The organism is Flaviaesturariibacter aridisoli, from assembly GCF_004343705.1.
Lineage (GTDB): Bacteria > Bacteroidota > Bacteroidia > Chitinophagales > Chitinophagaceae > Flavisolibacter > Flavisolibacter aridisoli.
The window spans coordinates 1-55,685 of the sequence record NZ_SKFH01000008.1; the positions used below are offsets into that span (position 1 = coordinate 1).

A 55,685-nucleotide genomic window follows, 5' to 3' on the forward strand; every position below is an offset into this window, starting at 1 on the left:
GCGGCGCGCGCCGCTCGACGCCCCGCTGCGGGGCTGGACATCGGCGCTGGCCACCGGGGTGCGCACCGACGGGGTGCTCCTCGCTGCCCAGCTGCTGGTGGCCGCCCTGCTGTTGTATATCCTGGTGCGCTGGCTGCGCGGTGCGGCCCGCAGCTGAATGCGATTGCCGGGCTTCCGGGCTCCCGGGGCTATTGCAATCGTCCGAGGGGCGGACCGCAAGGCGCTACGAATATTGGTCGAAGGACCGCGGATTCGAGGAATACGTGGAGGTGGTGGAGGGGAGTTGTGAAGCGTTGGTGCGGGTGTTGCGGGCGCATGGAGCGGATCATTAATACCCTACAAAAGAGGCCACCCAATGGGTGGCCTCTTTTGTGTCACGGGGCGCGGGCATCAGGCGCCCGCCTGGGCTTCTGCTTCGGCTTCTAATGCCGTGCCGCGGGCGCGGATGATGTTGCGGAATTTCTCGGTGTGCGCATTTACGGCGGCGATGACCTCGGGCCAGGGCGCAGCACCTTCGGCTACATCCAGCTCCACCTCCAGCTTGTGCAGGAGGTTTTCATACACCTCGGGGACCGCGTTGCGGAGGTCTTCAAATGTGTACTCGCTCGTTGCCTGTGAGCGCAGGATCGTGCGCTGCAGGTAGTTGTCGTTGAAGTCGTTGTTGATGGCAGCGAGGTCGTCGCTGAAATGCGCCGCCGGCAGCAGGAGGGCGGCATCGGCGGCGCCGGGTGCGGTGCGGAGGTCTTTCAGGATGCCGTTGATGGCGGACGTCTGGTCGTTGTATTCGAGCCGGCGGACATCACTGGGCGTAGGGCCGTATTTCTTGAACAGGTTTTGCAACAGGAGCGCAGCCGCCCGCTCACGGGGTTTCAGCTCATTGGCCGCATAGGCGTCGAGGAGCCAATACAAGCCGCTCAGGATGCCGTCGCGCAGGGCATCGAATCGGGCGATGGCGTCGGAAAGCTGCGAGTCGGTGCTTTGCTTGTGCACCAGTTCCATTTGCGCCACCTTGGTCCGAAGCTGGTCGATAAGGGCGGCGAGCTTCACCGAGGGGGCGGGAACGAGGCGCAGGATGAGGGTGACAAGGCCTTTGAGAAACTGGATCAGTTGTCCGTTGTGGAGCCGGGCGAGGCTCAGGGATGTGGTTTTGGTTGCCATAAAATGTTTGATTTAGTTTATTTAAGCTAGGCAAAAGGACGGTTCCCAGCAAACTATTTTCGGTGCAACTGATAATCAATCGGTTCTGTATGACCGCTAGCGCCCAACGGCTGTTTTTTGCCGCTGCGCGCTGCAGCAGCCCGCCAACGATCGTTTTTTCGTTGCTGCACGCTGCAGCAGCCTTCCGATAGCCGTTTTTTGCCCGCTGCACGGTGCACGAAGCTTCCGACGTTCGTTTTTGGGCGCTGCACGGTGCAGGAAGAAAAAAACGGGTGTTTTTTGGGTGCTGCAGCGTGTAGGAAGGGAAAAACGACCGTTTTTGCGCTGCTGCCTTGTGGAGGGGTTCGGCGGAAGCTGGAATCTGCAAAAAGAGAGCGGAAACTGCCCATCATGAGACAGCGAATCGGAGAATTTGCTTAAAATCTGCAAATAATCGAAAAAATATGTTTGTGGCTTCGGCGCTCCTACTACCTTAGCAGGTATAACCCATCCTATGTTTATTGATTTCAGTGTCAAGAATTTCCGTTCAATCAAGGACTTGCAGACGATCAGTTTCGTAGCGACGGGACTAAAAAGCCCGGAGCAATATGTAGAAGTGGATCGGAACAATATAGTTAACGAGGGCGAGTTGCGATTACTGAAAACGGTTGGGATTTATGGGGCTAATGCGTCAGGAAAGAGCAATGTGGTGCTAGCATTAGATCGATTCATGGAAGCTATTTGGAGCGAGGCGAGCACTGAATCAAATCTGGACGAATTATTTCAGCCTTTTCTTTTTCAAACTGACAGGGAGAATACGGATATTTTTTTCCAAGTTAATTTTCTACTCGAAGGGAAAAAGTATAGATACGGGTTCACGGTTAAAAAGAATATGGAATACGATGGCGATAATAAAAATAGTCGCCATATTATTTCCAGTGAGTGGCTTTTCGGGCCGAAAGAGAAAAATGTTGTCCCTCTTTTTACAAGAAAAGGACTTGAAATCAAAAAGGATAAACTAGCGAATCATGAACGTATTCCCCCTTTGCAATATCCGCACACTCTTTTTCTGACTCATGCTTCTGCGTTTGATCGTGAGAGTATTTGTACGGAAGTGAGAGAATTTCTCAGACTCTACACTTTATCGAATGTCAACTTCAAGGAGCTAGCGCTCTTCCGAAGGAGTGCATTAAATCTTATTGAAGATGAGGGACGGAAGGAACCATTTCTTGCGATGATGTCAGCCTTCGGACTGCCTTACGACGATGTTATCGTGGAGCGTGGTGGCGATGATGATTCTAAGGTTGTGTCGTTGGATAAGATTTTTCTAACTCGAAATGTGGTTGCTTCGGATGGTAAGGTCTATCCGGTAAAATTGAATTTAGGAACAACCGAGTCGGAGGGCACTCGTAAGCTTTTCGATTTATTAGGGCTGATTTATCGCGCTTTTGATTCTGTCGATCCAGCCATGTTTATTTTGGATGAGATCGATAGCAATTTCCATCCTAGCCTTTTGATTCATCTTCTAAAGATGTTCAACAATCCTGAGATAAATAAGAGTAATTCTCAGTTGTTATTCACAAGTCATGATACAAACTTGATGTCGCCATCAATTATGCGTAGGGATCAATTCTTCTTTGCGGAAAAGCTGGATGAGGCAACGAAGGTTTTTAGTCTGTCCGACTTAAGGGGTATTCGAAATGATGCGGATTTCGCCCGTATGTATCTTTCTGGACTGTTGGGGGCAAAGCCAATTTTGCACGACTATAAATTTATTGATAGCGATGGAAGTAATTGAACCTTGGGATCTACAGGCTGATTCAGTTAGAAGTTCGGATACTGTTAATAATGTTATCATTTTCTGTGAAGATGATGCCGTTGAGCCAACTTACTTTCAGGACTTTGGTACCCCTAATTTGCATGTCAGTATTAATAGGAATTACAAGCAGCATCACTTTCATGTAGATGCCGTTGTAGAACATTTTCGGGCAATAGGAATGTTGGAGTTTGTAGACGGTGTAGAACGTTTGAAAATTGATGAAGGGAGTTATGTGTGGTGTGTTTTCGATCGAGATAAAGCCCCGGATAAAGCCGACGCGGCTTTCAATTTATCTATAAGGAATGCGGAAGATATGGGCGTTCGAGTTGCTTGGAGCAATGATAATTTCGAGCTTTGGCTCCTACTACATTTTGAAAATGTTCCTTTGGATAATCCAACTTTTGAACATAGGGATACTTATTATGGTCGTTTGACTGAAATCGTTGCTGAAGGGCCAGCTGTTAATTCTGCACATCAGGCAATACTAAATCAAATTGCAGCTGGCGCTCCAACGTACAGTTATTACAATTGGATGAAGAGTGAGTCAAATTTTAAAAATGTTACTAGACATTTATTAACGGGTCTCACATCCGATGCCATACAACGGGCAAGGGCCTTACACGATCATTTCTCAACGCCAGCAAGACCACCGCACCAAATGATGCCGTGCACGCTGGTCTATCAATTGGTAGAGCAATTACTGAGCCTGCAATAATAACTTGTAAGCATGAGGCAGGCACTCACCTTCCGCCCCCGCTACTTCCTCCTCGCCCTCCTCCTCTTCCTCATCGAAGTACTCATCGCCCTGTACGTCAACGACTGGCTCATCCGCCCCTATGGCGGCGACTACCTCGTGGTGACCCTGCTCTACTGCGGGCTGCGGGCATTCGTCAACGTGACGCCGTGGAAGGGCGCGCTCGCCGTGCTGCTGTTTGCCTACGCCATCGAAACAGCGCAGTATTTCGAGCTCGTGCGGCACCTGGGTCTTTCCCATAACCGCGTGGCCCGCACCGTTATCGGTACCGGCTTCGAATGGAAGGACCTGCTGGCGTATACGCTGGGCATCATCACGGTGCTGCTGCTGGAATACAGAGTGCCCGTCACCCTTCGGCTGCGCTCAGGGCGACAGTAAGCTTTACGCCGGAATCTGAAATCCTAAATCTGAGATCAGACATCCGGCATCCGATAGCTCCCGTGTGGTTTCTCCCTACCTTCCGCTTCTATTTATTTCCATATGAACAAACGCTTTCTTGCCCTCGCGGCCCTGCTCTGGTCGGCCGTTGCCCTGGCCCAGGATCCGGATACGGCCGCACCCGCTGCCGCCGCACCCTCGCGCTACGACCACCATGCCGTCTTCACCCCCCATTTCTATCCCTGGCCCGGCAACGAGGTACGCTCCGCTTCCGGCGCGCCCGGACCGAAGTACTGGCAAAACCGCGCCGACTACAACATCGGCGTGACCCTCGACACCGCCCGTCATTCGGTGGGCGGCTCGGCCACGATCACGTATACCAACAATAGTCCGGACGCGCTGCCCTTTCTCTGGCTGCAGCTCGATCAGAACATCTACCAGGCCGGCTCCCGCGCCACCGCCACCACCACGCAGGCCGGCGGCCGCTGGGCCAACCCCGCCTTCACCGCCGGCGATTCGCTGCTGAGCGTGCAGCTGGATATGGGCGGACAAAAAGGAACGCCGCAATACAGCATCACCGATACCCGCATGCAGGTGTTCCTGCCGCAGCCGCTGGCGCCCGGCGCCAAGCTGAGCCTGACGGTATCCTACAACTTCAGCATCCCCGAGCGCGGCACCGACCGCATGGGCCGCATGCGCACCAGCAATGGCTGGATCTACGCCATTGCCCAGTGGTTTCCCCGCATGGCGGTTTACGACGACATCTACGGCTGGAACACGCTGCCCTACCTCGGCGCCGGTGAGTTCTACCTCGAATACGGCGACATCACCTACAGCATCACGGCGCCGTCCAACCTCATCGTGGCCGGCTCGGGCACGCTGCTCAACGAAAGCGAAGTGCTCACCGCCGAGCAGGTGGCCCGCCTCGCGCAGGCCCGCAATTCGGACAAGACCGTCGCCATCCGCGCCGCCAAGGAAGTGACCAGCAAAAGCTCGCGCCCCACGGGTGGCTCGCTGACCTGGCGCTTCCGCATCGATAACGCCCGCGACGCGGCCTGGACCGCCTCGCGCGCTTTCGTGTGGGACGCCGCCCGCATCAACCTGCCTTCGGGCAAGAAGGCCCTGGCCCAGAGCGTGTACCCCGTGGAAAGCATCCGCAAGGACGGCTGGCAGCGCGGCACCGAGTTCACCAAGGCTTCGATCGAATACTACTCCAACCAGTGGTTCGAGTTTCCCTACCCCGTGGCTACCAACGTGGCCTGCAACGTAGCCGGCATGGAATACCCCGGCATCGTATTCTGCAGCGCCGGCGACTCGGGCGGCGACCTCTGGGGCGTAACGGACCACGAGTTCGGCCATACCTGGTTCCCGATGATCGTGGGTTCCAACGAGCGCAAGTATGCCTGGATGGACGAAGGCTTCAACACCTTCATCAACGACGGCTCCACGAAAGCCTTCAACAAGGGTGAATTCGCCGGCACCGCGATCGGCTCCGGCGACGAGATGAACCAGTACATTTTCAGCGGCCATATGGACCCGCTGTGGACGGTGCCCGACGTGGTGCAGCAGTCGAATCTGGGCATCACGGCCTACTTCAAGCCGGGGATGATGCTGACGGCGCTGCGCGAGGTGGTGCTCGGCCCCGAGCGCTTCGACCGCGCCTTCCGCACCTACGTCGCGCGTTGGGCCTTCAAGCACCCCACCCCCTGGGATTTCTTCCATACGATGGAGAACGTGAGCGGTGAAGACCTCGGCTGGTTCTGGCGCGGCTGGGTGTTCGACAACTGGCAGCTCGACCAGGCCGTGACCGGCGTCAAGTACAACAGCAACGACCCGTCGAAAGGCGCCTCCATCCAGATCGAGAACCGCGGCGAGATGGCCATGCCGGTGCCGGTGCTGGTCAAGGAAAGCAACGGCAAGACTCATCGCCTCACCCTGCCCGTGGAAGTATGGCAGCGCGGCGGCAAGTGGGCCTTCACCGTACCCAGCACGAGCAACATCACCGAGGTCACCATCGACCCCGACAAGAAGCTGCCGGATGTGAACCGCAAAAACAACAACCTGAAGCCGTTCTGATAGCGTGCTGATGTGTTCATTAATAAATGCCCCCGCCTGAACGGGGGCGTTTGCTTTTGGAACGCGGAGAAAGTAAGAATACATTTGGCCACGGAGGTTGGGGCGATGCAGAGAGGAGTTCTAGGGCTGGCGTCTCAACTGTCTGTACGAATCGTTTCTCAGGCTGGCGATCGTAGTTCAAGCCTCCCGCAAGCGGAACATGCGCGAAGGCCGCACTAGAGGTAGTGACTCTGACGTGACATTTTCCTGCGTAAACATTCTGGTTTCGTTCAGTCCACGAACTGTTGGAGTGCCTTCGCGAATGGATCGCCTTGCGATCCGCTCTAACTACGAAAGGCAAACCGTTACGAAGGGGACAAAGTGGCATTCAACTATGGACACAACATCGCGGCCTTCTCCACCTCTGCGCTCAAATATTTTCTTCTTGTCTTGGCGTTAAAGAATCCGGGACCACCCTCCTTCTGCGAATTTTCTAATTTCGGTGCATGCGTCCGGTGATTGTTGGTTTTGGTTTGTTGATCCTGTGCCTGCTCCTGTTCTTCCGGATCGCGGAACTGCAGGTTTGGCAGGGGAATGTGCGGCTGGAGGTAATCGTGGCGGTGGCGGCGGTGCTGTTCTTTTTCATCGGGGTGTATTTCAACCGGAAGGCGGAAGGACCGGCTGCTAAGACCGGTACGTCCGGAAGCGATGTGCCCGCTGCGCCTGCGGAAGGGTCGACGCCGGTAGCGGCCGCAGAGGCCGCGCGGGCTGCCGGGCTCACCGGGCGCGAGCTGGAGGTGCTGCAAAAAATGGCCGAAGGCCTCAGCAATGCCGGGATCGGCGCGGCCCTCTACCTGTCGGAAAGCACGGTGAAGACCCACGTGTCGAACATCCTCTTCAAACTCGATGCCCCGCGGCGCGGTGCGGCCGTGCAGGCCGCCCGCGCCCGCGGAATCCTTTCCTGACGCGGAAATCCTACTTTCGTAGGAGCGAAATCCTCCTTCCGTACGAGGCCCCGGCCCCCCGGGAAGGCTAGGTTTGCATCAAAATTACTGCTATGAAAAAAGTGTCTTTCCGCTACGGCTCCTTCGGTCTCCTAGTCATTATCCTGCTCAGCGCGCTCTCGATGAGCCTCCTCGGCTGCGACCACCCCTACAGCGAAGCGGCCGGTTACCTTACGATCCTGTTGTCGATGGTCTTTGTATTTTTCGGGCTCCGGCACTTCCGCAACGAGGTCAACGGCGGCTACCTCGGTTTCGGCCAGGGCATGAAGGTCGGCGGGCTGATCGTGCTCGTTCCGGCGGTGGGCTTCGGGCTGTTCGATATCCTTTACACCCGCGTGATCAACCCCTCCTGGAGCGCCAACTATACGGCCCGGATGACCGCCAACATGGACGCGGCCCAGAAGGAGGCCTTCGCGAAGCAAATGGCGCTATTCTCCAACCCGCTGTTCGAGTTTGCCCTGATGACCGCCACGGTGCTCATCGTCGGCGTCATCGTCACCATCATCTCCACGCTCGCGCTGATGCGGAAGCCGAAGAAGCAGTTTGTCGTTTGAAGTTTTTGGTTTGTAGTTTAGCTTGAACGCGGCAGCGCCGGCATTACTTACCGGCGTTGTATGCATTCGATGTACCCAAAATAAACATGATGAAAAAAGTGACCGGATTAGGCGGAGTGTTCTTTAAAGCAAAAGACCCCGCAGCCCTGCAGGCCTGGTATGAGCAGCACCTCGGCCTCAAGAAAAGCCCCTTCGGCGTGCTCTTCGGCTGGCGCCCCTTCGACAAGCCCGGGGAAAAGGCCTGTACCCTGTGGACGCCCTTCAAGGAGTCTACCGATTACTTCGGATCAGGAGACCAGTCGTTCATGATCAATTACCGCGTGGAGAACCTGGAAGCCCTGCTCGCGGAGCTGCAGGCCGCCGGCGTGACCATGGCGGGCGAGATGCAGACCTACGACTACGGCAAGTTCGGCTGGATCATCGATCCCGAAGGCCGTAAGATCGAGCTCTGGGAGCCCATCGGCGGCACCTTCGGCGATATGGCGCAGGAGCATTCGATTTATTAGGACAGAGCCCCGGCCCCTGTCCCCCGAAGGGGGCACTTAGGAGGGTCTTTTCTTCTGCGTTCCAGATATTCCTAAAGCAGCGTGTTTCAGTAAGAAGCCTCGATCGCAAAGCGATCGGGGCTTCTTCGTTCCCCTTCCCCTCGGGAAGGGGGTAGGGGATGGGCTAGGGGGCTATACATCGGTGCAACTCCTCCAGCGGCGACTCTTCCAGCACGTCGCGCATTACCCCGCTTCCTTCGCGGCGCCATTTAACCAGGCGCAGCTGGCCCCCTTCGATCTCGATCCCCGTGATCTCGCCGTCGGAGAAGCAGCAGCAGCCGCTGTTGAAATAAGTAGGCTTCAGCTTCAGGTAATCTTCGGAAAGATGGCTGTATTCAAACTGCCGCTTGCGGATCTCGGCCTCGATGGCCGGCACCGAAGGATCGTTGTCGGCGCGGGCGTACAGCAACTGTCGATACAGCCGCTCGATGTGCGTGAGCGATTCGAATACGGGCTGGTGCGTGTGCCCGGTGATGAGCAGCAACCCGGGTTGCTGTGCGCTCCATTCGTACATCAGCGTGTTGTGGAGCGTCTTCAGCGTGGTGTCGTAGGCCGGCGTGTTGGGGTTGATCTGGAGCCAGCTTTGAAAGGGCGCCCAGATGCGGGCCACGAAGAATTTGCTGAACCAGTTTCCGTCGCTTACCTCGTCGCCCTGGTGGCCATGGGTGCAGAAGATCTCGAGCGGCCCGTTGGCGGTTTCGGTACGCAGCAATACACCCTCGTAAATGGGCACCGCGGTGCCGAAGGCGGCCTTGAGGTAAACGGGCGCCAGCGGATCGTTGTCCCACAGCAGGTCGTGGTTGCCAAAGATCTTGGTAAAGGCGCCACGGTCCTGGAACAGCCGCTCCTTTTCGAAGGTGGCGGCCTGCGCCTTACTCACGGCGAGCCAGCTGTTTTCCCAGAGCTCCTCGCAATCGCCGAGGGCGATGTAGTGATAGCCTTCGCGGTTGTAATGCTCCAGCGCGGCGAGGTAGGCCGGCTCGCATACGGTGAAGTCGTCGGCACCGTTGCGCGTACCCTTGTGTTGGTCGGAAAAGATGATGAACTTCCCGGCGTCGCGGCTGAAAGGCAGCACGAGCCCTTTTTTAAAGGACCCTTTGCGCAAGCAGTCGAGCAGCTTCGAGAGGGCGGCAAACACGCGTTCCTTGTTGGGTGCCGACGAGTATCTGGCGGAGAGCCGGAGGACGGGTTTCAAGAGAATACGGCGGAGGAGTCTACGCATAAGTCACATTCGGAACGTCATTGCGAGCGAAGCGAAGCAATCTGCTGCCCTTCGGCTCAGCAGCCTTGCGGGCACCCAAAACGTGGGTAAGATTGCTTCGTAGGCCGGCGCTTCACGCCGTCCGCCTCGCAATGACGGTTAATCGAGAGAATATTTCTTCATCAGGGCGAGCAATACCCCGTTCGTCCAGCCGAAGCCGTCCTGCGCCGGGTATTCGCCGCCGCCGCCGGGTTTGTTGGCGTGCACCACGTCGTATTTCTCGGTGAGCTTGCCGGTTTGGCGGAACACGCGCAGGTTGAGGGCTACCCAGCGGCCGGCGATGTTGCGGGCAAGGGCCTTTTCGCCGTAGCGCTCGAGCCCGGCCACCGTCACCCACTGCAGCGGGGCCCAACCGTTCGGCGCGTCCCACTGCTGGCCGGTATACCGAAGGGTGGTCACGACGCCACCGGGCTTGAGAAACTGCGTCTGGAGCAGCTTCTTCGCGGCGCGCATCTGCCCCTTGTCGGCGATGCCCAGGAAGAAGGGAAACAGTCCCGCGAGCGTGGGCACATGCCCGGCGCGCTTCGTGCGCGTGTCGAAATCCATATACCAGCCGCGCTGCGGCGACCAGCAAAACGTGCGGATGGCGCGGCTGCGGGCGGCCGCATGCGCCTCGAAGCGGCGGGCCGAATCGTTGAGTCCTTTGAGGCGCATCGCTTTGGCGATGGTTTGCTCCAGGTGCACCAGCAGACAGTTGAGATCGACGGGCCCGAGCTCGGTGGTATGAATGGTTTCTAGGGTCTTGCCGTCGCTGAACCAGCGGCTGCTGAAGTCCCAGCCGCTTTCGGCGGCGGAGCGCAGCTCGCGGTACACGCGGGGGCGCTGTGCTTCGGGGAAGTGGGCGGCGGTCTTCACGTCTTCGGTCCAGGCTTCCTGCCGCGGAATGTCGCGCTCATCCCAGTAGCGGTTCAGCAGCGATCCGTCGCGCATCCGGACCACGTGCTTCGTGTCGGCGGTGCTGTCCATCCAGTAGCGCCATTCCTTGTACAGCTGTGGCAGTAGATCCGTATAAATACGGTCGCCGCGAATGCCGGCCAGCAGTTCCACCATGAGGCTGAAGAAGGGCGGTTGCGAGCGGCTCAGGTAGTAGCTCCGGTTGCCGTTGGGAATATGCCCGTAGCTGTCGATAAGCCAGGCAAAGTTGCGCACCATGTGTTCGATGACGCTGTCTTCGCCGCTTTCCCTGAGGCCCAGCATCGTGAAGTAGGAATCCCAGTAATAGATCTCGCGAAAGCGACCGCCGGGTACCACGTAGGAGTGGGGCAGGGGCAGCAGGGAGGATCCAACGGCGGCGGTGTCGGCGCGCCGGTGCAGTACGTGCCACAACCGATTGATATGAACCTCCACATCGCTTTCGGTCGATTCGTAGTCGGAAAGCGGCTTCTGCGGCAGGTGAAAGTTTTCTTCCACGAAGCGCTCCAGGCTGAAGCGGATGGCGGGGTTGTTGCGCACCGCCTCGTAGTCCCGCCGGATGTCGGCGGGCGCCCGTTTGGGGAGCGCATCCACGAAGGTCTTGCTGTCGGCAAACAGGCCGCTTTGCTGCACATCGAAAAACAGCGCGCCGTACAGCTGGTCGGGAGTTTCTTTGTTCTGGGCCATCAGGGTGAGGGGCAACAATAGGAGGAGAAGGAATCGCATGGGAAGTAGTTTACAGTTTATCGTTTGCAGTTTGAAGTTGGCTTCCGGGTACAAGAACTATAAACGATAAACTTCAAACGGTAAACTTTCACGCGCCGGCGATCACGGAGATTTCCACATTCACGAAGCGGGGTAATGCGGATACCTGTACGGTTTCGCGGGCGGGAAAGGCGTCATCGAAATACTGGCCGTAGATCTCGTTGACTTCGGCAAAGCGGTTCATATCGGTCAGAAAGATGGTCGTCTTCAATACGTTTCCAAAGCCGAGTCCGGCTTCCTGGAGAATAGCTTTGAGGTTGGCCATCACCTGGTGGGTCTCTTCCTGCAGCGAGGCATTCTTCAACGCGCCGGTGCCGGCGTCGAGGCAGATCTGCCCGGAGACGAAGAGGAGGTCGCCGTAACGGACGGCCTGGTTGTAAGGCCCGATGGGGGCGGGGGCGTTGCTGGTATTGAGGATCTTCTTTTCCATCCGCCGAATATCCGGATAAATCATTCCCGGCCGCGCAGAAATTTGCCGCGATCACCTAGGTTTGCGCCATGCAAATCCTGCTCCTGGGCGCGGCCGGCCGGCCCGCCGGCTGGCCTTCCGATACCGATGGCATTCAGTGGATCCAGACACCCGAAGAAGCGCCCGCCGGCGCCCTGCTCGTCGACCTGCTTTTCGACGGCAGCCCCCTGCGCGTGAGCCAGCTGCGGGCACACCCCGGGCCGGTGTGGGTGAATGATGTGCCCGGCGCCACCGCCGGCAGCGACGCCTTTGTGCGCATCAACGGATGGAATGGGTTCGGTGCCGCGCCGCTACTCGAAGCGGCAGCTCCCGAAGCGCTGCGCGCCGGCGCGGAGGAAGCCGCGGCGCTCCTCGGCAAAAAGATCGAATGGCTGCCCGACGTTCCGGGCTTCGTCAGCCCACGCGTCATTGCCGGCATCATCAACGAAGCTTACCACGCCCTGTCCGAAGGCGTCAGCAGCAAAGAGGCGATCAATACGGCCATGAAGCTCGGCACCAACTATCCCCATGGCCCTTTCGAATGGGCTTCGATCATTGGCCTGAAAAACGTGGCGCAGCTGCTGGAAGCGCTCGCGAAGGGGAATGAGCGCTATGCGCCGAATGAGCTTTTGCTGAAGGAAGCGACGCGTTAGCGCCATTGCCGGGCATACATACCGTCCGTTCGCGCTACCGCTTTGCTCCAGCCCTCGCAATAACGGGCCTCGCCTGCCTTTCTTTTACACGTGGTGGATGACAAACGTCACCACGCCCCAGATCATCTTTTCCGAAAAATTCTCCAGCGCGATAGGCGCCAGCTGCGCCTCGGGCAGCAGGCGCGCGCGGTGCTCGCCCTGCCTTTCCAGGCGGCGGATCAGCAGCTCCCCGTTGACCGAGGCGATCACCACCTTGCCGCTCACCGGTTCCAGTGAACGGTCCACGATCACTACATCTCCCTCCCGGATGCCCGCGCCGCTCATGGCATCGCTGCGCACGCGCAGGAAAAAGGTCGTCGCCTTGTTCCGTACCAGCTGCTCGTTGAGATCGATGCCACGCCCGGTAGGGGTGGGGAAAAAGTAATCGTTGTCATCCATAACAAAAAATTTCGTTTGCTAAAATTCTGGGTAAATTTATACTAATTAATTTAGCAAAAAGCAAACCAACGTCTATGGATACCCCAGCTCCCGCTCTTCCCGGTTACCGCGTTCACGAATACCGCCTTGTGCTGGCGCTGCCCGATCCGCTCCGGGAGCGCATTGCGCATTTACGCGAACGCCTCCACGAGCGCCACCGCGTGAAACCGCCCTTCGACCTGCAGCCTTCGCTGACGGTGCTGCAATGTCATGCCTTCGAAAAATCCGAGCCCCGCTTTCTTGAGCGCCTGCAGGAAGTAGCACGCGGGCTCAGTCCCTTCAAGGTGGAACTCGAAAACTTCGCGGCCTACCCCTCGCACACGATCTACATCCACGTGCCCACGCGCCGTCCCTTCCAGGAGCTGTCGCGGGAATTGAAAAAGCTGCAGTGGCTGATGAACATTCCCGGGCAGGAGCCGCACTTCATCACGGAGCCCGAGCTCATCCTGGCGCAGCGTCTGAAGCCGATGCCCTTTATCGGGATGTGGATGGAATGCGAGCACAGCGAATTCAGCGGCCGCTTTATGGCCGACCACCTGGTGCTGCTGCGCCGCCATGCCGGCATCGGTCACTGGGAAGTGCTGCGCCGCCTCGACCTGCTGGAATTGCCCTCAGCGGTCAAACAGGGATGCCTGTTCGGAGGATGAACCCAGCTCGGGGTAATCTACCGGCGCCAGCGTAGCCTCGTGGTTGCTGTCGGCACCCGGCCGGCCGATGGAGCGATCGATCGTGTGGGCCTGCAGGAAGCCTTCGGGGCAGGGGCAAAGCAACTCCTGGACCTGCTCCTTCGCCAGCTCGGGGTCGAGCCAGCGGCTCCAGGCTTCACGCGGGAGGATCACCGGCATCCGCTGCTTCGTGTTGTGGATGCGGGCCATAAAGGGATTGGCCTCGGTGGTGAGAATGGAAAAGGTGCGGTACAATTCACCCGTTTCCGGCTCGGTCCAATGGCTGTAGATGCCGGCGAACGCAAAGAGCTCGTCGCCCTGGGCGCGAACGAAATGCGGGTACTTCTTTTTCTGGTATTCCATCCATTCGAAGAAGCCGTCGGCGAGCACCAGGCAGCGCCGCTTGGGGATATAATTCCGGAAGGACGGTTTCTCGAAGACCGTCTCCGCCTTCGCGTTGAGCGTCTGGGTCCTCAGCTTTTGCGCCTCGGCCAGTCCGGCCGTCCAGTGCGGGATGAGGCCCCAGCTATAGGCCTGCACTTTGCCCGGTTCCTGCGACGTGATCACCGGCATCAGCGGAAAGGTAAAACCGTTGGCGTGGTACACGGGCTCGAAGGGCATCTCCCATTCCGCGGCGATCAGCTGGAGTACCTGCGCCTGCTTCTTCGTAATTGAATAATGATAACACATCGACCTAAAGTTAGAACAGCTTCATGACACGAAACAACCTCCTCCATACGAAGAACGATCTCGGCAAGATTGCACAAAACGAAACCGAAGATCCGTATGTCAAAGGGCGCGGTGCCCAGTTCAATACCGCCAACCGCTTCGACCGGACGCAGTACAGCACCGCGCACGTGGAAGGCATCGATGAATGGGTGGAAGCATCGGTACAAACCCAGTTCATCGAAGTGCAGGCCAAAACGCTGGTCAACAAGGTGGAGAGCCCCGACGTGGGCATGCTCTACAGCATGAATCCTTACCAGGGTTGCGAGCACGGATGCATCTACTGCTATGCGCGCAATTCCTTTGAATACCTCGGCTTCAGCGCAGGCCTCGACTTTGAAAGCAAGATCCACGTGAAGCAAAATGCCGCGCAACTGCTGCGGCAGTTCCTGCAACACCCGAAGTGGACCTGCGTACCTCTGAGCCTCAGCGGCAATACCGACTGCTACCAGCCCGCCGAGCGCCGCTTTCGCCTCACACGCAGCTTGCTGGAAGTGTGCCTCGAATTCAACCAGCCGGTGGGCATCATCACCAAGAACGCCGGTGTGCTGCGCGATGCCGACCTGTTGCAGCAACTTGCTGAACGAAGGCTCGTGTCGGTGATCATGACCATCACCTCGCTGCAGGAAGACCTCCGCCGCGTGCTCGAGCCGCGCACCACCACCGGCGCGCAGCGGTTGCGCACCATCGAAGGCCTCAGTAAAATCGGGGTGCAAACGGGGGTGATGCTCGGCCCGATGATCCCCGGGCTCAACGAGCAGGAAATGCCCGCCATCCTGAAAGCCGCAAGCGAAGTGGGCGCCACCTTTTCCGCCTATACGTTCATCCGGCTCAATGGCGCCGTGAAGCTGCTTTTCCACGACTGGCTCTACAAGAATTTTCCCGACCGTGCCGACAAGGTGTGGCACTTCATCGAGTCGGCGCACGGCGGCCGCGTCAACGACAGCGAGTTTGGAAGGCGCATGCGCGGCGAGGGGAATATCGCGCAACTCGTGGCCGATCAATACAAAGCTTATACGCGGAAATACGGCTTTCACCACGAACGCCTGGGCCTCGATTGTACGCAGTTTCGCCGGCCCGGCGAGCAGATGAAGCTTTTCTGAAATGCAGGGGCGGGGAATATTCCGGCTGAATCCGAGATCAGAGATCCGAAATCAGAGATTAGAAATTTCTAGTCGCCCTGGCGCATCCGCGGGCGTTCCTTCGGCCGGATGCTGATCACGTAATGACTTTGTCCCGCAACGGTTTCGATCGCGATGAGGTATTCGCGCGATGAATAGGTTTCAATGCGCTCGCCGGCTTCGTCTTTGGAGGGCAGCGCGTTGAAGGATCCGTCTTCGGCGATCTGCCGGCGGATGGCCGCAAAGTTGTCGGTGCTGCGGGTGCCGTATTGAAACATCATCGCTTCGTTGCCCGAGAGGCTTACGAAGACCATTTCGGTGAAGCGGGTCTTGCTCTTGTCGCGGTCGCCCATGAGCACGGCGTTGCCGTCGTCGGTGCGGCCGCGCACGTTGAAGCCGCGCTGGCGGATGTAGCGGAATACGAAGGCGGTGTCCTTGCGGCTTTCGGAAAGCTTGAGGAGATCGGTAAGCGTCAGGCGCTGGGCGGAAGCGCCGCCTGAAACGAGGAGGAGCAGGAAGAGGATCTTTTTCATAGCGACAGCACTAAAGGTACGGCTTTCCATCCCGGGCGGCTTTCCCTGCTTTTCGGGAACATTACATTTCACATTTTCTTGCCGACCGTAGAAATACGGACAAGCGATTTTGCATTGCTGATGCAAAAATATTTTCAGCGATTTTTTTGCTTGTTCGAAAAAAGCGTCCCTACTTTGCAGCGCAAACAAAAACGCATACATCGTGAACCGCTATCAACTCCATACAATCGAAATGAAAAGCTTCGCACCCCTGGGTGAGAGCTTTGGCGGGGACTGTATCGCGGTCTGGTAAAAACAACTACCGAAACGCATTATACAAAACCCCGCGGCGCCTGCAGCGGGGTTTTTTCTTGTTGCTGCCGCCCGGTCGAAATAAAGAAACGCGCACGCTAAAAATGAATTTGTGTAAACCGAATCGTACATCAGCCATCCAGGGACCCATAGGTCTGCCCACGGAGTTTCGCGCTGCATTCCGCAGCCTGCGCAGCCGCCTGGCCACCCTATGCCCCAACGCGGAGACCATTCCTCCTTTCTGCTAGCCGCAACGGCTTCGGAAGGCCCGGTCCCCGCACAGGACCGGGCTTTTTGTTACGCTAAACCCGAAGCCATGAAATTTCTCCTCATCACACTCGCCATTACCGCGCTGTTCCGCTACCTGCTGCCGGAACGCACGGGAAAAACATAAGGCCCCCGGGCCAAAAAGCTTCCCCAACGGGAAGACAGGTATCCCGTCGGAGATCCAAACCAAGGTGAGGGTTTCCAACGCCCCGCAGTGCGGCCCGCATCGGTTGCCGTATGCTGTTGCCTCCGAGGCGGTACCTGCCAACCACTGCCGCAAGGCAGACTCGTGTTGCGGGTTCGAATCCCGTTTCCACTTCGGGTGGAATAGCTCAACGGTAGAGCAGGGCACTGTTAACGCTCGATGGAGCCGGCCGCTCCCAAAACAGGCCAGCCAAATAAAAGCACGGTTCGCAAACCGGTTGTGCATCGCCGTTAGCAGCGATGATGCAGCACTCCGGTAGCAGCCTGTAGCCGGTAGGCAGCCCGGCGCCGCACGATCCGCCTCGCAAGCTTACCCGCAGCTCCAGCGCTGCGGCGCTTCCAGAGCCGCTTCACAACGCGCCCCGCTGCCGCCGTCTCCGCCGCCACCCGAGGGAAAGCGAGCCGTGCTTTTTTAAACAACTGAAACGAATAAAAACGATAGCAATGAAAAAGGTACGGATCGCTGCCGTGCAGGCAGCACTGGTTTTTCGCCACGGTGTATACCAGCGCCTCCTCACCGAGGGCGTATACTGGCTGTGGGGCGCCGACACCGCGCAGGTGTTCGACAGGGGCCAGCCCTTTGTTCCGGGCATGGAGCTGAACCTCCTCCTGGCGCACGAAGACCTGGCCCGGGAACTGGAAGTAGTAGAAGTAGCAGGGCACGAGATCGTGCTGCAATACAGCGATGGCGTGCTGAACACCGTGCTGACGCCGGGCCGCTACGCCTTCTGGAAGGGTGTGCTGCGCTACGACTTCGTGCGGGCCGACCTCTCGAAGATCGCGATCACCGAGCCCATCGACCGCACCACGCTCGGACATCGGCTGGTGGCGCCCTTCGTGCGCAGCTACACCGTGGAAGCCTTCGAGCGCGCCGTGCTCCTTGTAGACGGCAAGTACGCCGGCCTCCTCGACAGCGGCACCTACCAGTGGTGGAAGAACGCCATCACGATCCAGGTAGCGAAGGTGGATACGCGCCTGCAGCAGCTCGAGCTGAGCGGCCAGGAGATCCTGACCCGCGACAAGGCGATGCTGCGGATCAACGCCTTTGCACAGTACGGCGTGACGGACGTGGAAAAGGCGCTCCTGCACAACAAGGAACACGAGCGGCAGCTCTACGTACAGGTGCAGCTCGCCCTCCGCGAATACATCGGCGGCTACTCCCTCGACGAGTTGCTCGAAAAGCGGGCCGACCTCGTAGAATCGGTGCTCCGCTCGGTGCAAACCGCGGCCGCAACGCTCGGTGTGGAAGTACGGCACTTCGGTATCCGCGACATCATCCTGCCGGGGGATGTAAAGGAGATCCTCAACAGCATGCTGCTGGCGGAGAAGAAAGCACAGGCCAACAGCATCATGCGCCGCGAGGAAACGGCGAGCACGCGCAGCCTGCTCAACACGGCCAAGCTGATGGAAGAAAACAGCATGCTGTTCAAACTCAAGGAGCTCGAATACGTGGAGAAGATCGCCGACAGGATCGGCAGCCTATCGGTGAGCGGCAACAGCCAGCTCCTCGAGCAGCTGAAGGCCCTGTTCGTGCCGAAATAAGAACAACCAAGACCGGGAAGCGACTTCCCGCCTCCCGGTCTTTTTTACTGGCCTGTAGCTCAATGGTAGAGTACGCGCCTCTTAAGCGTGGGGTTGTGGGCTCGCGTCCCACCGGGCCAACGAAGGACAAATAGCTCCAATTGGTAGAGCAGCGGATTGAAGCTCCGCCCGTGCAGGTTCGAGTCCTGCTTTGTCCACTGATCAAACCGGTAGCGGACCGGGGTGCCAGGGGCACTGAAAGTCGAAAATGGATGAACCGGCCGCCGCACGGCCACAATCAAAAAGGAGGCGTTTATGCTTTGGAAATTATTCGGCCGCCGGATCAAAAGCCCGGTAGGCCTCTTCAACGGACCGTTCTTCGACGTGCGCACGGCCTACGTGCTCCGTTTCGATCGCTTGCCCTCGGTAACGGGCGTGGGCGAGATCGACGGCGGCAAGGCCTACGCGCACCTGCGCGCCGCCCTTGGGCCGCGTGTGCGGAAGACCTGGCAGCACAGCTACTTCGATCGCTCGGAAGATGGCGTGCGCTTCAACGTCACGATCCTGGAGCTCGACAACCGGTCGATGCTGGAGATCGGACCCGCCTGGGTGGAAGTGTTGCACGATGGCGACTTCCACTGGGCCAACACATTGGTTACGGAGCTGGCCGCCTTTCGCGATCAGCCCAAAGAAACAAGCATCGGCTTTGCCCGCAGCAGGTCGATGAATTAAAATGCAGACAGACATGCAACATTTAATTGACCAGAAAACGGTCAGCATCAACGAAGCGCTGGGCGATTATTTTCCCGACAGCCGCGCCTTTTACCTCGCGCACTTCGGGCGGATACCGAGCCGGCATTTTATTTCCGGCGTCAGCGGCGACCGACTGGTGACCGCTTTCCGAGAAGCGTTCGGGTCACTGATCGCCGACACCTACCAGAATCAGTGGTACGACGGCAAGCGCAAGCGCTACGAGCTCGACAAGACGCTTTTTGTGCTGCACAACGGTTGCGTAGTGGAGATCGCGCATTACTGCGAAATCCTGCACAACGGTAGCCAGGAAGCTTTTATAGCCGACTGCACCCGGCTGGCAGGCAAATACCGCGAACGGGAAAAGCGGCAGCCACAGGAGATCAACCTCATCGTGCGGGGCGAGTACGGACTATCGCTCAAGTCGATGGAGATCAAGCGCACGCGGCTCGACACGACGCTGTTTTACGAAGACGACTTCGCTCCCGTAGATTCCGTGATCCGGCAACGCCTGCGCCAGAAGAACGACAAGGGGATCGTGCTGCTCCACGGCCTGCCAGGGACTGGTAAGACTACGTACCTGCGCTACCTGGTAGGGCAAACCAAAAAGCGCGTGCTCTTCCTGTCGCCTTCGGTGGCGGGCAACTTGATGGATCCCGACTTCATCGACCTGCTGGTGGACAATCCCAACACAGTGCTGGTGATCGAGGACGCAGAGAACGTGCTGATGGACCGGCGCGCCGGCCCCCATGCCGGGGTGTCGAACCTGCTCAACATCTCCGAAGGGCTGCTGGCCGACTTCCTGAACGTGCAGCTCATCTGCACCTTCAACAGCCCGGTGGCGCTCATCGACGCGGCGCTGTTGCGGAAGGGTCGCCTCATTGCCCGCTACGAATTCGGGAAGCTGGGCGTGGACAAGGCGCAGCGGCTCAGCGATGCGCTCGGCTTCGGCAGCCGTATCACGCGGCCCATGACGCTGGCGGAGATCACGACGCAACATGAGCCCGCGCCACCCGAAATGCGTACGGAGGTGATCGGCTTTAGGCGGTTCGCGCTCGAGAACTAACCTCACCCCCGACCCCGCTCCGGGCGGAGCGGGGAGTGCTTCACGTAAAGACGCACCAGGTGCGTCTCAAAACAAACGACAATGGAACAAAACCAATGGCGGCGGCTGGATGGCAGGACCATCCAGTTGCCCATCGATGAAGAAGTGCGGCGGGCCCTGCTCCGCGAAGGAGCTGCCGGCCACGAACTCAGCGTGAGCATCGGCTCCGACAGCCAGGTGAAGGGCGGCACGATCGTGTTTGCCACGGTGATCGTATTTCTGCGGAAAGGCCGTGGTGGCTTCTTCTTTATTCAGAGCGACAAAGCCGAGCGGCGCATGACCGTCAAGGAGCGGATGCTCGAAGAGGTAACCCGGGGCATCGAAACGGCATACGAATTGGCGCCCGTCTTTGCGAAATACGGCGTGCCGCTTGAAGTGCATGCCGATATCAACCCGGACCCGAAGTTCAAAAGCAACGAGGCTTTCCGGGAGGCAATGGGATACATCATGGGCATGGGCTTTTCCTTCCGGGCCAAGCCGAACGCCTTTGCCGGCTCCAGTTGCGCAAACAAAGTAGTACAATAACGTAACGCGTATACCGTGGCCGTGAGCATTTCGCTGGCGGCTTACCGGTTGCGGCTCGAAAAAAAAGTAAAATGGCAAAATTGAAAATGACCGGAAAGGAGCTTCGCGGCATCGGTTACCCAGAGTCGCCGGTGATCTCGATGGCCATGGGGCTGATGGAAAAGCACTACAAGCATTCCTCGCTCGATGAGGCGTTGAAGATCCTTTCGAATATCAAAGAAGCGCCGGCCGACTACCTGGAGCACCCGGTGCTGGGCAAGATCGCGGCGCAGCTGCTCCCGAAGCCGGCAGCGGAAGGCGCCGAAGTGTCGCTCAATTCGAGCGGCATTACGTTCTCCGTGTTCGGATCCGAAGGCATCGAGGCCGGGGCGCTGCACCAGATGTACACCGCGGCCAAGCTGCCCGTGGCGGTGGCGGGCGCCCTCATGCCCGACGCGCATTCGGGCTACGGCCTGCCTATCGGGGGCGTGCTGGCCACCGACAACGCCGTGATCCCCTATGGCGTGGGGGTAGACATCGGCTGCCGGATGTGCCTCTCCGTGTTCGACTTGCCCGAAAAGGACCTCGAGGCGAAGACCGGGTTTTTCGCACGCACCATCCAGGAGAATACCGTCTTTGGTTCGGGCGGTCAGCTGGCCCGGGCCGCCGACCACGAGGTGCTGCACAGCAACCTGTTCAACGAGATCGGCCTGCTCAAAGGGCTGCACGGCAAGGCCTGGAAGCAACTCGGCACTTCGGGCTCGGGCAACCACTTCGTGGAGTTCGGGGCGGTCACCGTAGACGAGTTCGACCCGGTGCTGGGCGTACCGGCGGGCACCTACCTGGGCCTGCTGTCGCACTCGGGCTCGCGGGCGCTGGGGGCAAACATCGCCAACCACTACACGAAGCTGGCCAAACAAAAGCGGCGCCTGCCGGCCGAAGCCTCGAACCTGGCCTGGCTGGGACTGGATGAAGCAGAAGGCATGGAGTACTGGCTGGCGATGAACCTGGCTGGCGACTATGCCGCGGCATGCCATCATGTGATCCATGAAAAAGTGGCGCGGGCCCTGGGCCGCCGGCCGCTGCGGCGGGTGGAGAACCACCACAATTTCGCCTGGAAGGAGCCGTGGGAGGGGCGCGAGGTGATCGTGCACCGGAAAGGCGCCACCCCGGCGGGCGCGGGCGTGCTGGGCATCATCCCCGGCTCGATGACCGCCCCCGGCTTTATTGTAAAGGGCAAAGGCGAGCCGGCCTCCGTGCATTCGGCTTCCCACGGCGCCGGCCGGCGGATGAGCCGCACCGCGGCCCTGCAGTCGATCTCCCACGCCGCGCTGCAGGAGCAGCTGCGCGCGCAGGGAGTGACCCTGCTCGGGGGCGGGCTCGACGAGGCACCGATGGCGTATAAAGACATCCACGCCGTGATGGCCGCCCAGGAGGCGCTGGTGGAAGTGCTGGGAACCTTTCAGCCGCGCATCGTGCAGATGGATGGTACGCCGCCGAAGCCGTGGATGAAGAAGGGAAAGGGGGAGGAAGTGCCGGGAGCGTAAGTCGGGAAGCCGGAAGTCGGATCTCGGAAGTTGGTTTTCGCCGGTCACTTCCAACTTCACACTTCCGGCTTGCTTACTTAAAAAAAGAAACTCCTGTAAAAACAGGAGTCGTCACCTAAACCAACTGCATGTTGAGAAAGGGACAATGCCAGGAAGGCATTATGTATCTCGAGCAGAGCTACGAAGGTGGGGTTTTCCGGTGGATAATGCGTGCTTTTTTTTCGCCGATTGATTTATTTAGTTGTTAAGACGCCCAATTGGGCGGATGGGCTGTTCCTTTTGCCTGAGTGTAAGGCGTTTAGAAGCCGGGGAAAAACTCCCGGGAGGGGAGGCGGCGGTCCGAAAAAAGACGGCGCGGGTCCACAATCCTTATTTTTACCGCAATTCGCGCAACTATGGCCATTCGCATTTTCGTTACCGGCGGCACCTTCGATAAGGAATACAACGAGCTGACGGGTCAGCTGTTCTTCAAAGACTCGCACCTGCCCGAGATGCTCCAGCTGGGGCGCAGCCGCGTGCCGGTAGACATCCGTACGCTGATGATGATCGACAGCCTCGAGATGGAAGACCTGGACCGCGAGCTCATCGTCCGGCACTGCCTCGAAGCCGAGGAGCAGCAGATCATCATTACCCACGGTACCGACACCATGGCCGAAACCGCGGAGCTGCTCGCCCGCGCGGTGTCGGGCAAGACCATCGTGCTTACCGGCGCGATGATTCCCTACAAATTCGGGTCTTCGGACGGGCTGTTCAACCTCGGCAGCGCCGTAGCTTTTGTGCAAACACTGCCCGAAGGTGTATACGTGGCAATGAACGGCCGCGCTTTCAAGGCCGGAAATGTGAAGAAGAACAAGCTTACCGGGGAGTTTGGTCCCCTGTCCCCGGAAGCGGGAACCTGATTGGAGCTGTGCTTGCAATAAGGGCTACACGCCGAATTGCCGCAGGTGGTGATCGAGGTGCTTCCACGCGAGGCGGCTCCAGTCCTGGGCACTCATTTTACCGAAAAAAGGATGATGCGGTGCATGCAGCAGGATGCTGCTGCCCGAAAAGCGCTCGATCAGTGCCGCCAGCCGGTCGCGCTCGGTGTCGAATTCGTGGTCGTCGGCCACTACGAACTCGCGTGCCGTGGGCAGGCCCTGCGGCCAGGGTTTGTCGGAAAAAAGCTTACGCTTTGCTATGCGTCCGAAAAGCAGGCCTGCAAAACTTTGCTTCAGCTTCAGCTCGCCGAAATACACGGTGAAAGGCGCCTGGCAGTGCCGCAGCATCTGGGCAGCGCTCATTTTACCCCAGCGGGGCGGTTGGCCGGGCTCGAGGCTATAGAGGCGCTCCAGTATTTGCGAAACGCTCCCGGAATCGAAGAGATCGTTCATGCGATGGCTTTGGTTTGGGGAACGTCAAGATATGGCATTTGACGGCACGGCCAAAAAAAAAGGGCCGCCCCACGGGCAGCCCTTCTTCCGTAGGAATACGGTCTATGCATCGTGTCGCGTATACTGGCCGGTGGTGGCGTGCTTGCCTTCGGCGATCTCCTCGAGCATCTTCTTGTTGAAAGCCGGGATATCCTCTGGACTGCGGCTCGTAACGAGCCCATTGTCGGTCACCACTTCCTTGTCTTCCCACAAGGCACCGGCATTCACCAGGTCGGTGCGCACCGATGGGTAGGAGGTAAGGGTGCGTGTGCTGATCATCCCGGTTTCGATGAGCAACTGCGGGCCGTGGCAGATGGCTGCCAGCGGCTTGCCTGATTCCAGGAAATGCCGCGCAAAGTCCACCGCTTTCGGGTTGGCGCGCAGCTGGTCGGGGTTGAGTACGCCGCCGGGCAGCAGCAGGGCGTCGTAGTCTTCGGGATTGGCGCTGTCCAGCTGGCGGTCTACAGGCAGCTCGATACTCCAGTGGTCGTGGTTCCAGGCCTTCACCTTTTCTTTCTGCGGCGACACGATGTGCACTTCGGCGCCCGCTTCGCGCAGGGCTTCCACGGGTTTGGTAAGCTCTACTTCTTCAAAGCCGTTTTCGGTAAGCACGGCTACTTTCTTTCCATTCAACTTGGGCATGATCGATAAAATTTGGTCCGCCCGAATCCCGCAAAAAGGGAGCCATTGCTGCAGCCCTATCTTTGTTGCGAACGGCCCGCGGTGTGGGCCGGAGTATCTTCAACAGTTGCCCATGAAACGCCTGCCGCTGCCCCTCTTTTTGCCGCTTCTCGTATTGGTTCTCTGCTGCAACCGCAGACCCTACGCCGCCACCAACAAGCAGTACCGCAGCACGGCGAAGAAATACGCCCGCGAGCTGGAGGGCAACCCGGCCGGCCAAACGATGGCCACGGCCGAGCCCTGGGTGGGCACCATCAACTTCAACCTCCGCAAGCCCAACATCGTGGTGCTGCACCACACGGCACAGGGAAGCTGCGATACCACGCTCCGTACCTTCACGCTCGAGCGCACGCAGGTGAGCGCCCACTACGTGGTGTGCCGCGAGGGACTGGTGCACCATATGCTCAACGATTACCTGCGCGCCTGGCACGCCGGCGCCGGCCGCTGGGGCAACCTCCAGGATGTGAACTCCTCGTCCATCGGCATCGAGATCGACAACAACGGGGTGGAGCCCTTCAGCGAGGCGCAGATCGCCGCCACGCTGCAACTGCTCGATACCCTGAAACGCAAGTACAACATCCCGGCAGCCAACTTCATCGGGCATGCCGACGTGGCGCCGACGCGCAAGAACGACCCGAGCATTCTTTTTCCCTGGAAGCGCTTTGCCGACGCCGGTTACGGCCTCTGGTGGAGCGACACCACGGGCGTACAAGTGCCGGCGGGCTTCAATGCCCTCGACGCCCTGCGCATCGTGGGTTACGACGTGCGCGACAGCAGCGCCGTGTTCAGCACCTTCCGCCGCAAGTACCTGGCCGTAGAGCAAAAGGGATCGCTGAGCGAACCTGAAAAGAAGGTGCTTTATACCCTGTACAGAAAGTTTCTCCAGTAAACTGGAAAGTAAGCAAGTGGGAAGTCGGAATTGCAATGCCCACTTTGAACTTCCGACTTTAAAACTTTTAGTTATGGCCTACGGCGTGCTCATCTGCGGGTTAGGGTCGGAGCTTGCAAAAAATCGCTGATGCCTGATGGCGGATTTCTGATGTAGATCAGAGGTAAAGAAGAGAGTAATGAACTGTGTCTTGAAATCAGACATCCGAAATCAGGCATCCGACAGCTCCCTCTTGGCAGGTGTTTTGTTTAAGGTAGGCTAAACTCGGTTATGAACGTCAAACGCACATTCGGCGTCATCCTTACGATACTCGGCATTGCGGGCCTTATTTATGCGGCCGTGGTATTTATGGACGCCAAGGGCACCTCGGCCCAGATCAAGACCCTCATCGTGTACGGCCTGCTCGGCGCTATCTTTTTCTTTACCGGCATCGGCCTCATTCGCGGCACTGCCGACGACGCCCGCTCGGCTGTGGGCGGCACCGACCGCACCGTACACCGCGAAACGCGGACCTACCGGACGGATACGGATGTGTAACACTACCAAAGGCGGAACGTCAATAATAATAGAAGCAATAAGCGCCTTGGATTTGCCAGTAAGTGTCTTTTTCGAGGTAGAGCACTTGACCCCCATTGGGGGTGTCCAACAATATGATCGCTTTTTTCTTCGATAGGAAAACGGGTTTTGAAAGGCCGATCCAATTCCGATAAGGCGGAGCTTTAGCCTCCTTGGTCGTTACGATTTCCGCAACCCATGATCATTTTTTAAGAATCGGTGCCGCTTGGTACATTTGCGCCGTGGCACTACTGCTTCATATCGAAACCGCCGTAGCCGGCGCCTCCATCGCTTTTTCAGAGAACGAGCGGATCCTCGTCTTCAAGAATACCGACGAACCCCGCGACGCGGCCGCCTGGCTGCAGGTGGCCATCCGCGATGCGGCCGCCGAAGCGGGCATTACACTAAGTGCCCTCGATGCCGTTTGCGTGAGCAACGGCCCCGGCTCGTATACTGGCCTGCGCGTAGGCCTCGCTTCTGCGAAAGGACTCAGTTACGCGCTGCAAAAGCCACTCATTACTCTGCCTACGCTCCAGGTGATGAGCGCGGCCGCGCTGGAAGGTCTCCGTTCCGGTGCTGCTGTGCAACTGAACGAGGTCCAGGCACTTTGTCCCATGATCGACGCCCGGCGCCAGGAAGTGTTCACGGCACTATACGACCAGGCGCTTCAGGAACTTGCTCCCGCGCACAGCCTCGTGCTCGACGAAAATTCCTTTGCCCGCGAGCTGGAAGCCGGCCCCGTACTCTTCTTCGGCAATGGCAGCGCCAAATGGCGCGCTCTCACGCAGCACCCTCACGCGCTTTTCACCGAAGGGCATCCTTCGGCGCGCCACATGGCGGGCCTGGGTGTGGCAGCCTTCCGCGCCGGTCAATTCGCCGACCTGGCTTATTGCGAGCCCTTATACGCAAAGGAGTTTTACACGACCATGCGCCCGAAATAGCCTCTTATTCACCTGTTTTTTCCACGCGCACGTTTTGTACGGCCGGGATTGATACATTTGCCAAATAATATATAAGAAAAAGTAAGATTTATCATGAGTGAACTTTTAGTCGAGAAGCCGGTGAAAGGGGAAGTGGACCTGAAGATCGATGTGCTCACCTTGAAGAAGGCGGCCCTCGTTTTGCGCGCCATCAACCATAAACTGCGCCAGCAGATCCTGAAGCTCATTCAGCAAAAAGGCGAGATCACCGTTACCGAGATCTACGTGAAGCTGCGCCTCGAGCAGTCCGTAGCCTCGCAGCACCTGGCCATCCTCCGCAAGGCCGGGTTTGTCCAAACCAACCGCGACGGTAAGTTCATCTACTACTCCGTCAACGAAGAGCGCCTCGCGCAGGTGCATCTCTTCGCCGCTCAACTGTTAAAATAACCCGACTCCGCTACGGATGACAGTCTCCTGACGAGGATCAGCGGGTAAGCGCGTCCGAAGCGGCTACCTTTGCACCAAAGCCTCACTATGTATATCCAGCAATTGTACACCGGTTGCCTGAGCGAAGCCGCTTATTATATCGAAAGCAACGGGGAAGCCGCTATTGTGGACCCCCTGCGCGACATCGACGCCTACCTGCAGCTCGCTGCCGAACGCAAGGCCACCATTAAATACATCTTCGAAACACACTTCCACGCCGACTTCGTGTCGGGCCATATCGACCTGGCCAAAGCCACCGGCGCCACGATCGTTTACGGTCCGGATACCGAAACCCGCTTGCCGGTGCACATTGCCCGCCACGGCGAGGCCTTTCGCATCGGCGCCCTCACGGTAACGGTGCTGCACACCCCCGGCCACACGCTCGAGTCGTCGTGCTACCTCCTCACCGATGAGCAGGGCAAAGAACATTGCCTCTTCACCGGCGACACGCTCTTTGTTGGCGACGTAGGCCGCCCCGACCTCGCCCAGAAAGGTGCCGACCTGACGATGGAAGACCTCGCCGGCATGCTCTATGACTCCCTCCACAAGCACATCCTGACCCGTCCCGACGACGTCATCGTATACCCGGCGCACGGTCCTGGCTCCGCCTGCGGCAAGAGCCTCGGCCCCGAAACCTTCAGCAGCATCGGTCAGCAAAAGGCAACGAATTACGCCCTGCAGCCGCAAACAAAGGCCGAGTTCGTGCAGGCCGTTACCGACGGACTGACCGCGCCCCCGCAATATTTTCCCATCAACGCCCGCATCAATAAAGAAGGCTATGAAGAGCTCGACAGCGTGCTGGCCAAAGGCCTTACCCCGCTGAGCGTGGCCGATGTCAAGGCGGCGCTGGAGCGCGACGCCCTGCTGCTCGACACCCGCCACGCCTCGGTGTTTACGGAAGGATTCGTGCCGGGCTCGGTGTTCGTGGGCCTCGAAGGCCGCTTTGCCGAATGGGCCGGGTCGCTGCTACCCTACACGGGCGAGATGATCCTGCTGACGGAGCCCGGCAAGGAGCGCGAAACACTGGTACGCCTCGCCCGCGTGGGCTTTCAGAACGTGATCGGTTACCTCGAAGGCGGATTCGAAGCCTGGCAAAAAGCCGGCGAAGCCATCGACCTCATCATCGATGTGGACGTTGACGAGCTGGCCATGGACCTGCCCTTTGATGAGAACCTGCTGGTGGTCGACGTGCGCAAGCCCGCCGAATTTGCCGAAGGCCATGTGAAGGATGCACAAAACCTTCCGCTCAACGATATGACTGACCCGGCCCTGCTGGCCCAGTTTGAAGACGAGCAGAACCTGTACGTGCATTGCCAGGGCGGCTACCGCAGCGTGATCGCCATTTCGCTGATGAAGCGCCAGGGTATTCATAACGTCCGCAACGTACTCGGCGGCTGGAACGCCATCAAGAAGGAGGAAAAGATCAGGACCGAAAAGGAAAGCAGCGTGCTGAATTGATCGCTGATGTCGGATTTCTGATGTCGGATTTAGAAAGAGATCGCATTGCGATCTCTTTTTTTTACGCTTACATCAGATATCAGACATCAGCGATTTTTGCCGTTGGCGGTAATGCGGATGAGTATGCGCAAATCCGCTGTGGGCAAAGCTTTTGCTGCTGAGGCAGTTGTTTAGCTATCGTGTAAACGGGATTAAATTGGTCGGTGGCGGAGAAATACCCGGTCTACTTTAGCAGCAGAAAGAACGCTACCGGGGATGGTAAGGGAGAAGAAAAGAAAAAAGCAAGCAATCGCAGTCTTCGGGTAAGCAAGCAGAACGCGTTACGTCCTAATTCAAAAATTTCATATAGCAAGCAATCGTTACGTCCGCTGTTTCCACAGGGGACTTTTTGTTGCCACAAGGTTAAGCCCTTTTTTCGAAGAATCGTTGATAATTTTTTAACATTTCGCCCCATGGCACCCGTACTTTCGCGGGCATGACGCCAGAGGAAAATCGTTTCCGCGCCATCGGCGGCGCCTTACCCGGGGCCGAAAGCGGCCAGTTGTTCGGCAAGCCCTGTTTCAAAATGGGCGGTAAGGCCTTTACCTGTTTTTTCCAGAACGAAATGGTGTTCAAGCTCACGGGACCGGCCCATGCCGGCGCCCTCGCCGTACCCGGCGCCCGCCTGTTCGATCCTTCCGGCAAGGGCCGTCCCATGAAAGAATGGGTGCAGGTGCCGCCGGCAGGCGATTGGGAAAAGCTGGCCCGCGTGGCCGCGGGCATTGAATAATGTCTATTGAATAATGTCTATTGTATAACGAGGATGTTCCCCTTATTCAATATTCAATAGACATTAATGATTATTCAATAGAGCACCGGTCCATACTCCGGCCGCCATTCGTGCTTCCAGCGGCGGTGGCTCCAGAGCCATAGCTCGGGGTTGGCCGACATCACCTCTTCGAGGTAGCGGGCGTATTGCACCGTCAGCGCGCCCTCCGGCAGCTGCGCCGGGTGCAGCGCCGCGAGCCGGATGTGGCCTACATAATGCCCCCGGCTCTTCTTGGTAAAGTGCGCGAAGAAAACCGGCAGGTCGTTGCGGCGCGCGGCCATCTCTGGTGTTTTCAGGAAGCCCGTGGGGCGGCCGAAAAACTCCACCCAAAAGGCCCGTGCGGGAATCGCGGGGCTCTGGTCGGCTACCAGACCGAGAATGTATTGCTTTCCGCGGAAGGGCAGCATCTCCTCCCGCATGCGCGTGGCCGCCACCAGCTTTACGCCCGACCGCGAGCGGATCTTCCGGAACAGGCGGTCCACCGGCTTCGACTTGATCGGAAGGTAAACGCCTACGTGGGGCTCCGGCATCAGCGCCGGCACGCCCAGGTTCACCAGCTCCCAGTTGAAGTTGTGGCCCAGGTGGAATTGCACCGAGCGGCCGTCGCGGTAAACGTCGTGCAGCACCGAGAAGTCGGCCTCGAGGTGCTTCCTGAAAAAACGCGGCGAGGCGCTGATGAACTTGATGGTTTCGATAAAGGTGTCGGTGAAATTCCGGTAGAATTTTTTAGCGATGGTTACGCGCTCGGCCTCCGTCTTGTGCGGAAAAGCGATGCGGAGGTTATCGAGCACCACCTGCTTGCGGTAGCCCATAATGTGGTACACCAGCCCATAGGCCGCGTCGGAAAACAGGTACAGCACCCGCAGGGGCAGGAGCGACACCAGGTAGAGGAAGCCGTACAGGAGGTAATACACGGAGCGAAGTTAGCAAGTCGGAAGTCGGAAGTGCGAAGTATTGCTTTTCTTCCGACTTCGCACTTCCGACTTAACTACTTTTTTAGAGGATGATGTTCTGCACCAGCTCTCCGTGTTGCGGGTAATCGGTGTTGTAGTGCAGGCCGCGGCTTTCCTTGCGGAAGGAAGCGCCCTTGGTAACGAGGTAGCCCACCGTGATCTGGTTGCGCAGCTCGAGCAACTGCGGCGACACCGTAGTACTACGGTACAGGTCCTCGGTCTCGTCGAAGAGGAGGTCGATGCGCTTCATGGCGCGGGCGAGGCGCACGTTGTTGCGCACGATGCCCACGTAGTCGCTCATCACCTGTTGCAGCTCTTTGAGGCTTTGGGTGATGAGGATCATCTCCTTCGGCTCGGCGGTGCCCTGGGCGTTCCAGTCGGGGATCGCGGGCAGCTCGGGGAGCGCCTCAAAGCGGCGCACGGCGTCTTCAAAGCAGCGGTGGGCAAACACCATGGCCTCGAGCAGCGAGTTGGAGGCGAGGCGGTTGGCGCCGTGGAGGCCGGTAGACGCGCATTCGCCGCAGGCATACAGGTTGGCGATGGAGCTGTGGCCCCATTGGTCGGTCTTGATGCCGCCGCAGCTGTAGTGCGCCGCCGGCGCCACGGGAATCATCGCCGTGGCCACATCGATGCCCAGGGAAAGGCAGCGCTCGTAGATGTTGGGAAAGTGCTCCTTGAATTTTTCGATATCCATATGGCGGCAGTCGAGCCACACGTGCTCGGTGCCGCCGATTTTCATTTCGCTGTCGATGGCGCGGGCCACGATGTCGCGCGGGGCGAGGTCCTTGCGGGCGTCGTAGCGCTCCATAAAGGCTTCGCCGGCGCCGTTGCGCAGGATGCCGCCGTCGCCGCGCACGGCCTCGGTGATGAGAAAGGCCTGCCCGCGCCGGCCGGCCTCGTAGAGCGCCGTGGGGTGAAACTGAATGAACTCCATGTTCTCGATGCGGCCCTTGGCGCGGTAGACCATGGCCACGCCGTCGCCGGTGGCGATGGCAGGATTGGTGGTGGTACGGTACACCTGGCCGTTGCCGCCGGTGGCCAGCAGCGTCAGCTTCGACAGCACCTTCTCGATGCGGTTGGTGACCATGTTGAGCACGTATACGCCGTAGCAGCAGATATCGGGCGTGCTTTTCGTAACCAGGTAGCCGAGGTGGTGTTGGGTGATGATATCCACCACGAAGCAGTGCTTCACGATGTGGATGTTGGGGGTGTTTTCTACCGCGGTGAGCACGGCGCGTTCCATCTCCTTGCCCGTTACGTCTTTGTAGTGGAGGATGCGGTACTCGGAGTGGCCCCCCTCGCGACCGAGCTTGTAGGAGCCTTCGGCGTCCTTGTCGAACTGGGCGCCCCAGTCGATGATCTCCTGCACGCGGGCGGGGCCTTCCTTTACCACGATCTCCACCACATTGGGGTCGCAGAGGCCGTCGCCGGCGATGAGTGTGTCTTCGATGTGCTTGGCGAAGGAATCGTTCTCCAGGTCGTTCACGACGGCGATGCCGCCCTGGGCGTACTTGGTGTTCGTTTCATCCGCCGCCGCCTTGGTGATGATGGTCACGCTCCGGTCGGGAAAACGCTGCGCCACCTTGAGCGCGTAAGTGAGGCCGGCGATGCCGGAGCCGATGACGAGGAAGTCGGCCCCGGCCCCCTGCCCCCCGAAGGGGGCACTTAGGTCAGTACTGTCCGTTATGTTTTGTGCTTTCATCTTATGGTAGTTTCAAAAATACAGATGGTTCGCTACGCGAACCATCAATTACGCCATTGGAATGAAGACTGATTGAAATAAAGAAGAATGACCGACCAAAGTGCCCCCTTCGGGGGACAGGGGGCCTAATTTAAAAGTTCCTGCCGCAGCGCCTCGGCGCTTTTCCTGGGTGCGCGGGGTGGGGTGATGTGGTTGAGGAGGCCGAGGGAGAGAAGCAGCTGTGCGACGCCGTAAGTACCGATGATCAGCAGGCTGTGGGCGGTGCTTGTTTCTTTCCAGTAAAAACGGGTGAGCGCGAGCACCGAGTCGGAGGCCACGAAGAGGAGGGCGCCACCGAAAAGGAGGCCCGCGCTGCGCCGGTTCTTGAGACGCACGAGCTGCAGCGCCATCGCCAGCATAAGGGAGATGACGGCGCCATATGCCAGCACCGGCAGGCGCAGCGCGCCGAGGTGCTCATAGAGCAGGGTGATGAGGCACACGTAGTACGTGGCCACGGGCACGAGCATCAGCGGGCGAAAGCGCAGGCCCTTTTGCTGCCGCAACTGGATGAAGGCGATCGCGTAGGCGATCTGCGCCAGCAGGAAAGCGGCGATACCGGCGATGAAGTAGCCTTCGCTGGAGCGCAGCAGGAGCACATCGCCCACCCAGGAGGCGGCGAGGGCGGCCAGCAGCAGCACCTTCAGGCGCGTGGTGAAGTGGGGCGTGTTGTTGAGCACCATCCCGATCAGTAGCAGCGTGAGCAGCGGCTTGCTGAACACGCGCAGGCCGTCGTCGTGCATGAAGATGAACACCCCGTCTACGAGGAGCGCCGCGATGAAGAAGAGGGACCAGTAGAGTCGTTTCATATCGTGAAGCGTGAGGCGTGAGGCGTGAGGCGTGAGGCGTGAGGCGTGAGGCGTGAGGCGTGAGGCGTGAAAATTTGGGTTACGTAAGGTACTGCTTAATCGTAGCAAAAATCATATCCGCGTTAATCATCTCGATCCTATAAAATCTGCGTTCTTTCTCTTCTCACAACTGACCCCTCACGCTTCACGATCATGCTTCCACCAGCGGCTCCACCCAGGCCCCGGCTTCCTTCAGCAGCCCGATCAGTTCTTCCACGGCCACTTCGCTGGGGACGTTGCGCTTCACCACTTCCTTGCCTTTATAGAGCGTGATCTTGCCCGGGCCGCTGCCTACGTAGCCGAAGTCGGCGTCGGCCATCTCGCCGGGCCCGTTTACGATGCAGCCCATAATGGCGATCTTGACGCCCTTCAGGTGGTGGGTCACGGCGCGGATCTTCGCCGTGGTTTCCTGGAGGTCGAAGAGGGTGCGGCCGCAGGAGGGGCAGGAGATGTATTCCGTTTTGGAAATGCGTGTGCGCGTGGCCTGCAGGATGCTGAAGGCCGTGTTGTTGAGAAACTGGGCGTTGCTGCCCACTTCCATATAGGTGCGGCCTGACACGCGGCTGTTGTGCAGCTTCGACGGGTCGTTCATCAGCCACACGCCCTTGCCGATGCCGTCGAGCAGCAGGGTGCCGGCGGTGGTGGCGAAATCGATCAGTTGTTCGTCGACGGTGCTGCTGTGGCTTTCGGCGCCGATCACGACCGGGAGGCGCGCCGGCAGGGCGGCGACAAAGGCCCGGATATCGGCTGTAGGGTTGGCGCTGCTGGCATACACGCATAGCACGATTTTGGCGCTGCCGGCTAACAGCGCGCCGAGCGATCCCGGGCTGGTAGCCGAGGCATCTACTGCGATGAAATTCAGTGCCGCCGCGAAATCCGGCTGCAGGCCGGCGGCGGACGCTTCCAAGAGCTTCGCCGCTTCAAAGAGCGGGTAGTGCCGCTCGAGCTCCGGCTTCCATACCGGGGCGTTGCAGATGACGCCGAGGGTTCCGGGCAGCGCGAAATCAATGACCTTGCTGGCCGTATAGATATAGTCGGCCGCGGAGTCGCCGATGTTCCATTTGTCGAGCGCGGCGCTGTAGCGGTAGCCGATGGCGGCAAGGTCTTCCGGAGAAATGCGGTCGGCATGCATGTAGTCGGCAATGACGACGGGGACGGGGCTGCCAGCGACCGCCTCCCGCACCGACCCATCCTCCCGACCTCCTTCCCACGGGGAAGGAGGGGCAGACCTCACCCCCGACCTCCCGCTTTCGCGGGACAGGCTCTCTCCAAAGGAGAGGGGGGCGCTTTGGCTCCCCGCCCCGCCCGGGGAGGGGCTGGGGTTTTTCAACGCTTCTACTTTTTTCACCAGGTCCTTGCAAACGGGCAGCTCGAACTCGGGGTCTTCGGTGAGCGACACGCGGATGGTGTCGCCGATGCCTTCCTGCAGGAGGGTGCCGATGCCAATGGCGCTCTTGATGCGGCCGTCTTCGCCGTCGCCGGCCTCGGTCACGCCGAGGTGCAGCGGGTAGCATTCGCCGAACTCCTGCTCCATGTGCCGCACCAGCAGGCGGTAGGCTTCCACCATCACGATCGGGTTGGAGCTTTTCATGCTCAGCACGATCTGGTGGTAGTCTTCGGAGCGGGCGATGCGGAGGAATTCCATGGCGCTTTCCACCATCCCGATGGCGGTGTCGCCGTAGCGGCTCATGATGCGGTCGGAGAGGGAGCCGTGGTTGGTGCCGATGCGCATGGCGGTGCCGTGCTCTTTGCAGATGCGCACCAGCGGCGTAAAGCGCTCGCGGATGCGGTCGATCTCTTCGGCGTATTCGGTATCGGTGTATTCGATCTGCTCGAACTTCTTTTTATCGACGTAGTTGCCCGGGTTCACGCGGACCTTTTCCACGATGCGGGCGGCGATCTCGGCGGCGTTGGGCGTAAAATGGATGTCGGCTACGAGCGGAACGTTGTACCCGCGGCGGTGCAGCTCGTCGCGGATGACGCGCAGGTTTTCGGCTTCCTTTTTCGAGGGGGCGGTGATGCGCACCAGCTCGGCGCCCGCCTCGATGCAGCGGATCGTCTGGGCCACGGTGGCCTCGGTGTCCATCGTGTCGGTGGTGGTCATCGTCTGGATCCGGATCGGGTAGTCGCCCCCCAGCCAGAGGTCGCCGATGCGGACGGGACGGGTGTGGAGCCGCTGGTACGAAGCGGTTTTTTCGGGTTGGGTCTGCATTGGGGCAAAAGTACCGAACGAATCGGTTTAGGGTTTAGAGGTTTAGAAAGGTTTAGGGGTTTAGAAGGGTTTAGAAAGGTTTGGGGGTGTGCCTGTTCCCTCCTCTTGTCGCAAAATACCCCTCCGGCCGGTATTTGCCCCGGTCGGCATGACGTTCTTGCAGGTCGGCGCCTGTTTGGAGCAAGTCGGCGCCTGTTTATTGAAGGTCGGCATGACGTTATTGCAGGTCGGCAGCTGTTTGGCGATGCCCGGCAGCTGTTTCGTGTAGGCCGGCAACCGTTCGACGCCTCCCGGCCACCGTTTCGCGTTATCCGCGGAGCGTTTCACGCGTCCCGGCGCCGGAAGTATCCCGGACGCCCCCAAATCCGAAATCCGAAATCCGAAATCAGAAATCTGAAATCAGAGATCCGACATCCTACATCTCCTCACCAGTCCTTATTCGGCTGGTTCCCCCCGCCTTTGTCTTTTTTGCTCTGCTGCAGCTTCCGCTCCTTGTCCTGCAGTTCCTTGAGCTTGCGGTCCACGTCGTTGTTCTTGTTTTTGTCGTTGGAGGCGCCGCCGCCGCCGCTGTTCTGCTTCAGTTCCAGCAGGGCCTTCTGCAGGTTTTCGCGGGCTTCCTTGTCGTAGGGAGCGATGCGGAGGGCCGATTTATAGGCCTCGATGCTTTGCTCGAGCGCCTTCTGGCGGGTGTATACGACGCCCATATTGTACCAGGCCTTGCTGCGCAGGGAGGCGTTGTTGCCGGGCGCCGTCAGGGGCGACAACACGGCGAGGGCTTCGTCGTAGCGGTTCTGGCGGATGAGGGCGTTGGCGAGGTTGTACTGCGCCACGGGGTGGTTGCCGGCCTGGCGGTACTGGTTTTCGGCAAAGGTCCAGTCGGCGTTGCGGTAGGCTTCGTTGCCGGCGCGGATGGCTTCTTGCTGGCCGTTGGCAACGGCGCCGACGGCGAGGGCGAGGAGCAGCAGGAGGGCTTTCATGCGCGTACTTTTTTACGTTGCGGAATAAAGGCTTCGGCCAGCAGCAGGAGGAGCATCGGGCCCACGAGCCATTGGAAATAGGGCTCGTAGCTCAGTTGCGTCTTGTCGATCAGCGGCGTGTTCTTTACCGTCGACAGGCTGGCCAGCAGGGCGCGGGCGGTGCTGGCCGGCTCGTCGAGGTGGAGGTAGTGGCCCTTGCCGGTGGCGGCCACCTGCTGCAGGAGGGCTTCGTTGAGCTTGGACAGCACGATGTTGCCGCTCTCGTCCTTTTTGGGCGCTTTTGTCTGCGGGTCGATGATGGTAGTGCCGCCGGCCGACCCGATGCCCACGGTGTTGATCAGCACGCCGTGGTCGGCGAGCTCTTTGGCCTGCGTGGCGGCATCCTCGTCGTGGGTTTCGCCGTCGGTGAGCAGCAGTACGGTGCGGTAGCGGTTCTCTTCGTTGCCGAAGGTGAGCACGGCCTGCTGGAGGGCTTCGCCGATGGCGGTGCCCTGGCCGGACACCTGCTGCGGGTTGGCGGTTTCGATAAAGAGCGAGGCGGCGCCGTGGTCGTAGGTGAGGGGCAGCTGGGCGTAGGCGTGGCCGGCGAATACGATGAGTGCCACGCGGTCGTCGGGGCGGGCCTTCAGCACGGCCTGGAGCATGCTTTTGGCGGCGTCGAGGCGGCTGGGGGCCACGTCGGTGGCCAGCATGGAGTTGCTTACGTCGAGCAGGAACACCTGGTCGATGCCGGAGCGGGCCTGGAGGTCGCCGGCAGCGGGGCGGCGCGGGTTGGCCAGGGCCAGCACGCCGAGGGTAAAGGCGAGGGTAAACAGTACAAAACGGACCGTAGCGCGGCCGGGGGCATAATCGGGGAGCACGCGCTTCAGCGCTTCGGGCTCGCCCAGGGCGCGGAGGGCGCGGGTGCGCCGTACGCGGTACCACCCGTAAAAAAGTAGCAGCAGGGGCACGAGGCCCAGCAGGTACAAGGCTTCGGGACGTTCCAGCTGCAGGTCGAAGGGAAGGGTCATTGCGGCGCTTTCTGTAAATATCACGCCAAAACGGATTGCGGATTTCAGATCCCGGATTTCAGATTTCAGATTTTGGAGGCCGGATTCTTATTCAGGGCAACCGCTAGCATGCCGGAGGCATGCACGCTCGATAGCCCGGCATACCATGCCGGGATAACGCGGTTGGCCGATTCGGGGCATGCCGGAGGTATGCGCGATGTGCGGCGATTCCCGGTTTCCGTCCCGGGATTGCATCCCGGGTGGTGAAACGCGCATGCCTCCGGCATGCATGGGCGCCATCCTTCTTTCCGTCCCGGGATTGCATCCCGGGTTGTGAAACGCGCATGCCTCCGGCATGCAGGGACGCCATCTGTCTTTTCGTTACCGGGGTTGCATCCCGGGTGGTGAAACGCGCATGCCTCCGGCATGCAGGGATGCCATCCGTCTTTTCGTTACCGGGATTGCATCCCGGGTTGTGAAACGCGCATGCCACCGGCATGCATAGATGCCATCCGTCTTTCCGTCCCGGGGTGCATCCCGGGTTGTGAAACGCGCATGCCTCCGGCATGCTCCGAAAAGCGCGCGAGACAGCAGGCGGGCCGTACACAATGCGTGCATCCGCCACACGAAGCGCCCCGCTTTCGGCGGGGCGTGCATAAAAAATCGGTAAAGACTCCTGACTCTTAAATCCTGAATCTGAGATCTGAATTCATTTCTGTCCCTTCAGGTATCCCAGCTTCGTCAGAATGCCTTTCAGCATGTTCATCCGCACGGTGGGTACGTCCACGCCGGGTTTGAGGGTTTCGAAGTTGAGCGCGAAGAAGTAGGGGTGGTTGTTTTCTTCCACCCAGCCCACGACCCAGGCGAGGTCGCGGCCGTTTTCCTTTTTACCCCAGCCCGTCTTATAGGCAAGGCGGTAGGCGGGGGTGCTTTCGAAGAGCATCGCGCGCTTCACGATCTCCTGGTTGGTCTTGAAGAAGGGCAGCTGGTTGAAGTAGAGGCGCTTCACGAGGCCGAGCTCTTCGTCGGGGCGGATCTTGAGGGAATTGTCGAGCCAGAAAGTGTCCACTTTGGAGATCTTCTTGTTGCCGTAGGCGAGCGAGTCGAGCCAGCGCTGCATGGTATCGCGGCCGATGCGGCGGGCGGCTTCCTGGTACCAGGCCGGGCAGGAGCGGCGAAAGGCGGTGTACATACTCATGTCGGCATCGCACTCGGTGCGGCCCGAAGGCACGCCGTTCCAGCGGATCACCATCGAGTCGTTGCTGATGATGCCCGTTTGCAGCCCGACGAGCGAGTTGACGATCTTGAAGGTGGAGGCGGGCGTAAAGGCGCTGTCGCGGAAGCGCGGCAGGTTGTACATCGTAAAGGCGCCGGTGGCGTTGTTGAGCACGGCAAAGCAGCCTTCGGTGCCGTTGTCGCTGAAGAATTTGCCGAGCGAGTCGTCGGTGGTCACGTTGTTGGTGGAGCAGCCGGCCAGGAGGAGCACGGCTGCAAATGAAGCAAGAATGGTGCGCATGGGCGCAAAGGTAGGGCACGCGGAAAACGCGGAAGACGCGGAATCTTTTTTGGTAGCAGTTTCCAATTGTTCCGTACCTATTCCAGTTGGAAAACCTTGTGGGTGGTAGCGTCCTATAAAAAAGGGAACTGCTTTCAGAAGGCAACTCCATACCTGAAGAGCACTTCCAAAAGAAACGCCTTCCGCGTCTTCCGCGTTTTCCGCGTGTCCATCCTCGCCGCTATATGCGGGATTATCCTCATCTTTAGCCTCCAAAACTGATTGCGTCATGCGTTTTCTCTCCGCCCTGCTGCTCGCGGGCATCGTAGCCCTCGCTTCCTGCAAAAAGAATACAACCGCCGAGGAGCGGGCCCAGCTGATCTTCAAGTTCCGCTTCGACAGCACGCAGGTGCGGCTCAACAACGTGGGGCAACCCAACGGCCTCGGTGTGGGCAATGCCGCGCAGAGTCCCGTTTTTAACGGGATGAGCGCCCACTACCTCGAGCTGGCGCCCACGGCCCATACGCCCCTCGGCACCGGCGTGGTGCTGTACCGCGCCGACGAAACGACCGCCGGCGGCGCACTCGCCATCGACTTCAGCAAGGCCAGCGTGGTGGGCAACAACGGCGTCTTCCTCAGCGTACCGCTCAGCGACGTTCCCCCCGGCGAATACGAGTGGCTCCGCACTTCGCTTGCCTACCAGAATTTCGACGTCAAGTATTACGTAGACGATACGGTGGCCGGTATGCCCATCCGCCAGGAATTCATGGGCACCGTGGCCGGGTTCATCGGTTTCAACAACTACATCACGTCGTTCCGCATCAAGGACACGGCCATCACCGTCAACAAGAACCGCCCGCAGGGCTTCTGGGGCTTCGAGTCGCAGGTGCGCTACGGGGGCTACAACTTCCGCATCGTAGATACGGCCACCGCCGCGGCGGGTGCCACCACCGTGGTCAACCCGCTCTTCGCCACCTCGCCCGTTCCGGCAGGCTCCTGCGTGGTCACGGCTGCCTTTGCGCCGGGCCACCTCGTCATCCGTGGCGACGAAACGAAGAACATTATCGTAGAAGTGTCGCTGTCCACCAACAAGAGCTTCGAATGGAACGAGGTGGTCCGCGACGGCCGCTGGGAACCCGGCAAGGGCGAAACGGTGCAGGATATGGGGATCCGGGGCATGATCCCCCGCGTGCTGCCGTAAGACCTGGTGATCCCGGATCTTTGGATCCCGGACCTGTGCGCCGCTGCACGCTGCTGTCTTAGATCCGGGATTCCCGGATCCGCGATCCAAAGATTCCCCTGCCTATCTTCGCCCCGATGGCCCAACCCGCACAAGACGACGCCGAGCTGCTCCGGAAGTTCCGCGAGCCCGCCACGCGCGAAGCCGCCTATACGGCCCTGATCCGCAAGTACCAGGAGCGGCTCTACTGGCACGTGCGCCGCATGGTGGTGCACCACGAAGATGCCAACGATGTGCTGCAGAACGTCTTCATCCGCGTGTGGAACGCCCTGCAGAACTTCAAGGAAGAATCGCAGCTCTATACCTGGCTCTACCGGATCGCCACCAACGAGTGCCTGACCTACATCGAGAACCAGAAAAAGCGCTCGGCCGTCGATTTCGACGACGTGGCCTCGGGCCTCGAAAACCAGGTGCGCGCCCAGGAGGGCTTCGACGCCAACAAGCTCGAGTGGAAGCTGCAGCTGGCCATCCAGCAATTGCCCGAAAAGCAGCGCATTGTGTTTACACTCCGCTATTACGACGAGATGCCCTACGAGGAGATGAGCCGGGTGCTCGAAACCAGCGAGGGCGCCCTCAAGGCGAGCTACCACCACGCAGCCAAAAAAATCGAGGATTATATCCGCAATCATTAAACTTCAGGGCCTTTGCCGGGTCACAGAAAGCTGAATGGAACCACGCAAAAACATAGCTCTGGAACTGCAGGAAGGCGGGCTTCAACTCCCCGCCGGCCTCCACGTGCCGCCTTACGCGGTGCCGGAGGGCTATTTTGCCGCGTTCGCAGCGACGGTTCTGGCGCGTATCCACCGCGAAGAAGCGGCCGCCGAGCTGCAGGAGCTCGCGCCGCTGCTGGCAGGGCTGCCGAAGTCGATGCCCTTTGCCGTGCCCGAAGGCTACTTCGCAGCACCCGCCGTTCCTTCGCTCCTCGACAGCCTCGACCGTAAGATGCCCTTCAGCACGCCCGCCGGCTATTTCGAAGGCCTGCCGGGGCTGTTGCTGACGCGCCTGCGCCAGGGCGAAGCGGTTCCGGCAACTTCGCAGCCCGCCCGGGTTGTGGGGATGCGTCCCCGCTGGGTGCGGATGGCTGCCGCCGCGGTGCTGGCCGGCGCCATCGCCGTGGGCGGCTGGCTTTATGAAAGCCGTACGCCCGCTGCCAACCCTGAAGCCGTGGTGCAGGCCGGTCTCCGCACGGTGCCCGACGGCGCCCTGGACGAGTTCCTGCAGACGGCCGACCCGGCCTCGGCTACCGATGTGGCCCAAAGCAGCAGCCCGCACAGCGACGTGCGCCAGATGCTCCACGACGTGAGCGTTTCGGAGCTCGACGCCTTCCTGGAAGGAGTACCGGGTGAGGACGACCCGCTGGCGGATATCAATTAGGAAAGAAAGTAGTTTTGCACCGGTTGTGTGCCCGATTTTGTGTTACCCGGAAAACCAGATAGAACCATGAAGCGCATTCTTTATATAATGATGATGACCCTGGGCCTCGCCTTCAGCGCAACCGCCCAGGACGGTGGCCCCGGCGGCCGGATGCGCCAGCGGATGCAGGAGTACCTGCAAACCCGCCTGCACCTGTCGGATAGCGAGGCCGAGCGCTTTACCCCCGTTTTTATCAATTACTTCAACGAGCTGCGCCAGGTGAACCAGCAATACCGCGGCGACCGCCTCATATTGCAACAGAAGATCGTAGACCTGCGCCTCCGATACCGCGACCAGTTCCGACCCATCATGGGCGAAAAACGCAGCAACGACATCTTCGTTTACGAACACGACTTCGTAGACCAGGTGAAGCGGATCCGGGAAGAGCGCCTACAGAATCGCCCCAATTATGACCGGCCGGGAAAAAGATTTTAACATACCGTTGCGCCGATGCACAATTTCTCCTATATTTGGAATTGGTGTTTTTCATAGGTTAGCAACGGCCGGCTCTTTTTAGGGCAGGCCTTTTTTCTTTTAAGCCCTTCCGGTAGCGTCACCGCCATATTGCTCAACTAATCAAACCCGCGTCCCGCCTGCATCCTGGCGGGATTTTCATTCCCGGAAAAACACCCCTGAGATTCTTGTTTTGTGGCAGTAACCGGCGTTCCGGTGCGTCCCTCCGTAGCGGCAGGCAATGGTACGGAAGCTGTTCGCGAAGCATTACGCAAACGTTCCCGGAGCTCCACCCCCGAATTTTTTTTTAGTTTTTTTTAAGATTTTTTTACCGGATCAGGACCACGGTTCCTTTCCGGAGCACCGGCGCACCCGTGTCGCGATCGGTGTACCGCGCGTACCATACAAAGACGCCCGTTCCCTGCTCAATGCCGTTGATCTTACCGTCCCAGCCTTCCTTCCAGTTGCGCGACTCGAACACCACGCGGCCCCAGCGGTTGTAGACCAGGAGCTGGAAGTCAACGGCCTTCACGGCGTTGAGCACGTGGAAACGGTCGTTGCGGCCGTCGTTGTTGGGCGTAAAGGCGTTCGGTACGTCGATGTAGCAGCTGGGGTACACGACGATGCGCTTGCGGGCCACCGAGGTGCAGTTGAACGAGTCGGTGACGTTGAGTGTAATGGTGAAGGCCTTCTCCCGCATCGGAGCCGTGTAAAACGGGCTCGGCGTCACATCGGTGGAGCGGTCGCCATTGCCGAAATCCCACTGGTAGCGCAACTGCCGGCCCACCGAGGTGTTGGTGAGCAACACCGGTTCGTTGGGGCACTGGTCTTCCAGCACGTTGAAGCCGGCCTTGAGGTAGTTGATCAGCAGCACCTGCGCGGTGGAAGTGTCGCTGCAAAAGCCGTTACTGACGACGAGCCGCACGTCTTTCGGCTGGTCGAAGACGCTGTAATAAGCGGTCGGCGCCTGCGTCGTGGCCGTTTGGCCCTCACCGAGGGTCCAGGCCCAGCTGTCCACGCGGTGGCCGCCGGGGTGGCTGAAATGCACGGAATCTTTCTGGCAGCCGTAGTCGATGGTATACGTGAAGTTAGCGTTGACGGTGTCTTTGACGCTGAAATCCACGAACTGGCCCGCGGGTGTTTGCTCGCCGCATTCGTCGAAAACGGTATTGCCGTCGGAGCCCTGGCGGAGGGTGAGGCGGAAGCTTCCTTCGGTATAAAGCGGCTGCGCGAGGGTAACAATGATCTCCTTGCTTACGGTGCTGCCGTTGCTGCAGGCGCCGCGGGCGCCGGTGATGGTGGCGGGGTAGGTGCCCGAAAGCTGGAAGTCGCTGCCGTCGGCGGCGACGGTGTTGCACAGCATGGGGCGGCGAAATACGAGGTGTAACTCAGTAGGGGCGCAGGAAATGGGTGCCATGCTGTCCATCGGTGTCGGGGCGCGGGGCAGCAGGATAAAGGGGAGCTTATTGGTGTCGGGAATGTTGCGGTCGCAGACGTCGAGCAGCGTGTTGCCGTCCGACCCGGCGCGGATGCCGAGGGTATAATTGCCCGGGTTGAGAAAGGTAGACAGGCGCAGCTCGAGGGAGTCGGTGTCGAAGCCGGTGTCGCAGCCAAAGCCGCTGGCGCTGACCACGGTGGCCACGGCGGGCGTGAGGAAGAATTCGCTGCCGGTGGCCGTCAGCGACGTGCATTTCATCTTCTTATTCAGCTTTACGCGCAGGATGTCGCCACCGCAGGAGGCTTCGATGGCTTTGAGGCGGGGCGGCGTGGTGTCGGTGATGACGGCGGTGCCGCCGCCGAAGGAGAGGGCGTAGCCGTCGGTAGTGCGGGTGAAGTGGCTTACCAGCAGCAGGTAATTGTGGCCCTGCTCCAGGTCGGGCATGCGGCTGAAGCGGGGGCGGCCGGGACCGTCGCAGACAAATTGCTGGCTGCCGGCGGGCGAGCAGCCCGTGGTGCCGCCATCGGCGCTCCAGTTGTCGGCGATGGTGAGCGAAGCGTCGGTGTACACCTCGGCCGGGTTGCGGCCCGTGACGTCGTACAGCGCCCAGTCGTAGTCGTCGCTGATGTTGTCGGGGGTGATCACGAAGGCAAGGGTACCGCTCTGGTAGCAGGTGAACTTATACCAGAACGGGTTGATGTCGGTGAGGGTGGCGCCGCTGCAATGCTGCAGGCCCACGGGGCGGTTGCCGCATTGGGGCACGGTGGTTTGCGCGAAGGTGCTTGTGCCGCATACCGGGAAGGCGGTGGACGGGTTCTGACCCGGGGCAGTGCAGGTCGTTTGCGCCGCAGCGCCGGTGGCGAGCAGCAGGAAGCAGGTCAGCAGGCGCAGAAACTTCATGTGAAAATTGAGTTACAAATATCCTCCTTTGCTGCACCGACCTTGCCAAGAGATTGTGAAAGGTAGCTCGTCAGCGGACCGGTTGTCATTTTTGACGGATGAATAAGGGTATTCGCGGGGTTTTTGCACGGAACCCCCGAAAGTTCAGCACAGCGGGGGTGAATGGCCTATTTTAGCGCCGGTCAGAAACGCCAAACCAATCTTATTCGTGGTATGCCGCAAGGGAAATTCGTGGTCTCGCTGGATTTTGAACTTTACTGGGGGGTGCGCGATACCCTGTCGCTCGAAAAATACGGGGCCAATATCCGCGGGGAACAAACGGTAATTCCCCGGACGCTCGACCTGTTCGGCGCCTACGGCATCCGGGCCACCTTCGCCGTGGTCGGGTTCCTGTTTTTCGAAACCAAGGAGCAGCTGCTGGCCCACATCCCGGAGCGCGTGCCCCACTACGATGATCCCGACTTCACCCCCTACGACGGTTATTTCGCCGAGGTTGGCCCCGACTACCGCTCCGATCGCTACCACTTCGCCCCGCACCTGATCGAGCTGATCCGCCGCCAGCCGCAGCACGAGCTCGCCACGCATACCTATTCCCACTACTATTGCCTGGAGCCGGGGCAGACCGTGGCCGACTTTGAAGCCGACCTCGAGATGGCCATCCGCGTGGCCGCCGACCGCGGCATTCGTTTCCGGAGCCTTGTCTTCCCGCGCAACCAGTTCAACAACGAATACCTCGAAGTCTGCCTCCGCCACGGCATCACCTGCGTGCGAAGCAACGAGAAATCCTGGCTCTACGAGCCGCGCAACCGCAAGCAGGAAACCCTGTTCCGGCGCTCGCTGCGCCTGCTGGACGCCTACCTGCCCTTGTCGGGCAACCACAACTGGAGCCCCCGCGCCGTGTCGCCGAAGGAGCCGGTATTCGTGCCGTCGAGCGGGTTCCTGCGGCCCTACCTCCCCGCGCTGCGTCCCTTTGAGGGGTTGCGCCTGCGCCGCATCAAGGCGGCCATGACGGAGGCTGCCCGCAAGGGACTCGTGTATCACCTCTGGTGGCACCCCCATAACTTTGGCGTCAACCAGGACGAAAACTTCGCGTTCCTGGAGGCCATCCTGCAGCATTACCGCGACCTCCAGGGCCGCTACGGCTTCAGCAGCTGCACGATGCACGAGATGGCCGAAGAAATCCAGGCCCTTCATGGACAAAGCCCCCGATAAACTCAGCTTTCGCCCCGCCCGCGTTGAAGACGCGGGCCTCCTCTATGCACTTGTGCGGGCCAACGGCGGCAACGAGCGCCTCGAGCCTGCCTTCCTGCAACACTGGTATTTCAACAACCCGAGCCACTCCTTTTCGATCGAGACCGTTTGGCTCGACGGCCGTCCCGAGGGTATGGCCACCAGCAACAACTTCCGCTTTCGCATCAACGGCCGCGAGCGCCTCGTGGCGATGCCGCAGAACGTGCTCACATCCGATGCCGTGCGCGGTAAAGGCCTCTTCGGCAAGCTCTACTTCCGCACCGAGGCGGCCAACCGGGCTGCCGGCGCCGACACCTTCCTGACATTCACCAACGAGCTGAGCACGCCCATTTTTCTGCAGAAATTCGGCTACCGCCGTGGTCGCTGCCCCGATGTGCTGCTGCACCCGTTCCACCCGCTGGCACTGCTTTCCAGCTACCGTTTCCGCACGTTGGCAGGGCCGGAAGCGCTCCCGCTGTCGACGCTGCACCGGCCCGAAAATGCATTGCTGAAAGACGCCGCCTGGTACGGCTGGCGCTACGCGGCCTATGCCCCCGGCGTTATCCGCTTCGTGGAGGTGTCGAAAGGCGGGCGGGTGCTGGGTGCGCTCGTCTTAAAAAAGGAAAAGAAAAAGGGACTGCCGTTCTTCCTGCTGATGGACGCCGTGGCGCCCGACGAAGCGACCTTTGCCGAAGTGTTGCGCGCCGCGCCGGTTGCCGCCACCCGCGCCGGGGCGCCTTTTTTACTGATGTACGATGCCGGCTTCGCCCCACCCCGCGGTCCCTACAAGCGGATCCGTAACCGCTTCAACTTCCTCGTCAAAGGAACAGACGCCGCCGATACGGAAGCCCTGGCGGAAACGGATTTCCGGCTGTTTTTCGGGGATATGGATATCGTATGACCCATCCCCATCCCCGGCCTCCGCGCCTTAGGCCGCTTTGGCCGGCGGCACCGGCCCATCCCCGGCCCTTCGCGAAGGGAAGGGTGCCCCTGTTGGGTCTTCCTTTTTTTCTGAAAACAGGTTTTAGGTGGAGATGGCTGATAGAACAATCTTTAAAAGCGCAGAATCACGCTGTAACCTGACAAGAGCGCCGTGTAAATCGGTCATAGCAGCAGGTAAGATGTCGCAATCAGCCCGTCAGGGGCTTTTTCCGACATGTAAGGTGACAGAATCAGTAGGTAAATGCATTATTTCACTGTGTCAATTGTCGCAATCAGCCCGTAAAGGGATTTTTCCGACAGGTAAACGGACAAAAGCGGCGTGTAAAACCTCACCGACCTCACCCATAACCTGCATGCTCCGGAACGGAGCGGGAAACGAAACGCCCCGAGGCCATAGGCATCGGGGTCATTCGATAATCGTCACATTAAACCGGTTGCGCAGGAGGTACGTCGTCAGAATTCCGCGCATCAGTTCCACGGAAATGCCCAGCGAGAGGGCGCAGAGGCCGAGGAGCTCGGAGCTCGACTCGGGTAGTTGTCCGTCCTGGGTCATCAGTTCGCAGATCATGCAGAAGAGGGTTTCGCGAAACTCCGGGTCTACCAGCGGGGCCGCCCGCTCGATGAGGGTCTTGGCGCCATCCTGGGTGAACAGAGTCAGCGCCTTGGCCGACATATCGCTCAGGTTGTGGCCGCGGAAGCGCGCACAGAGCACCAGCATCCGCGACAACTGCTCGATCTGCGCCTCGCCCGGCTGGGCCTGCTGGCTGAAGAGGCAGGAAAACAGTATGGCTACGGCAGCTTCTTGCTCGTTTTGGAGGGTGGTGGTCATGCGGCGAAGATAATGTGCTGTGAACCGGTTAATCCATTAACCGGTTAATTGATTGACCGGTTTCATCAAACTTTGACGTAGATGCGCTTCTTATCCATCCAGTAACAGATCGCCCACATAAAGAGAATGACGGTGAGGGCGAAGAGGAGGGAGCCGATGCGCGGGTCGCCGGGAATGAACTTGTAGACCTTGTCGTAGAGAAAGTTCCAGGGGTTGGTATAGGCCGGCTCCCCCTTGTCGTTGACACCGTTGGGGATACGCAGCAGGCGCAGGCCGCGGGGCAGGAAGGCGCTCAGGGCGAAGACGAAGAGGGCGTTCTTGCCAAACACGTCGAAGAAGCGCGTCCAGCCGCCGCGCACGCCGCGGAGCTCGATGGCGTAGAGCAGCGTGCACAGCACCAGGATGGCCATCCCGGTGGTGGCCACCACGTACGAGGAAGTCCAGATGCGCTTATTGGCGGGGAAGGCGAGGTCCCAGATGTAGCCGGCTACCAGCAAACCCACGGCCGTTACAAACAGGCCGGTGAGCGTGCGGTAAAGCCGGGCCGTGGTATCGGCGGGGCTGTCGGTGCTGGGCGCCTTCGTGTTATTGATGATATAATGGCCCACGAGGTAGCCGAAGATCACCTGGGCGATGGCCGGCGCCGTGCTGCCGAGGCCTTCGGGGTCGAAGATCTGGGGCAGGCCTTCCCAGGTTTCGCGGTTGTACATATGGGGCACCTGGAGCACGGCGGTGTCGATGCGGTTGCCGAAGAAGCCGGGCATCGTGTAATCGCCGAGGGCGAAGCAAAGCCCCCAGTAGAGCAGCAGGATGATCATGCCGGCCAGCATGGCGCCGCGGGGTTTCAGGTAGTAAACGAGCACGGAGGCCGCCAGGTAGCAGATGGCAATCCGCTGGAGCACCCCCAGGATGCGGATCCCGAAGAGCTGCTGCGCGCCGTTCTTGATGCCGGCAATGCCCGGCGCGGCGGGGCCCCACCAGGTCCAGCCGGTGGCGAGGAGCTGGTTGTCCTGCCAGCGCACGAAGGGCCACCAGTTGAGAAAGAGGCCGATGGCGAAGATGAGGAAGCTGCGTTTGAGGACCTTGCGCCAGAAGGCGCCGTCGCCGGCGGCGGCAAAGCGGGGCATCACGAAGGCCATGGCATTGCCCACGGCAAAAAGGAAAAAGGGGAAGACGAGGTCGGTGGGGGTGATACCGTTCCATTCGGCATGCTCCAGCGGCCCGTAGATGTGCCCCCAGTTGCCGGGATTGTTCACCAGGATCATCAGGGCAACGGTGGCGCCCCGGAACACGTCGAGGGCATAAAAGCGGGGAGACTTCATGGCGGTAAGTTCGGGAAAAATCGTGAGGCGTGAGGCGTGAACCGTGAGCCGTGAGCCGTGCGACGGCGCGGCGGGAATCGGCAATGGATGCCGGAACATCAAATTCCAAACAACAAACCCTTCCCGCCCAAACCTTCCGGAACCTTCCGGAACACGCTCCGGAGGCTAAGAAAGTTCCCTTAGTCGCTCATTATCAGTAGCGTATGCATCAGGTGGGCGGTTTTTGGAGTTCTGAATCAATAACTAATTCATAATCTGTTCTTTTTAATAGCTTGTCAGTCCCACATGCCGATTATATTTGCAGCGCGAAACCCTCCTCAACCAACCCGGCATTTTGAAAAAATGCCTGGGACTGAGGTGGCGAAGCTATGCCTAAGCCCCTGTCATGAGTCAAAAATGGTACGCTATATATACGAGGCCCCGGTGGGAAAAAAAGGTCCATAACCTTCTGGTACAGAAGGGTATCGAGAGCTATTGCCCGCTCAACAAGGTGCACCGCAAGTGGAGCGACCGGGTGAAACTCATCGAGGAGCCGCTGTTCAAATCGTACGTGTTTGTGCGGGCGGCCGACGAGATGCGCACCGAGGTGCGGATGACGGATGGCGTGATCAACTTCGTGTATTGGGACGGCAAGCCGGCGGTGATCAAGGAAAAAGAGATCCAGGCCGTGCGGAAATTCCTCGACGAACACCAGAACGTGGAGCTCGTGAAGGTGGACTGGAAGCCCGATGAAAAGGTGGCGGTGCTGTCGGGGCCGCTGGTGAACGCCGAAGGGCGCGTGGTACAGGTGAACAGCAAGACCGTCAAAGTACTGATCGAAAGCCTCGGCTACCTGCTGCTGGCCAACATCGATAAAACAAAGCTAATTTCCCTCGAACCCATTAAAACGTAAACAGATATGCGCTTTTTTTACTATATATTTGTGGTCGCAGTGCTGGCCGCCAGCTGCAAGCCGCAGCGGGTGTTGCACAACTACCTGGAGGACATCAAGGATACGTCTTTCAAGCGGGAGGTGCTGCTGGCCGACCCGGTGATCCAGAAGAACGACCTGCTCTCGATCAAAGTATCGAGTGCGAGCCTCAACCCGCAGACGGACCAGCTGTACAACCTGACGGCTACCAGCCAGGGAAGCGGTTTACAGCAGGAGCCGGGCTACCTGGTAGACGTGTACGGCAACATCGAGATGCCGCGCATCGGCCCCCTGCACGTGGAAGGACTGACAAAGACAGAACTGGAAAAGACGATAAAGGCGAAATTGAAGGACGTATTGACCCAGCCTTCGGTAACCATCCGGTTCCTGAATTTCCGGATCACGGTACTGGGCGAAGTGGCCCGGCCGGGCGTACAGACGATCCCCACGGAGCGGCTGAACATCCTGGAAGCCGTGGGCATGGCCGGTGGGATCACGGAGTTCGGCACCATTCAACGGGTGCGGGTGCTCCGGGAGAACAACGGCCGCCGCGAAACGGCGGTGCTCGACCTCACCACTAAAAAGGTGTTCGAGGATCCCTATTACCAGCTCCAGCAAAACGACGTGGTGCTGGTAGACCAAACCGATTACAAGCTTCGCCTAGGCGAGCAGCAACGCAGAACCCAGCAGATCACCTTTGCCCTCGCGATCGTGACGAGTTTGGCGCTGCTCTATAACATCTTATCCCGCTAAACACCTTAATCAACCTCAATGTCTTCGAACATCCAGGCCACCCGCAGCGACCAGACCGGATTCAACCCGAAAGAGTTTCTCTTCAAGTACCTCCGGTTTTTACCGCTGTTCATCCTGTCGTTGGTCCTTTCACTGATCATCGCCTTCTTCTACCTCCGCTATACGTCGCCGACCTTCCAGTCGCGCGGGGCGCTGGTGCTGACGGAGGACAAATCGAACGCCAACCCCAACGACAAGTTTTCCCAGATCTTCGTGGACGACCGTTCCAAGAATATCAACAATGAGCTCGAATACCTGCGTTCGAAGTCGCTGATGACCCGCGTGGTGGACACCCTCGGGCTCAATGTACAGTACTACGCCAAGGGTAAGATCAAGCAGCTCAACATTTACAAGGACGCGCCCTTCCGCCTCCAGGTGCTGCGCCTTACCGATTCCACCCGCTCCTTCGACCTCGTGTTGAACTTCATCAACGCCGGTTCGTTTCACCTCGGTACCGACAAGAAGAAGACCTACACGGTGGGTGACAACTTCACCACGGCCGACGGCGAGTTTCGCATCGTACCAACGGGTGTGCTGAGCGCCAACAGCCAGTACAGCGTCCGCTACGCCTCGGTGCGCCGCACCGTGGCCGCGCTGCTCGGCGGCCTCACCCCGATCAACAAGGCGGGCTCGGCCGGCATCATCATCCTCACCATGGAGGCCGACAACGCCAAGATGGCCGCCGATGTGGTGAACGAGATCATGGACCAGTACCGCCTCGCTACGGTGGAAGACAAGAACGCCAAGACCCAAAAGACCCTCGACTTCCTCAACGGCCGCCTGGCCATTGTAGGCCGCGAGGTAGACAGCATCAGCCGCCTGGTGAACAACTACCAGCGCGCCAACGGCATCACCGACGCCGAAGCCCAGTCGAGCAACTACATCACCCGTTCTTCGGCTACCGACGACGCTATCCGCGGCATCCAGAGCCAGGTGTCGATCCTCGACATCGTGGACCAGGACCTTCGCAACGCCGGCAAGATCTACGAGCAGGTGCCCTTCTCGCTGGATATCCAGGACGCCACGCTGCAAGAGCAGATCAAGGCCTTCAACAGCCTGCAGGCCGAGCGGAAAAAACTGATCTCGGAAGACAACGTGCCCGTTGCCCACCCGCTGGTGCAACAGGTGCAGGAGCAGATCGCCTCCGGCCGCCGCGGCATCCTGCAGGGCATCGTCAACGTGCGCCGCGCCTTCGGGGCCCAGATCGCCCAGCTGCGCGCTACGAGCGGCGCTATCAAAGGGGAAATGAGCGCCCTGCCCGCCAAGCAGCAGGGACTCGAAGAGCTGAAGCAGGCCCTCCAGACGAAAGCCGACCTCTTTAAATTCCTCAACGAAAAGAAAGAAGAAACCGCCATCTCGCTGGCCGCCACCATCTCCAATACCCGGGTGCTGGAGCAGGCGGAAGTGAGCAAGGCGCCCGTTCGTCCTACCTCGGGCAAGGTGCGCGGCATCGCGCTGCTCATCGGCCTCATGATCCCGCTGCTGTTTGTGCTGGTGCTGGAGATCATGGACGACAAGATCACCTCGCGCAACGACATCGAGCGCCAGACCTCCGCCACCGTGCTCGGCGAGATCGGCCATGCCGGCGCCGAGGAAACCCTCGTGGTGAAGGCGCGCAGCCGCTCTTTCATTGCCGAGCAGTTCCGCATCGTACGCTCCAACCTGCAATATGTGCTCACGGAGGGGCCCAAGAGCGGCAAGGCCCCCGTGCTGCTGATCACCTCCTCGTTCTCGGGTGAGGGTAAATCCTTTGTATCGACCAATATGGGCGCCGTGATGGCCCTCGCCGGCAAGCGCACCGTGATCCTTGAGTTCGACGTACGCAAACCGAAAATCCTCTCCGGCCTCGGCATCACCAAGAAGCCGGGTCTGACCAACTTCATGCTCGGCAAGGCTTCTATCGAAGACCTGCTGGTGCCGGTAGACGGCATCGAGAACCTCTGGGTGCTGCCTTGCGGACCCATCCCGCCGAACCCCGCCGAGCTGCTGCTCGACACCAAGCTCGACGAGCTGTTCAGCTACCTGACCACGCATTACGACTTCCTGGTGATGGACACCGCCCCCGTGGGCATGGTAGGCGACGCGATGACGCTGGCCGCCCGCTATGTGGACATGACCCTCTACATCGTGCGCCAGGGTGTTACCCACAAGAAGCAGCTGGAAATGGTGAACGACTTTTACAAGAGCGGCAAGCTGCCGAAGATGAATATCATCCTCAACGACGTGAAGCTCCGCGCGGGCTATGGCTACTACGGCTACGGCCGATACGGCTATGGCTACGGCTACGGTGGTTCTTACGGTTATGGCTATGGCTACGGCTATGGCTACTACGATGACGATGTGGAGGGCACTTCCTTCATCCGTCGCTGGTTCGGATGGGCGCTCCCTTCCCCGAGCCGCAAGAAAAAGGCTAAGAAAGAAAAGGCAGGATAAGCTTATGCGCATATTGGTAACTGGCGGAGCCGGGTTCATCGGCTCCAACCTTGTAGAAGAACTGCTGCGGCACCCGCAGGTAACGGGGGTACGCGTGCTCGACAACCTGAGCACCGGCTACGCCCACAACCTGAAGGAGTTCGAAAGCGACACCCGCTTCGAGTTCCTGCAGGGCGACATCCGCGACTACGAAACCTGCCTCGCCGCCTGCAAGGATGTGCAACGCATCTCGCACCAGGCGGCCCTGGGCTCGGTGCCGCGGTCGATGGCCGACCCGCTGACCACCAACGCCGTGAACATCACCGGCACTCTTAATATCTTCACGGCCGCCAAGGAAAGCGGCGTGGACCGCGTCGTGTACGCGGCCTCTTCCTCTACCTACGGCGACCATCCCGGCCTGCCCAAGGTGGAAGACCAGATTGGCCGCCCGCTGTCGCCCTACGCTGTGACCAAGTACGTCAACGAGCTTTACGCCCGCGTGTATGCCGATGTTTACGGCACCGCGTTCGTGGGGCTTCGTTATTTCAACGTCTTCGGCCCGCGCCAGGATCCCAACGGCGCCTACGCCGCCGTGATCCCGCTGTTCATGAAGGCCGTGCTCGACAACGAGCCGCCGAAGATCAACGGCGACGGCGAAACGAGCCGCGACTTCACCTACGTGAACAACGCCGTGCACGCCAACATCTGCGCGCTTTTTACAGAGAACGCGGAGGCGCTCAACCAGGTATACAACATCGCCTTCGGCGAGCGCACGACGCTCAACGAGCTGTTCGAAACCATCAAAGGCATCGCCGGCTCCGACCTGGCGCCGATCTACGGCCCCGAGCGCTCCGGCGATGTGCGCCACAGCCTCGCCGACATTACGAAGGCGCGCACCCTGCTGGGCTACGACCCGGCGGTTTCGGTACGCGAAGGCCTCAAGACCGCCTTTGCCTGGTATCGTCAACACCACAACTACTCTTACTCGGTATGAACAAGACCCTCTTCATCACGGGCGGTGCCGGTTTTATCGGCTCGCACGTCGTTCGCCTCTTTGTAACGAAGTATCCCGACTACCGCATCGTGAACCTCGACGCCCTCACCTATGCGGGCAACCTCGAGAACCTCGCCGACATCCAGGACGCGCCCAACTACGTGTTTGAAAAGGCCGATATCGTGGATGCCGCCCGCATCGCGGAGCTGTTTGCCCAGTACCGCCCCGACGGTGTCATTCACCTCGCCGCCGAGTCGCACGTGGACCGCTCCATCGAGTCGCCGCTCGACTTCGTGATGACCAACGTCATCGGTACGGTGAACCTGCTCAACGCCGCCCGCGAGGCCTGGAAAGGGGCCATGGACGGCAAGCGCTTCTACCACGTTTCGACCGACGAAGTGTACGGCGCGCTCGGCGCCGAGGGCCTCTTTACGGAGACGACGCCCTACGACCCGCATTCGCCGTACTCGGCTTCGAAAGCCTCTTCGGATCACTTTGTGCGTGCTTACCACGACACCTACGGGCTGCCGGTGGTGATCACCAACTGCTCGAACAACTACGGGCCGAACCACTTCCCCGAGAAGCTCATCCCGCTGTGCATTCACAACATCATTCACAACAAGCCGCTGCCGGTGTACGGCGACGGCAAGTATACCCGCGACTGGCTCTTTGTAAAAGACCATGCGCGCGCCATCGACCTCGTTTTTCACAAAGGCAAGACCGGCGACACCTATAACATCGGCGGCTTCAACGAGTGGCAGAACATCGACCTGGTGAAGCTGCTCTGCCAGCAGATGGACGAAAAGCTGGGCCGCCCCGCCGGCACGAGCGCGCAGCTCATCACCTTCGTGAAAGACCGCCCCGGCCACGACCTGCGCTACGCCATCGACGCCTCCAAGATCAACAAGGAGCTGGGCTGGTCGCCGAGCGTGACCTTCGAGCAGGGCCTTGCGCTGACCATCGACTGGTACCTCTCCAACGAGGAGTGGCTGAAAAGCGTCACCAGCGGCGCCTATAAAAGCTACTACGAGGGCATGTACGCCGGCCGGTAAGCCTACCTGGGCGTCATTGCGAGCATAGCGAAGCAATCTCATCGCGCCGGGTCTGCCGCCTCATGAGGCCCCGGAGCCAACGAGGGTAAGATTGCTTCGCTTCCCTTCGTTTCGCTCGCAATGACGGTACCGGAGGAACAACGCGGCCAGCGCAGCAATAGACCTAATAAACCAGTTAATTAATCAACTCCTTCTTCATGAAAGGAATTATTCTCGCCGGGGGCAGTGGCACCCGGCTTTACCCCATTACCAAGGCCATCTCGAAGCAGCTGATGCCCATCTACGACAAGCCGATGGTGTATTACCCGCTGTCGATCCTGATGATGGCCGGCATCCGCGAGATCCTGATCATCACCACGCCCGAAGACCACAGCCAGTTCAAGCGGTTGCTCGGCGACGGATCGCAGGTGGGCTGCCGCTTTGAGTATGCCGTGCAGGAAGTGCCCAACGGCCTCGCGCAGGCCTTTGTGATCGGTGCCGACTTTATCGGCGACGACAAAGTGGCGCTGGTGCTGGGCGACAACATCTTCTTCGGCGCCGGCCTCGGCCGACAGCTGCAGGAGCTCAACGACGTGGAGGGCGCCTACGTGTTTGCCTACGCCGTGAGCGACCCCGAGCGCTATGGGGTGGTGGACTTCGATGAGGCCCAGAACGTGCTGTCGATCGAGGAAAAGCCCGCACAGCCCAAAAGCAACTACGCCGTTCCCGGCCTGTATTTCTACGACAACGAGGTGGTACAGATCGCCCGCGACCTGCAGCCCTCGCCCCGCGGCGAATACGAGATCACCGATGTGAACAAGGAATACCTCCGCCGCGGCCAACTGAAGGTATCGGTGCTGCAGCGCGGCACCGCCTGGCTCGACACGGGCACCTTCGACTCGCTCAACGACGCTTCCGAGTTCGTGCGCGTGATCGAAAAGCGCCAGGGCCATAAGATCGGCTGCATCGAGGAGATCGCCTACATCATGGGCTACATCACGGCCGACGAACTGAAGCAGCAGGCCGACGCCCTCATCAAGAGCGGCTACGGCGCCTATCTCCACCACGTATTAAAAATGAATCAATGAGTGACCAACAGTACTACGCACACCCCTCGGCCATCGTTGACGAAGGCTGCGTTATCGGTGCCGGCACCAAGATCTGGCACTTCAGCCACGTGATGCCCAACTGCGTCATCGGCGAAGGCTGCAACATCGGCCAGAACGTGGTGGTGAGCCCCAAGGTAACCCTGGGCCGCAACGTGCGCGTGCAGAACAATGTTTCCATTTACGAAGGCGTCATCTGCGAAGACGACGTGTTTCTCGGCCCCTCGATGGTGTTCACCAACGTGATCAACCCGCGCAG

54 protein-coding genes and 2 tRNA genes (1 of these 56 running past the window's edge) are annotated in these 55,685 nt (G+C 59.7%); 37 read left to right on the forward strand and 19 right to left on the reverse strand.

Annotation, left to right across the window (positions count from 1 at the left end):
- Positions 1-390: 390 nt before the first annotated feature.
- Positions 391-1,158 carry a DUF6261 family protein gene (locus E0486_RS06875; RefSeq protein WP_131851415.1) on the reverse strand — a complete coding sequence of 256 codons (768 nt, stop codon included), beginning with the start codon at positions 1,156-1,158 and terminating at the stop codon, positions 391-393.
- A gap of 493 nt (positions 1,159-1,651) precedes the next feature.
- On the opposite strand from E0486_RS06875, the gene E0486_RS06880 reads away from it, so the two are divergent.
- The 7 genes from E0486_RS06880 (at position 1,652) to E0486_RS06910 (ending at position 8,207) form a co-directional block, all read left to right on the forward strand.
- Positions 1,652-2,935 (forward strand): AAA family ATPase, encoded by a 1,284-nt coding sequence (locus tag E0486_RS06880; RefSeq protein ID WP_131851416.1) that lies wholly within the window; start codon positions 1,652-1,654, stop codon positions 2,933-2,935.
- The gene (locus E0486_RS06885; RefSeq protein WP_165917228.1) at positions 2,922-3,671 is read left to right on the forward strand and encodes an RloB family protein; all 750 of its coding nucleotides are present in this window, start codon (positions 2,922-2,924) and stop codon (positions 3,669-3,671) included. Before E0486_RS06880 ends, E0486_RS06885 begins: the two co-directional genes overlap by 14 nt.
- A gap of 12 nt (positions 3,672-3,683) precedes the next feature.
- Complete coding sequence (locus E0486_RS06890; RefSeq protein WP_131851418.1) at positions 3,684-4,088, forward strand: ribosomal maturation YjgA family protein; 405 nt, start codon at positions 3,684-3,686, stop codon at positions 4,086-4,088.
- A 102-nt stretch (positions 4,089-4,190) separates the two neighbouring features.
- On the forward strand, positions 4,191-6,164 hold the full coding sequence (locus E0486_RS06895; protein WP_131851419.1) for a M1 family metallopeptidase: 1,974 nt from the start codon (positions 4,191-4,193) through the stop codon (positions 6,162-6,164).
- 485 nt (positions 6,165-6,649) lie between these two features.
- A complete protein-coding gene (locus E0486_RS19325; protein WP_131851420.1) occupies positions 6,650-7,108 on the forward strand; it encodes a helix-turn-helix transcriptional regulator in 459 nt (152 codons plus the stop codon).
- A 92-nt stretch (positions 7,109-7,200) separates the two neighbouring features.
- On the forward strand, positions 7,201-7,701 hold the full coding sequence (locus E0486_RS06905) for a DUF4199 domain-containing protein (protein ID WP_131851421.1): 501 nt from the start codon (positions 7,201-7,203) through the stop codon (positions 7,699-7,701).
- An 89-nt stretch (positions 7,702-7,790) separates the two neighbouring features.
- On the forward strand, positions 7,791-8,207 hold the full coding sequence (locus E0486_RS06910; RefSeq protein WP_207906213.1) for a VOC family protein: 417 nt from the start codon (positions 7,791-7,793) through the stop codon (positions 8,205-8,207).
- Positions 8,208-8,370: 163 nt separating this feature from the next.
- Here E0486_RS06910 and E0486_RS06915 read toward each other — a convergent pair whose 3' ends face one another.
- The 3 genes from E0486_RS06915 to E0486_RS06925 form a co-directional block, all read right to left on the reverse strand.
- Positions 8,371-9,468: a metallophosphoesterase gene (locus E0486_RS06915; RefSeq protein WP_131851423.1), complete on the reverse strand. Its 1,098-nt coding sequence runs from the start codon at positions 9,466-9,468 to the stop codon at positions 8,371-8,373.
- A 138-nt stretch (positions 9,469-9,606) separates the two neighbouring features.
- Entirely contained in the window at positions 9,607-11,145 is a 1,539-nt protein-coding gene (gene treA / locus E0486_RS06920) for an alpha,alpha-trehalase TreA (RefSeq protein WP_131851424.1), read from the reverse strand.
- Between the two features lie 88 nt (positions 11,146-11,233).
- Entirely contained in the window at positions 11,234-11,614 is a 381-nt protein-coding gene (locus E0486_RS06925; protein WP_131851425.1) for a RidA family protein, read from the reverse strand.
- Between the two features lie 68 nt (positions 11,615-11,682).
- Here E0486_RS06925 and E0486_RS06930 point away from each other — a divergent pair, with 68 nt between their 5' ends.
- Entirely contained in the window at positions 11,683-12,285 is a 603-nt protein-coding gene (locus tag E0486_RS06930; RefSeq protein WP_131851426.1) for a 3-hydroxyacyl-CoA dehydrogenase family protein, read from the forward strand.
- An 84-nt stretch (positions 12,286-12,369) separates the two neighbouring features.
- Here the strand turns inward: E0486_RS06930 and E0486_RS06935 are convergent, their stop codons facing one another.
- Positions 12,370-12,723, reverse strand: coding sequence for a LexA family protein (locus E0486_RS06935; RefSeq protein ID WP_131851427.1), 354 nt, complete (start codon positions 12,721-12,723; stop codon positions 12,370-12,372).
- Positions 12,724-12,797: 74 nt separating this feature from the next.
- On the opposite strand from E0486_RS06935, the gene E0486_RS06940 reads away from it, so the two are divergent.
- The gene (locus E0486_RS06940) at positions 12,798-13,409 is read left to right on the forward strand and encodes a 2'-5' RNA ligase family protein (protein ID WP_131851428.1); all 612 of its coding nucleotides are present in this window, start codon (positions 12,798-12,800) and stop codon (positions 13,407-13,409) included.
- Here E0486_RS06940 and E0486_RS06945 read toward each other — a convergent pair.
- Positions 13,374-14,117, reverse strand: coding sequence for an SOS response-associated peptidase (locus tag E0486_RS06945; RefSeq protein WP_131851429.1), 744 nt, complete (start codon positions 14,115-14,117; stop codon positions 13,374-13,376). The genes E0486_RS06940 and E0486_RS06945 overlap by 36 nt on opposite strands.
- Before the next feature lie 23 nt (positions 14,118-14,140).
- Between E0486_RS06945 and E0486_RS06950 the strand changes: the two genes are divergently transcribed.
- A complete protein-coding gene (locus tag E0486_RS06950) occupies positions 14,141-15,256 on the forward strand; it encodes a PA0069 family radical SAM protein (protein ID WP_131851430.1) in 1,116 nt (371 codons plus the stop codon).
- 68 nt (positions 15,257-15,324) lie between these two features.
- Here the strand turns inward: E0486_RS06950 and E0486_RS06955 are convergent, their stop codons facing one another.
- Positions 15,325-15,807, reverse strand: a complete 483-nt coding sequence (locus tag E0486_RS06955; protein WP_131851431.1) for a hypothetical protein — start codon at positions 15,805-15,807, stop codon at positions 15,325-15,327.
- A 1,206-nt stretch (positions 15,808-17,013) separates the two neighbouring features.
- Between E0486_RS06955 and E0486_RS06960 the strand changes: the two genes are divergently transcribed.
- From E0486_RS06960 to E0486_RS06995, 8 genes are all read left to right on the forward strand, one after another.
- Positions 17,014-18,111 carry a slipin family protein gene (locus E0486_RS06960; RefSeq protein ID WP_131851432.1) on the forward strand — a complete coding sequence of 366 codons (1,098 nt, stop codon included), beginning with the start codon at positions 17,014-17,016 and terminating at the stop codon, positions 18,109-18,111.
- A gap of 48 nt (positions 18,112-18,159) precedes the next feature.
- Positions 18,160-18,231: transfer RNA gene (locus E0486_RS06965), tRNA-Lys, on the forward strand.
- Positions 18,232-18,235: 4 nt separating this feature from the next.
- Positions 18,236-18,308, forward strand: a tRNA-Phe gene (locus tag E0486_RS06970).
- A gap of 97 nt (positions 18,309-18,405) precedes the next feature.
- Positions 18,406-18,822, forward strand: coding sequence for a hypothetical protein (locus tag E0486_RS06975; RefSeq protein ID WP_131851433.1), 417 nt, complete (start codon positions 18,406-18,408; stop codon positions 18,820-18,822).
- Positions 18,823-18,835: 13 nt separating this feature from the next.
- A complete protein-coding gene (locus tag E0486_RS06980) occupies positions 18,836-19,906 on the forward strand; it encodes an AAA family ATPase (protein ID WP_131851434.1) in 1,071 nt (356 codons plus the stop codon).
- An 81-nt stretch (positions 19,907-19,987) separates the two neighbouring features.
- On the forward strand, positions 19,988-20,470 hold the full coding sequence (locus tag E0486_RS06985) for a ribonuclease H-like YkuK family protein (protein ID WP_131851435.1): 483 nt from the start codon (positions 19,988-19,990) through the stop codon (positions 20,468-20,470).
- 71 nt (positions 20,471-20,541) lie between these two features.
- Positions 20,542-21,996, forward strand: a complete 1,455-nt coding sequence (locus E0486_RS06990; RefSeq protein WP_131851436.1) for an RtcB family protein — start codon at positions 20,542-20,544, stop codon at positions 21,994-21,996.
- 395 nt (positions 21,997-22,391) lie between these two features.
- Complete coding sequence (locus E0486_RS06995; protein WP_131851437.1) at positions 22,392-22,895, forward strand: asparaginase domain-containing protein; 504 nt, start codon at positions 22,392-22,394, stop codon at positions 22,893-22,895.
- Between the two features lie 24 nt (positions 22,896-22,919).
- Here E0486_RS06995 and E0486_RS07000 read toward each other — a convergent pair whose 3' ends face one another.
- Entirely contained in the window at positions 22,920-23,366 is a 447-nt protein-coding gene (locus tag E0486_RS07000) for a DUF1569 domain-containing protein (RefSeq protein WP_131851438.1), read from the reverse strand.
- A 102-nt stretch (positions 23,367-23,468) separates the two neighbouring features.
- The gene (locus E0486_RS07005) at positions 23,469-24,047 is read right to left on the reverse strand and encodes a type 1 glutamine amidotransferase domain-containing protein (protein WP_131851439.1); all 579 of its coding nucleotides are present in this window, start codon (positions 24,045-24,047) and stop codon (positions 23,469-23,471) included.
- A 112-nt stretch (positions 24,048-24,159) separates the two neighbouring features.
- On the opposite strand from E0486_RS07005, the gene E0486_RS07010 reads away from it, so the two are divergent.
- The 6 genes from E0486_RS07010 (at position 24,160) to E0486_RS07035 (ending at position 29,163) form a co-directional block, all read left to right on the forward strand.
- Positions 24,160-24,975 carry an N-acetylmuramoyl-L-alanine amidase gene (locus tag E0486_RS07010; protein WP_131851440.1) on the forward strand — a complete coding sequence of 272 codons (816 nt, stop codon included), beginning with the start codon at positions 24,160-24,162 and terminating at the stop codon, positions 24,973-24,975.
- Between the two features lie 270 nt (positions 24,976-25,245).
- On the forward strand, positions 25,246-25,512 hold the full coding sequence (locus E0486_RS07015; protein ID WP_207906214.1) for a hypothetical protein: 267 nt from the start codon (positions 25,246-25,248) through the stop codon (positions 25,510-25,512).
- 260 nt (positions 25,513-25,772) lie between these two features.
- Entirely contained in the window at positions 25,773-26,471 is a 699-nt protein-coding gene (gene tsaB / locus E0486_RS07020) for a tRNA (adenosine(37)-N6)-threonylcarbamoyltransferase complex dimerization subunit type 1 TsaB (RefSeq protein ID WP_165917229.1), read from the forward strand.
- A gap of 93 nt (positions 26,472-26,564) precedes the next feature.
- A complete protein-coding gene (locus E0486_RS07025; protein WP_131851442.1) occupies positions 26,565-26,897 on the forward strand; it encodes an ArsR/SmtB family transcription factor in 333 nt (110 codons plus the stop codon).
- An 87-nt stretch (positions 26,898-26,984) separates the two neighbouring features.
- Positions 26,985-28,394: an MBL fold metallo-hydrolase gene (locus E0486_RS07030; RefSeq protein ID WP_131851443.1), complete on the forward strand. Its 1,410-nt coding sequence runs from the start codon at positions 26,985-26,987 to the stop codon at positions 28,392-28,394.
- A gap of 475 nt (positions 28,395-28,869) precedes the next feature.
- Positions 28,870-29,163: a hypothetical protein gene (locus tag E0486_RS07035; protein WP_131851444.1), complete on the forward strand. Its 294-nt coding sequence runs from the start codon at positions 28,870-28,872 to the stop codon at positions 29,161-29,163.
- A gap of 74 nt (positions 29,164-29,237) precedes the next feature.
- On the opposite strand, the gene E0486_RS07040 is transcribed toward E0486_RS07035, so the two are convergent.
- From E0486_RS07040 to E0486_RS07070, 7 genes are all read right to left on the reverse strand, one after another.
- Complete coding sequence (locus tag E0486_RS07040) at positions 29,238-30,116, reverse strand: lysophospholipid acyltransferase family protein (RefSeq protein WP_131851445.1); 879 nt, start codon at positions 30,114-30,116, stop codon at positions 29,238-29,240.
- An 82-nt stretch (positions 30,117-30,198) separates the two neighbouring features.
- The gene (gene nadB, locus E0486_RS07045) at positions 30,199-31,857 is read right to left on the reverse strand and encodes an L-aspartate oxidase (protein ID WP_131851446.1); all 1,659 of its coding nucleotides are present in this window, start codon (positions 31,855-31,857) and stop codon (positions 30,199-30,201) included.
- Positions 31,858-31,982: 125 nt separating this feature from the next.
- Positions 31,983-32,702, reverse strand: a complete 720-nt coding sequence (locus tag E0486_RS07050; protein WP_131851447.1) for a lysoplasmalogenase — start codon at positions 32,700-32,702, stop codon at positions 31,983-31,985.
- Between the two features lie 190 nt (positions 32,703-32,892).
- A complete protein-coding gene (gene ispG, locus E0486_RS07055) occupies positions 32,893-34,953 on the reverse strand; it encodes a (E)-4-hydroxy-3-methylbut-2-enyl-diphosphate synthase (RefSeq protein ID WP_131851448.1) in 2,061 nt (686 codons plus the stop codon).
- Between the two features lie 425 nt (positions 34,954-35,378).
- Positions 35,379-35,930 (reverse strand): tetratricopeptide repeat protein, encoded by a 552-nt coding sequence (locus tag E0486_RS07060; protein ID WP_131851449.1) that lies wholly within the window; start codon positions 35,928-35,930, stop codon positions 35,379-35,381.
- Positions 35,927-36,964, reverse strand: a complete 1,038-nt coding sequence (locus tag E0486_RS07065) for a VWA domain-containing protein (RefSeq protein ID WP_165917230.1) — start codon at positions 36,962-36,964, stop codon at positions 35,927-35,929. The genes E0486_RS07060 and E0486_RS07065 overlap by 4 nt, the downstream gene beginning before the upstream one ends.
- A gap of 664 nt (positions 36,965-37,628) precedes the next feature.
- On the reverse strand, positions 37,629-38,435 hold the full coding sequence (locus tag E0486_RS07070) for a class D beta-lactamase (RefSeq protein ID WP_131851451.1): 807 nt from the start codon (positions 38,433-38,435) through the stop codon (positions 37,629-37,631).
- A gap of 268 nt (positions 38,436-38,703) precedes the next feature.
- Between E0486_RS07070 and E0486_RS07075 the strand changes: the two genes are divergently transcribed.
- The 4 genes from E0486_RS07075 (at position 38,704) to E0486_RS07090 (ending at position 41,502) form a co-directional block, all read left to right on the forward strand.
- Complete coding sequence (locus E0486_RS07075) at positions 38,704-39,615, forward strand: hypothetical protein (RefSeq protein ID WP_131851452.1); 912 nt, start codon at positions 38,704-38,706, stop codon at positions 39,613-39,615.
- Between the two features lie 116 nt (positions 39,616-39,731).
- Positions 39,732-40,286 (forward strand): RNA polymerase sigma factor, encoded by a 555-nt coding sequence (locus E0486_RS07080; protein ID WP_131851453.1) that lies wholly within the window; start codon positions 39,732-39,734, stop codon positions 40,284-40,286.
- Between the two features lie 34 nt (positions 40,287-40,320).
- Positions 40,321-41,028 (forward strand): hypothetical protein, encoded by a 708-nt coding sequence (locus E0486_RS07085; protein ID WP_131851454.1) that lies wholly within the window; start codon positions 40,321-40,323, stop codon positions 41,026-41,028.
- Between the two features lie 66 nt (positions 41,029-41,094).
- Positions 41,095-41,502, forward strand: a complete 408-nt coding sequence (locus E0486_RS07090) for a hypothetical protein (RefSeq protein WP_131851455.1) — start codon at positions 41,095-41,097, stop codon at positions 41,500-41,502.
- Between the two features lie 346 nt (positions 41,503-41,848).
- Here E0486_RS07090 and E0486_RS07095 read toward each other — a convergent pair whose 3' ends face one another.
- Positions 41,849-43,858 carry a T9SS type B sorting domain-containing protein gene (locus E0486_RS07095; protein ID WP_131851456.1) on the reverse strand — a complete coding sequence of 670 codons (2,010 nt, stop codon included), beginning with the start codon at positions 43,856-43,858 and terminating at the stop codon, positions 41,849-41,851.
- A 213-nt stretch (positions 43,859-44,071) separates the two neighbouring features.
- On the opposite strand from E0486_RS07095, the gene E0486_RS07100 reads away from it, so the two are divergent.
- Together E0486_RS07100 and E0486_RS07105 are read left to right on the forward strand one after the other, a co-directional pair.
- Positions 44,072-45,070 carry a polysaccharide deacetylase family protein gene (locus E0486_RS07100; RefSeq protein WP_131851457.1) on the forward strand — a complete coding sequence of 333 codons (999 nt, stop codon included), beginning with the start codon at positions 44,072-44,074 and terminating at the stop codon, positions 45,068-45,070.
- Entirely contained in the window at positions 45,051-45,989 is a 939-nt protein-coding gene (locus E0486_RS07105) for a GNAT family N-acetyltransferase (RefSeq protein ID WP_131851458.1), read from the forward strand. Before E0486_RS07100 ends, E0486_RS07105 begins: the two co-directional genes overlap by 20 nt.
- A gap of 447 nt (positions 45,990-46,436) precedes the next feature.
- Here the strand turns inward: E0486_RS07105 and E0486_RS07110 are convergent, their stop codons facing one another.
- The gene (locus tag E0486_RS07110; protein WP_131851459.1) at positions 46,437-46,859 is read right to left on the reverse strand and encodes a tellurite resistance TerB family protein; all 423 of its coding nucleotides are present in this window, start codon (positions 46,857-46,859) and stop codon (positions 46,437-46,439) included.
- A gap of 65 nt (positions 46,860-46,924) precedes the next feature.
- On the reverse strand, positions 46,925-48,181 hold the full coding sequence (locus E0486_RS07115; RefSeq protein WP_131851460.1) for an acyltransferase family protein: 1,257 nt from the start codon (positions 48,179-48,181) through the stop codon (positions 46,925-46,927).
- A gap of 385 nt (positions 48,182-48,566) precedes the next feature.
- Between E0486_RS07115 and E0486_RS07120 the strand changes: the two genes are divergently transcribed.
- The 7 genes from E0486_RS07120 to E0486_RS07150 all read left to right on the forward strand — a co-directional run.
- Positions 48,567-49,073, forward strand: a complete 507-nt coding sequence (locus E0486_RS07120; RefSeq protein WP_131851461.1) for a UpxY family transcription antiterminator — start codon at positions 48,567-48,569, stop codon at positions 49,071-49,073.
- A 6-nt stretch (positions 49,074-49,079) separates the two neighbouring features.
- A complete protein-coding gene (locus E0486_RS07125) occupies positions 49,080-49,844 on the forward strand; it encodes a polysaccharide biosynthesis/export family protein (RefSeq protein ID WP_131851462.1) in 765 nt (254 codons plus the stop codon).
- An 18-nt stretch (positions 49,845-49,862) separates the two neighbouring features.
- Complete coding sequence (locus E0486_RS07130) at positions 49,863-52,316, forward strand: GumC family protein (RefSeq protein ID WP_131851463.1); 2,454 nt, start codon at positions 49,863-49,865, stop codon at positions 52,314-52,316.
- Between the two features lie 4 nt (positions 52,317-52,320).
- On the forward strand, positions 52,321-53,289 hold the full coding sequence (locus E0486_RS07135; protein ID WP_131851464.1) for an SDR family oxidoreductase: 969 nt from the start codon (positions 52,321-52,323) through the stop codon (positions 53,287-53,289).
- A complete protein-coding gene (gene rfbB / locus E0486_RS07140) occupies positions 53,286-54,341 on the forward strand; it encodes a dTDP-glucose 4,6-dehydratase (protein ID WP_131851465.1) in 1,056 nt (351 codons plus the stop codon). The genes E0486_RS07135 and rfbB overlap by 4 nt, the downstream gene beginning before the upstream one ends.
- A gap of 197 nt (positions 54,342-54,538) precedes the next feature.
- Positions 54,539-55,408 (forward strand): glucose-1-phosphate thymidylyltransferase RfbA, encoded by an 870-nt coding sequence (gene rfbA / locus E0486_RS07145; protein WP_131851466.1) that lies wholly within the window; start codon positions 54,539-54,541, stop codon positions 55,406-55,408.
- Positions 55,405-55,685: the 5' portion of an acyltransferase gene (locus tag E0486_RS07150; RefSeq protein WP_131851467.1), read on the forward strand. 301 nt of this gene lie beyond the right edge of the window; 281 of the gene's 582 nt are visible here — the first part of the coding sequence; its start codon is at positions 55,405-55,407; its stop codon lies beyond the right edge, outside the window. The genes rfbA and E0486_RS07150 overlap by 4 nt, the downstream gene beginning before the upstream one ends.

Excerpts from the sequence above, each read along its gene's own strand:
- E0486_RS07080 (WP_131851453.1), top strand. The coding sequence starts at position 39,732 with ATGGCCCAACCCGCACAAGACGACGCCGAGCTGCTCCGGAAGTTCCGC.
- E0486_RS06940 (WP_131851428.1), top strand. The coding sequence starts at position 12,798 with ATGGATACCCCAGCTCCCGCTCTTCCCGGTTACCGCGTTCACGAATAC.
- E0486_RS07105 (WP_131851458.1), top strand. The coding sequence starts at position 45,051 with ATGGACAAAGCCCCCGATAAACTCAGCTTTCGCCCCGCCCGCGTTGAA.
- E0486_RS07060 (WP_131851449.1), bottom strand. The coding sequence starts at position 35,930 with ATGAAAGCCCTCCTGCTGCTCCTCGCCCTCGCCGTCGGCGCCGTTGCC.
- E0486_RS06905 (WP_131851421.1), top strand. The coding sequence starts at position 7,201 with ATGAAAAAAGTGTCTTTCCGCTACGGCTCCTTCGGTCTCCTAGTCATT.
- E0486_RS07090 (WP_131851455.1), top strand. The coding sequence starts at position 41,095 with ATGAAGCGCATTCTTTATATAATGATGATGACCCTGGGCCTCGCCTTC.
- rfbB (WP_131851465.1), top strand. The coding sequence starts at position 53,286 with ATGAACAAGACCCTCTTCATCACGGGCGGTGCCGGTTTTATCGGCTCG.
- E0486_RS07110 (WP_131851459.1), bottom strand. The coding sequence starts at position 46,859 with ATGACCACCACCCTCCAAAACGAGCAAGAAGCTGCCGTAGCCATACTG.
- E0486_RS19325 (WP_131851420.1), top strand. The coding sequence starts at position 6,650 with ATGCGTCCGGTGATTGTTGGTTTTGGTTTGTTGATCCTGTGCCTGCTC.
- E0486_RS06990 (WP_131851436.1), top strand. The coding sequence starts at position 20,542 with ATGGCAAAATTGAAAATGACCGGAAAGGAGCTTCGCGGCATCGGTTAC.
- E0486_RS07005 (WP_131851439.1), bottom strand. The coding sequence starts at position 24,047 with ATGCCCAAGTTGAATGGAAAGAAAGTAGCCGTGCTTACCGAAAACGGC.
- E0486_RS06880 (WP_131851416.1), top strand. The coding sequence starts at position 1,652 with ATGTTTATTGATTTCAGTGTCAAGAATTTCCGTTCAATCAAGGACTTG.
- E0486_RS07010 (WP_131851440.1), top strand. The coding sequence starts at position 24,160 with ATGAAACGCCTGCCGCTGCCCCTCTTTTTGCCGCTTCTCGTATTGGTT.
- E0486_RS06930 (WP_131851426.1), top strand. The coding sequence starts at position 11,683 with ATGCAAATCCTGCTCCTGGGCGCGGCCGGCCGGCCCGCCGGCTGGCCT.
- E0486_RS07130 (WP_131851463.1), top strand. The coding sequence starts at position 49,863 with ATGTCTTCGAACATCCAGGCCACCCGCAGCGACCAGACCGGATTCAAC.
- nadB (WP_131851446.1), bottom strand. The coding sequence starts at position 31,857 with ATGAAAGCACAAAACATAACGGACAGTACTGACCTAAGTGCCCCCTTC.
- E0486_RS06995 (WP_131851437.1), top strand. The coding sequence starts at position 22,392 with ATGGCCATTCGCATTTTCGTTACCGGCGGCACCTTCGATAAGGAATAC.
- E0486_RS07075 (WP_131851452.1), top strand. The coding sequence starts at position 38,704 with ATGCGTTTTCTCTCCGCCCTGCTGCTCGCGGGCATCGTAGCCCTCGCT.
- E0486_RS06955 (WP_131851431.1), bottom strand. The coding sequence starts at position 15,807 with ATGAAAAAGATCCTCTTCCTGCTCCTCCTCGTTTCAGGCGGCGCTTCC.
- ispG (WP_131851448.1), bottom strand. The coding sequence starts at position 34,953 with ATGCAGACCCAACCCGAAAAAACCGCTTCGTACCAGCGGCTCCACACC.
- E0486_RS06895 (WP_131851419.1), top strand. The coding sequence starts at position 4,191 with ATGAACAAACGCTTTCTTGCCCTCGCGGCCCTGCTCTGGTCGGCCGTT.
- E0486_RS07100 (WP_131851457.1), top strand. The coding sequence starts at position 44,072 with ATGCCGCAAGGGAAATTCGTGGTCTCGCTGGATTTTGAACTTTACTGG.
- rfbA (WP_131851466.1), top strand. The coding sequence starts at position 54,539 with ATGAAAGGAATTATTCTCGCCGGGGGCAGTGGCACCCGGCTTTACCCC.
- E0486_RS07000 (WP_131851438.1), bottom strand. The coding sequence starts at position 23,366 with ATGAACGATCTCTTCGATTCCGGGAGCGTTTCGCAAATACTGGAGCGC.
- E0486_RS06945 (WP_131851429.1), bottom strand. The coding sequence starts at position 14,117 with ATGTGTTATCATTATTCAATTACGAAGAAGCAGGCGCAGGTACTCCAG.
- E0486_RS07125 (WP_131851462.1), top strand. The coding sequence starts at position 49,080 with ATGCGCTTTTTTTACTATATATTTGTGGTCGCAGTGCTGGCCGCCAGC.
- E0486_RS07030 (WP_131851443.1), top strand. The coding sequence starts at position 26,985 with ATGTATATCCAGCAATTGTACACCGGTTGCCTGAGCGAAGCCGCTTAT.
- E0486_RS07025 (WP_131851442.1), top strand. The coding sequence starts at position 26,565 with ATGAGTGAACTTTTAGTCGAGAAGCCGGTGAAAGGGGAAGTGGACCTG.
- E0486_RS06960 (WP_131851432.1), top strand. The coding sequence starts at position 17,014 with ATGAAAAAGGTACGGATCGCTGCCGTGCAGGCAGCACTGGTTTTTCGC.
- E0486_RS07015 (WP_207906214.1), top strand. The coding sequence starts at position 25,246 with ATGAACGTCAAACGCACATTCGGCGTCATCCTTACGATACTCGGCATT.
- treA (WP_131851424.1), bottom strand. The coding sequence starts at position 11,145 with ATGCGATTCCTTCTCCTCCTATTGTTGCCCCTCACCCTGATGGCCCAG.
- E0486_RS07070 (WP_131851451.1), bottom strand. The coding sequence starts at position 38,435 with ATGCGCACCATTCTTGCTTCATTTGCAGCCGTGCTCCTCCTGGCCGGC.
- E0486_RS07135 (WP_131851464.1), top strand. The coding sequence starts at position 52,321 with ATGCGCATATTGGTAACTGGCGGAGCCGGGTTCATCGGCTCCAACCTT.
- E0486_RS06950 (WP_131851430.1), top strand. The coding sequence starts at position 14,141 with ATGACACGAAACAACCTCCTCCATACGAAGAACGATCTCGGCAAGATT.
- E0486_RS06975 (WP_131851433.1), top strand. The coding sequence starts at position 18,406 with ATGCTTTGGAAATTATTCGGCCGCCGGATCAAAAGCCCGGTAGGCCTC.
- E0486_RS07050 (WP_131851447.1), bottom strand. The coding sequence starts at position 32,702 with ATGAAACGACTCTACTGGTCCCTCTTCTTCATCGCGGCGCTCCTCGTA.
- E0486_RS06925 (WP_131851425.1), bottom strand. The coding sequence starts at position 11,614 with ATGGAAAAGAAGATCCTCAATACCAGCAACGCCCCCGCCCCCATCGGG.
- E0486_RS07115 (WP_131851460.1), bottom strand. The coding sequence starts at position 48,181 with ATGAAGTCTCCCCGCTTTTATGCCCTCGACGTGTTCCGGGGCGCCACC.
- E0486_RS06980 (WP_131851434.1), top strand. The coding sequence starts at position 18,836 with ATGCAACATTTAATTGACCAGAAAACGGTCAGCATCAACGAAGCGCTG.
- E0486_RS06910 (WP_207906213.1), top strand. The coding sequence starts at position 7,791 with ATGAAAAAAGTGACCGGATTAGGCGGAGTGTTCTTTAAAGCAAAAGAC.
- E0486_RS06985 (WP_131851435.1), top strand. The coding sequence starts at position 19,988 with ATGGAACAAAACCAATGGCGGCGGCTGGATGGCAGGACCATCCAGTTG.
- E0486_RS06890 (WP_131851418.1), top strand. The coding sequence starts at position 3,684 with ATGAGGCAGGCACTCACCTTCCGCCCCCGCTACTTCCTCCTCGCCCTC.
- E0486_RS06885 (WP_165917228.1), top strand. The coding sequence starts at position 2,922 with ATGGAAGTAATTGAACCTTGGGATCTACAGGCTGATTCAGTTAGAAGT.
- E0486_RS07095 (WP_131851456.1), bottom strand. The coding sequence starts at position 43,858 with ATGAAGTTTCTGCGCCTGCTGACCTGCTTCCTGCTGCTCGCCACCGGC.
- E0486_RS07120 (WP_131851461.1), top strand. The coding sequence starts at position 48,567 with ATGAGTCAAAAATGGTACGCTATATATACGAGGCCCCGGTGGGAAAAA.
- E0486_RS07035 (WP_131851444.1), top strand. The coding sequence starts at position 28,870 with ATGACGCCAGAGGAAAATCGTTTCCGCGCCATCGGCGGCGCCTTACCC.
- E0486_RS06875 (WP_131851415.1), bottom strand. The coding sequence starts at position 1,158 with ATGGCAACCAAAACCACATCCCTGAGCCTCGCCCGGCTCCACAACGGA.
- E0486_RS06935 (WP_131851427.1), bottom strand. The coding sequence starts at position 12,723 with ATGGATGACAACGATTACTTTTTCCCCACCCCTACCGGGCGTGGCATC.
- E0486_RS06915 (WP_131851423.1), bottom strand. The coding sequence starts at position 9,468 with ATGCGTAGACTCCTCCGCCGTATTCTCTTGAAACCCGTCCTCCGGCTC.
- E0486_RS07085 (WP_131851454.1), top strand. The coding sequence starts at position 40,321 with ATGGAACCACGCAAAAACATAGCTCTGGAACTGCAGGAAGGCGGGCTT.